At 38.1% G+C, this 57671-nt stretch carries 39 protein-coding genes (1 of these 39 only partly in view); 17 read left to right on the top strand and 22 right to left on the bottom strand.

Features of this window, described 5'->3' with window-relative positions:
- Positions 1–530 carry the 5' portion of a serine--tRNA ligase gene (serS, locus tag AC6CHH_RS07880; RefSeq protein ID WP_498281541.1) on the bottom strand. Its footprint begins 742 nt before the window's first position, so 530 of the gene's 1272 nt are visible here — the first part of the coding sequence; it begins with the start codon at positions 528–530; its stop codon lies off the left edge, out of view.
- 161 nt (positions 531–691) lie between these two features.
- Here serS and AC6CHH_RS07885 point away from each other — a divergent pair, with 161 nt between their 5' ends.
- Positions 692–1186, top strand: a complete 495-nt coding sequence (locus AC6CHH_RS07885) for a hypothetical protein (RefSeq protein ID WP_498281543.1) — start codon at positions 692–694, stop codon at positions 1184–1186.
- Here AC6CHH_RS07885 and tamL read toward each other — a convergent pair.
- Complete coding sequence (tamL, locus tag AC6CHH_RS07890; protein ID WP_498281545.1) at positions 1183–3534, bottom strand: translocation and assembly module lipoprotein TamL; 2352 nt, start codon at positions 3532–3534, stop codon at positions 1183–1185. The two genes, AC6CHH_RS07885 and tamL, sit on opposite strands and share 4 nt — an antisense overlap.
- Positions 3535–3537: 3 nt before the next feature.
- Between tamL and AC6CHH_RS07895 the strand changes: the two genes are divergently transcribed.
- The 3 genes from AC6CHH_RS07895 to AC6CHH_RS07905 are packed head-to-tail and all read left to right on the top strand — an operon-like array spanning position 3538 to position 6780.
- Positions 3538–4290, top strand: coding sequence for a TrmH family RNA methyltransferase (locus tag AC6CHH_RS07895; RefSeq protein WP_498281547.1), 753 nt, complete (start codon positions 3538–3540; stop codon positions 4288–4290).
- Between the two features lie 2 nt (positions 4291–4292).
- Positions 4293–5501, top strand: a complete 1209-nt coding sequence (locus AC6CHH_RS07900; protein WP_498281549.1) for an MFS transporter — start codon at positions 4293–4295, stop codon at positions 5499–5501.
- Positions 5494–6780 carry an AI-2E family transporter gene (locus tag AC6CHH_RS07905; protein WP_498281551.1) on the top strand — a complete coding sequence of 429 codons (1287 nt, stop codon included), beginning with the start codon at positions 5494–5496 and terminating at the stop codon, positions 6778–6780. The genes AC6CHH_RS07900 and AC6CHH_RS07905 overlap by 8 nt, the downstream gene beginning before the upstream one ends.
- Positions 6781–6846: 66 nt before the next feature.
- Here AC6CHH_RS07905 and AC6CHH_RS07910 read toward each other — a convergent pair whose 3' ends face one another.
- The 5 genes from AC6CHH_RS07910 to AC6CHH_RS07930 form a co-directional block, all read right to left on the bottom strand.
- Positions 6847–9780: a DNA polymerase III subunit alpha gene (locus AC6CHH_RS07910; RefSeq protein ID WP_498281553.1), complete on the bottom strand. Its 2934-nt coding sequence runs from the start codon at positions 9778–9780 to the stop codon at positions 6847–6849.
- A gap of 42 nt (positions 9781–9822) precedes the next feature.
- Positions 9823–10788 carry an endonuclease/exonuclease/phosphatase family protein gene (locus AC6CHH_RS07915; RefSeq protein ID WP_498281555.1) on the bottom strand — a complete coding sequence of 322 codons (966 nt, stop codon included), beginning with the start codon at positions 10786–10788 and terminating at the stop codon, positions 9823–9825.
- A 109-nt stretch (positions 10789–10897) separates the two neighbouring features.
- Entirely contained in the window at positions 10898–11875 is a 978-nt protein-coding gene (locus tag AC6CHH_RS07920; RefSeq protein ID WP_498281557.1) for an endonuclease/exonuclease/phosphatase family protein, read from the bottom strand.
- Positions 11876–12070: 195 nt separating this feature from the next.
- Entirely contained in the window at positions 12071–13243 is a 1173-nt protein-coding gene (gene dinB / locus AC6CHH_RS07925; protein WP_498281559.1) for a DNA polymerase IV, read from the bottom strand.
- A 55-nt stretch (positions 13244–13298) separates the two neighbouring features.
- Positions 13299–14024: an alpha/beta hydrolase gene (locus AC6CHH_RS07930; protein ID WP_498281561.1), complete on the bottom strand. Its 726-nt coding sequence runs from the start codon at positions 14022–14024 to the stop codon at positions 13299–13301.
- 291 nt (positions 14025–14315) lie between these two features.
- Between AC6CHH_RS07930 and AC6CHH_RS07935 the strand changes: the two genes are divergently transcribed.
- Complete coding sequence (locus AC6CHH_RS07935) at positions 14316–17057, top strand: DNA gyrase/topoisomerase IV subunit A (RefSeq protein ID WP_498281563.1); 2742 nt, start codon at positions 14316–14318, stop codon at positions 17055–17057.
- Positions 17058–17181: 124 nt separating this feature from the next.
- On the opposite strand, the gene msrA is transcribed toward AC6CHH_RS07935, so the two are convergent.
- Both msrA and AC6CHH_RS07945 read right to left on the bottom strand, forming a co-directional pair.
- Positions 17182–17697 (bottom strand): peptide-methionine (S)-S-oxide reductase MsrA, encoded by a 516-nt coding sequence (gene msrA / locus AC6CHH_RS07940; RefSeq protein ID WP_498281565.1) that lies wholly within the window; start codon positions 17695–17697, stop codon positions 17182–17184.
- Positions 17698–17736: 39 nt separating this feature from the next.
- Positions 17737–18783, bottom strand: coding sequence for a glycosylasparaginase (locus AC6CHH_RS07945; RefSeq protein ID WP_498281567.1), 1047 nt, complete (start codon positions 18781–18783; stop codon positions 17737–17739).
- A 172-nt stretch (positions 18784–18955) separates the two neighbouring features.
- Here AC6CHH_RS07945 and AC6CHH_RS07950 point away from each other — a divergent pair, with 172 nt between their 5' ends.
- The 6 genes from AC6CHH_RS07950 to AC6CHH_RS07975 all read left to right on the top strand — a co-directional run bounded on the left by AC6CHH_RS07950 (position 18956) and on the right by AC6CHH_RS07975 (position 30741).
- The gene (locus AC6CHH_RS07950) at positions 18956–20164 is read left to right on the top strand and encodes a C40 family peptidase (protein ID WP_498281569.1); all 1209 of its coding nucleotides are present in this window, start codon (positions 18956–18958) and stop codon (positions 20162–20164) included.
- A gap of 11 nt (positions 20165–20175) precedes the next feature.
- Entirely contained in the window at positions 20176–21228 is a 1053-nt protein-coding gene (locus AC6CHH_RS07955; RefSeq protein ID WP_498281571.1) for a dipeptide epimerase, read from the top strand.
- Positions 21229–21268: 40 nt separating this feature from the next.
- Positions 21269–24439, top strand: coding sequence for a SusC/RagA family TonB-linked outer membrane protein (locus tag AC6CHH_RS07960; RefSeq protein ID WP_498281573.1), 3171 nt, complete (start codon positions 21269–21271; stop codon positions 24437–24439).
- Positions 24440–24459: 20 nt separating this feature from the next.
- Positions 24460–25911: a RagB/SusD family nutrient uptake outer membrane protein gene (locus AC6CHH_RS07965; RefSeq protein WP_498281575.1), complete on the top strand. Its 1452-nt coding sequence runs from the start codon at positions 24460–24462 to the stop codon at positions 25909–25911.
- 244 nt (positions 25912–26155) lie between these two features.
- A complete protein-coding gene (locus AC6CHH_RS07970; RefSeq protein ID WP_498281577.1) occupies positions 26156–29308 on the top strand; it encodes a SusC/RagA family TonB-linked outer membrane protein in 3153 nt (1050 codons plus the stop codon).
- An 11-nt stretch (positions 29309–29319) separates the two neighbouring features.
- Complete coding sequence (locus tag AC6CHH_RS07975; RefSeq protein ID WP_498281579.1) at positions 29320–30741, top strand: SusD/RagB family nutrient-binding outer membrane lipoprotein; 1422 nt, start codon at positions 29320–29322, stop codon at positions 30739–30741.
- Positions 30742–30855: 114 nt separating this feature from the next.
- Here AC6CHH_RS07975 and AC6CHH_RS07980 read toward each other — a convergent pair whose 3' ends face one another.
- Entirely contained in the window at positions 30856–31938 is a 1083-nt protein-coding gene (locus tag AC6CHH_RS07980) for a DUF3667 domain-containing protein (protein WP_498281581.1), read from the bottom strand.
- A gap of 184 nt (positions 31939–32122) precedes the next feature.
- A complete protein-coding gene (locus AC6CHH_RS07985; protein WP_498281583.1) occupies positions 32123–32800 on the bottom strand; it encodes an arylesterase in 678 nt (225 codons plus the stop codon).
- A gap of 39 nt (positions 32801–32839) precedes the next feature.
- Here AC6CHH_RS07985 and AC6CHH_RS07990 point away from each other — a divergent pair, with 39 nt between their 5' ends.
- On the top strand, positions 32840–33511 hold the full coding sequence (locus AC6CHH_RS07990) for an ABC transporter ATP-binding protein (protein WP_498281585.1): 672 nt from the start codon (positions 32840–32842) through the stop codon (positions 33509–33511).
- A complete protein-coding gene (locus tag AC6CHH_RS07995; RefSeq protein ID WP_498281587.1) occupies positions 33508–36039 on the top strand; it encodes an ABC transporter permease in 2532 nt (843 codons plus the stop codon). Before AC6CHH_RS07990 ends, AC6CHH_RS07995 begins: the two co-directional genes overlap by 4 nt.
- Positions 36040–36203: 164 nt before the next feature.
- On the opposite strand, the gene AC6CHH_RS08000 is transcribed toward AC6CHH_RS07995, so the two are convergent.
- The 7 genes from AC6CHH_RS08000 to AC6CHH_RS08030 all read right to left on the bottom strand — a co-directional run bounded on the left by AC6CHH_RS08000 (position 36204) and on the right by AC6CHH_RS08030 (position 47442).
- On the bottom strand, positions 36204–37709 hold the full coding sequence (locus tag AC6CHH_RS08000; RefSeq protein WP_498281589.1) for a M14 family zinc carboxypeptidase: 1506 nt from the start codon (positions 37707–37709) through the stop codon (positions 36204–36206).
- A gap of 1 nt (position 37710) precedes the next feature.
- Positions 37711–38757, bottom strand: a complete 1047-nt coding sequence (locus AC6CHH_RS08005; RefSeq protein WP_498281591.1) for a S66 peptidase family protein — start codon at positions 38755–38757, stop codon at positions 37711–37713.
- A 7-nt stretch (positions 38758–38764) separates the two neighbouring features.
- The gene (locus tag AC6CHH_RS08010; protein WP_498281593.1) at positions 38765–40099 is read right to left on the bottom strand and encodes a dihydroorotase; all 1335 of its coding nucleotides are present in this window, start codon (positions 40097–40099) and stop codon (positions 38765–38767) included.
- A 60-nt stretch (positions 40100–40159) separates the two neighbouring features.
- On the bottom strand, positions 40160–40852 hold the full coding sequence (locus tag AC6CHH_RS08015) for an ATP-binding cassette domain-containing protein (RefSeq protein ID WP_498281595.1): 693 nt from the start codon (positions 40850–40852) through the stop codon (positions 40160–40162).
- Between the two features lie 388 nt (positions 40853–41240).
- The gene (locus tag AC6CHH_RS08020) at positions 41241–43010 is read right to left on the bottom strand and encodes a RagB/SusD family nutrient uptake outer membrane protein (RefSeq protein ID WP_498281597.1); all 1770 of its coding nucleotides are present in this window, start codon (positions 43008–43010) and stop codon (positions 41241–41243) included.
- 13 nt (positions 43011–43023) lie between these two features.
- Complete coding sequence (locus tag AC6CHH_RS08025) at positions 43024–46275, bottom strand: SusC/RagA family TonB-linked outer membrane protein (RefSeq protein ID WP_498281599.1); 3252 nt, start codon at positions 46273–46275, stop codon at positions 43024–43026.
- A gap of 360 nt (positions 46276–46635) precedes the next feature.
- Positions 46636–47442, bottom strand: a complete 807-nt coding sequence (locus AC6CHH_RS08030; RefSeq protein ID WP_498281601.1) for a class I SAM-dependent methyltransferase — start codon at positions 47440–47442, stop codon at positions 46636–46638.
- A 250-nt stretch (positions 47443–47692) separates the two neighbouring features.
- Here AC6CHH_RS08030 and AC6CHH_RS08035 point away from each other — a divergent pair, with 250 nt between their 5' ends.
- Together AC6CHH_RS08035 and AC6CHH_RS08040 are read left to right on the top strand one after the other, a co-directional pair.
- Positions 47693–48445 carry an SDR family oxidoreductase gene (locus tag AC6CHH_RS08035; RefSeq protein ID WP_498281603.1) on the top strand — a complete coding sequence of 251 codons (753 nt, stop codon included), beginning with the start codon at positions 47693–47695 and terminating at the stop codon, positions 48443–48445.
- Positions 48445–49149, top strand: coding sequence for a 2OG-Fe(II) oxygenase (locus AC6CHH_RS08040; RefSeq protein ID WP_498281605.1), 705 nt, complete (start codon positions 48445–48447; stop codon positions 49147–49149). Before AC6CHH_RS08035 ends, AC6CHH_RS08040 begins: the two co-directional genes overlap by 1 nt.
- 91 nt (positions 49150–49240) lie before the next feature.
- Here AC6CHH_RS08040 and AC6CHH_RS08045 read toward each other — a convergent pair whose 3' ends face one another.
- Positions 49241–50842 carry a tetratricopeptide repeat protein gene (locus AC6CHH_RS08045; protein WP_498281607.1) on the bottom strand — a complete coding sequence of 534 codons (1602 nt, stop codon included), beginning with the start codon at positions 50840–50842 and terminating at the stop codon, positions 49241–49243.
- A 672-nt stretch (positions 50843–51514) separates the two neighbouring features.
- On the opposite strand from AC6CHH_RS08045, the gene AC6CHH_RS08050 reads away from it, so the two are divergent.
- Entirely contained in the window at positions 51515–53860 is a 2346-nt protein-coding gene (locus AC6CHH_RS08050) for a TonB-dependent receptor (protein WP_498281609.1), read from the top strand.
- 3 nt (positions 53861–53863) lie between these two features.
- A complete protein-coding gene (locus AC6CHH_RS08055; RefSeq protein WP_498281610.1) occupies positions 53864–55063 on the top strand; it encodes a PepSY-associated TM helix domain-containing protein in 1200 nt (399 codons plus the stop codon).
- Here AC6CHH_RS08055 and AC6CHH_RS08060 read toward each other — a convergent pair.
- The 3 genes from AC6CHH_RS08060 to AC6CHH_RS08070 form a co-directional block, all read right to left on the bottom strand.
- A complete protein-coding gene (locus AC6CHH_RS08060) occupies positions 55060–56418 on the bottom strand; it encodes an amidohydrolase (RefSeq protein WP_498281612.1) in 1359 nt (452 codons plus the stop codon). The genes AC6CHH_RS08055 and AC6CHH_RS08060 overlap by 4 nt on opposite strands.
- 150 nt (positions 56419–56568) lie before the next feature.
- A complete protein-coding gene (locus tag AC6CHH_RS08065; RefSeq protein ID WP_498281614.1) occupies positions 56569–57045 on the bottom strand; it encodes a DUF1801 domain-containing protein in 477 nt (158 codons plus the stop codon).
- Positions 57046–57077: 32 nt separating this feature from the next.
- Entirely contained in the window at positions 57078–57608 is a 531-nt protein-coding gene (locus AC6CHH_RS08070) for a YfiT family bacillithiol transferase (RefSeq protein ID WP_498281616.1), read from the bottom strand.
- Between the last annotated feature and the right edge of the window lie 63 nt (positions 57609–57671).

The raw sequence follows: 57671 nt of genomic DNA on the forward strand, positions 1-57671 counted from the left end.
TGTAGTCGTGCTCCCTTTCCTTTATAGACTGGAAAACCAGCTCCCGTAATCTTAGTTCCTAATTCAAAATCTATAATATCATATTTAGCGGCTAACTCCCAGTGAGCAAGCGCCTGTTCACCTAGCTTTGGTATCTCCCCATGTTCCAATACCACCTCATTATCCTCTGGAGTCAATCCTTTAGGGACTAAAGATGAGGGAAGGTTAGGAAGTTGCAATAGTTTATTATGTAATTCGAGTTCAACTTGAGCTAACAAATCTGTAAGTTCTTTGACTTGATCTTTATATGGAGCAGATTTTACTTTGATTGCCTCAGCTTCTTCTATTTTGCCATGACGCATAAAATCGCCTATTTGTTTTGCCGAGGATTTGGCTTCAGCTGCGATGGAGTCAGACTCGTTCTGTACTTTGCGACGTTGAACGTCCAAAGCAATAATCTGATCTACCAATTCGACATTGTTAAAGTTCTTGATTGCAAGTCTTTCAACAACCTGATCCCTATTTTCTCGGATATAATTTAATTGCAACATATAATGTATGTTTTTTGAAATGTAAGCAAAGATAACAAGACCTATGCAATTAATAAACTCTAATTTGAACCTTTGTCTTTTTTAGAATGCACTCTATTTTGTATCATTGCATCATGAAAAACAGGTATACAAGCTGGTTCATTTTTTCTTTGATGTTATTCATGTCCTTATCCACATGGGCTCAAAACAAAAATATCCAAGATTTCACAGTCAAGGAAAACCTATCTCAAAACGGAAAATTGGCTATAATTGCCATTGATTCACTTGAAAAAACCAATAATCAAGTCAACGGAAATTACAATTTCTCAATTAACGGTTTTCTTCAAGACCTAGATTTCGAGGATGGAGTGGCTGTTACAAATCATCCTATTGAGTCTTCCACCTTTGTTTTCTTCAAACATAAATCCTCAGAAAAAGAAATTGGAAAACTATTTTTCCTTCGCGTGAGCGAAAAAGAAATTACGGCCTACAAAATCAACGGATTTCTCTTGATTCTTATCCCATTGCTTGTGTTGTATATTGCCTATAAATTCAAGCGTTTTATTATTACTCTAATCATATTGGCCGCGCTCTATTTTTACCTAAATCAAAGCAAAGGATTAGACATTCAAGGAATGATTCAAGATACTATTTTAAAAATAAAAGATCTGATTTAAAAGGGCATCCCAACCCCAAAATTATATTGAATAAAATTGTATCGATCAGGTTTATGGGTATTATAATAGCTGCTTTTGAAATCCGTGGAATTGAAAAAATGCTTAATTACCCATTGATCGGAACCATTAAACTGTGGATCCTTTAGTTTCAGCCCGGCATCCAATCGAATAATAAAATAATCCATATCCACTCGCAGACCAAAACCCGTACCTAGGGCAATCTGAGAAAGAAATTTTTGTCCATTAAATTCTCCATTGGGATTCAGGTTATCTTTTCGAAGTCGCCAAACATTCCCCGCATCCAAGAAGGTAGCACCATTTAATTTAGCCCCAAAAAAATCATTCAGTAAGCGGAACCTGAATTCAGCATTTGTTTCTAATTTGAGTTCACCTAGCTGATCCAGATTACGAAGATTTAAACGGACAGCTTCGTCTGTATTTTCCCTGTTATAGGCTCCCGGACCTAAGGTCCTAGCTTGCCATGCACGAATGCCATTCATCCCACCTGCAAAAAAGCTTTTTTCAAAGATTAACAAAGATGAATTATTACCATAAGGCACAGCCATTCCCGTATTTAGCCGAAAAACAAATTGTTTATTTCCTCCCAAGTGTTTATACCACCGGTAATCCAATTCTCCTTTGATATACTGAAGATAGGGTACACCAAAAATCAATTTACTCCCTTGTTCATCTTCTTCAAAATTCATCATGTTTCCAATCAGACTTAACAAATTCCCACTCAAGTCGAGTGTCCCTCGGAAATAATTAAAATTCCCGATAGTGGTTAATTTGGGTGCGTTATAGGTAAAGGCATATTGAGATCCCAACCCAAAATATCGTCTATCATTACTTCGAACATACAGTTCATAGCCTTTCTCAATAAGGTTTTGCCTAAATTCTTCATTTAATTGACCATCCCTATATTCTATTACTATTGGAGTGAAGCTATGCATTTTATTAGTCGCTTGAAACCATAAATAATTTAGACTATTAATAAAATAGCGATTCGCGTAAGTTTGGTCTTGAAAAAACAACTGCAAACTAGAAGAAAAGGTAGTTCTGGGTAAACCGTATCGTCCAAGACTTTTGACCCGAAACGGTGTTAACAATCTCGGAAAAGAAAGGTTGACTCCAATTTGAAAATCATTATTGAATATTTTGTCTGTCAAATTCCCAGGAAGTCTTGAATCAAAAAGAACTCCATAACGCATTTTTACTTCAATGGTTTCAGAGCCACCAAATACATTTCGATGGGAGAATGTGTTTCCAACATTAAAACCACTCATCCCAGAACTAAAAGTAAACTCTCCCTCAATCTGATTGCTCATGGTTGGTCTTGGAACTAAAGTGTAATAGACATCTAGTTTTGAAGAATCTTTTTTCTCATAATTTATCTTCACCGAGCGAAAACCATTCATTTCATATAAGCGATCATAGGAAAGCTCCTCATTGTGGAAATTGTATTTTTGGCCAGATCTCAGGAATGCATATCGAGCCAATGGGCGCAGTCGGAACTGACCAGTTTGATCTGTATAAGTTATCTTAAGGGTGGAGTCACGATAACTTGTAGTTGCTTTTGACACTGCAGCTTGGGTAGATTCTACCTTAAGGTAAACCTGATTTATATAGTATAATTGATGTGCTTTGGTGGAATCAGGATTGGTCACCTGAATATCTAAATTCGTTTTAAAGCCTAGACCTATGGTATCTAAACCTACCCGCATATATTGACGCAAGTAATCGTAATAGCCCGCTTCTCTCATTTTGACATACAAGGCTTCCCTTTCAGCAAATAAATCTGCAGAATTATACCTATTTCCCTTTTTTATAAGGCTGGACGGAATAACCAAATTTTGATAGATCGAATCTACCTTAGGATCTTCAACATGCCTAATCACTTCATTTAGGAAATAAGGCTTTCCGCTATTTGCATTGAAATTGATCTTCGCTTTTTTCTTATTAAATTCAATTAACGTATTAACCTTTGCATTAAAATACCCTTTTGTTTGTAGAAAACGCTCAATTTGATTTGCTGATAATTCCACAATTGCGGAGTCCAAAATCCGGGGTGCTTCACCAACGTTTTTTAATTTACTGGTTTTGTATTGTCCATCTTTGGTATTGAAGATGTTATAGAAGGTTAAATATAAAGGTGAATTAGGCCTAATTTCATTAGCAATATACATTTGGGCAGTTTCCTTTAATTCCGGGCTGATCCCATTAATATCCACTTTAGTTACTAAGAATTGATCTTCTTGAAGGTATTTTGCCGAGCGACAAGAAGCAAAAGTTAGCAACAAAAATAGTATACTTGCAAAAATAAAATAACTTCTTTTTTTTACTTTCATTCTATGTTGTCAAAAGCTCAAATCAGTCACATAACTTCATTGCAGCATAAAAAATTCCGCATTCAACATAATGTATTTATTGTCGAGGGTGTAAAATCCGTGCGTGAATTTATCAACTCCACTTATACGATACAAAAAATATATGCCTGGGCGGAAACAGTTGCAAAATTGGGTAAAATACCGCAGAATATAAAACTTGAAGTGTTAACAGTTCAAGACTTTGCAAAAATAAGTAGTCTAAAAAATCCGCAAGGTGCATTGGCCTTAGTAGAAATTCCTGAAAAGATTTTTTTAGAGCACGCCAAACTAAAAGGAAAACACAGCTTAATTTTGGACGATGTCCAAGACCCAGGCAATCTAGGCACAATTATACGAACGGCAGAATGGTTTGGTATTGAAAACATCATATGTTCTGTGGGTACAGTGGATGCCTATAATCCAAAAGTTGTACAAGCGACAATGGGATCCTTATCCAGAATAAAGTTATACTATTTAGATATTGTGGAATTCGTGGCCAACAAAAACATCCCCTTATTCGGCGCCTTGTTAAATGGGGAGTCAATCTATAAAACCAATTTTGGTAAAGAGGGATTTATACTAATGGGAAATGAAGGCAATGGAATTCGTCCGGAATTATTGAATCAGATTGATCAAGCTGTTACAATTCCAAAAGTTGGTCAAGCTGAATCATTAAATGTCGCGGTTGCTACCACCTTATTTTGTTCCGAGCTTTGTAGACAAAAACTATCAAGATAATAATGAATAACACAGAAACGCTAGATCAGAGACCTTTATATACCATCCAGTTTGGCTTGTTGTGTTTGAGCTCTTTGTTATTCTCCTCAAGTTTCAACATGATTATTCCGGAACTACCCAATTTTTTATCTTCTTTGGGCGGAGCTGAACATAAAGGATTAATTATTGCGCTATTCACCTTAACTGCCGGAATTTCTCGACCATTCAGTGGTCGCTTAACGGACAAATGGGGAAGAGTGCCTGTAATGGCCATTGGATCCATTGTTTGCGTGATGTGTGGTTTTTTATATCCGATACTCAGTTCTGTTTCAGGATTTTTCCTACTGCGTCTTGTTCATGGATTCTCAACTGGTTTTAAACCCACCGCTACCTCCGCCTATGTTGCAGACATCATCCCTTCAAGCCGATGGGGAGAAGCCCTGGGCATGCATGGCTTATGTTTTAGTATCGGAGGAGCAATTGGACCGGCCATAGGGAGCCATATAGCCCAAGCCTACAGCTTAAACGCCATGTTTTACAGCTCTTCCATTTTTGCTTTTATATCCATTATCATTGTAATGAACATGAAAGAAACATTGACCAAAAAACAACCATTTTCATTCAATATGCTAAAGATATCCCGTCGAGATGTTATTGAGTGGCGCGTGATTCCGGCAGCTGTTGTCACCCTACTTTCTTACACGGCCTATGGGGTTATATTGACGCTAATTCCTGATTGGAGCGAACACCTGGGGATTTCCAATAAAGGTTTGTTTTTCACAGCTTATACGGTAGCATCAATAGGTATACGGTTTATTTCAGGAAAATTTTCGGATCGCTACGGCAGAATAAGTGTCATGAAGATTGGAATTTTGATTATCTCAATTTCCATTGTTTACTTAGGATTTGGGGATAGTGTTACCCAGCTGGTCATTGGTGCCTGTTTGTATGGGATTGGTACGGGCATATTTTCTCCGGCAGTAAATGCATGGACAATTGATCTATCGTTACCTCAATACCGAGGAAAAGCAATGGCCACGATGTATATCGCTTTGGAGGCTGGTATCGGAGGAGGAGCATTATTTGCAGGCTATATCTATAGCGATCAGATCCAAAGAATTCCCAATATCATGTATGGTAATGCGATTGTTATATTTTTTGCATTTTTATATGTAATTTACTGGAGTAAGTACAAGAAAAGAAAAAACCTTTACACAAAGCACGATGGATAAAAATCAGCCTAATAAAAACATAGCATTGCCCTACTCAGTCGAGTTGGCCTCCAGCTTATTTGCACTGGTTATCATTTTAGCCTTAATGTATGCTACACAAAGCGTGTTGTTGCCGCTATTGTTCTCCATCCTAATTTCTATCTCGTTATTCCCTTTAGCTAAATTCTTTGAACGATTAAGACTGGGTAAAGCTTTCTCTGCTATACTAGCCGTTCTACTGGCAATCTCATTAATTTCGGGACTGTCTTGGTTTATTGTATACGAAAGTATTATTATTGGTAAAAATGCCTCTTCCATTACAGACAAAGTGCTTTCTGTATTAGAAAATGGACAAACTTGGCTAGAATCCCAATTTGGCATCGAACGAACAGAGGTGATGGAGAAACTCCGAGAACAAGGAGAGAAGTCGATGCAGAATATAGGTGGCATGTTGGGGACCACCTTTGGCTCAATTGGTAACATATTGACAAGTGCCATTCTGGTTCCTTTGTTCAGTTTCTTCCTATTGTATTACCGTGTATTTTTTCGTGAGTTCTTCTTCAAGGCCTTCAAATCTTCCTCTCAGAGAAAAGTAAATGAGGTTTTAAATAAAATTTACAGTGTGGTTCAAAGCTATCTAATTGGTCTGATTACCGTAATGGGGATTGTGGCGATTTTAAATACAGTTGGTCTGATGCTTTTAGGAATAGAATATGCTTGGTTCTTTGGTTCTCTAGCGTCCTTATTGATGCTCTTGCCTTATATTGGTATAGCAATTGGGTCAATTCTTCCCGCTTTATTTGCCTTAGCGGTAAAAGATAACGCCTGGTATGCGGTTGGCGTGGTTGTCTGGTTCCAAATAGTCCAATTTCTTGAAGGAAATATTATCACGCCAAACATCGTTGGCAGTAAAGTCAGTATTAATCCACTGATGGCTATTATCGGAATTTTATTAGGCGGAATGTTATTTGGATTGGCTGGTTTAATTTTAGCCCTTCCATTCATTGCTACTTTAAAAGTGATCTTTGACTCCATTCCAGGGATGCAGGCCATTGGTTTTCTAATAGGTGAACCTGAAAAAGAACATTTAAAACGAAATTCAACTCAATATCTGTTGATGAAATGGGGAATCGTTCGAACACCGAAAAAAATCAAAGAAGTTGTTGAAATTTACCCTAATATCACTCAAGAAGATCTGGATATGGAACCTACGATATCAGAAATTAATCTAGCGACTCAAACAGACGAACAATCTTCTGGACTACAAGACAATCCAGACTCCGGGGTTCCCAAATCATAAAATTAATAATTATTAAAAGCTTCCAATCTCTGGGCTCATATTGGAAGCTTAGCTTTACGCCCGAAATTACATCTCTAACAATGTGTAACCCAATTTTCGCATACTAAAAACCTCAACAGTATACGCCCCAAATTCTTCCATTACTCGACCATGAAGCTCATAGAATCCGTCCCCTAAAAAGGGATACTGTTGAAGAACGTTAGGGAAATGCACTGTGTCCAGCCAATCTCCTTTTTCGTCCAAAAAAGTTCCAAAACACATTCGTTCTCTTTTCAGGGTCCGCGTTTCCTTTAAAGTAACCAACCGTCCTATGATCTTAATTTGCTTACCCAGATGTTCAGCCAACTGACTTGCCAAAATAGTACCCTGAAGGTATTTTGGGTTCAACAATTCAAAGAAGTCACCGACAAGGAAACCCAAAAGATCCAACTCATCTTTCAAATCCTCTAAACGATCTATTTCAAATCGTGGCAACTCGAATTGCACAGCTTGCGTCTCAAAAAGACTCCTCGAATTATCCCTCACGACACGCTTACTTTGAAAATTCGCCTCCCATAACAACGCTTTCTTATCTAAACCCGTAAAACGCAATGCACCAATACGTATTAACAAATTCAGTTGCTCAGCGCTAGGCTTTAATCGAAGGATAACATCGTTGAGGTCCTTATACAGCCCCCCTATCTTCCTTTGCTCTACAATTCGATCTCCCAGGTCTTGTTCGAGTCCTTGAAGATGAATAAAACCAACATACACCTTCTGTTGAAAAATATTGGTTAAATAATCACTGTGATTCAAACAGGGAAGTTCAATTACTCCACCATGACGACGCAATTCATGAAAATAAAATTCCGTACGATAAAACCCACCGAAATTATTGATAACCGCGAGGTAAAATTCACAAGGAAAATACGTTTTCAAATACAAACTTTGATAACTCTCGACGGCAAAAGAGGCCGAATGTCCCTTGGCAAAAGAATAACCACCAAAACTTTCCATCTGTCTCCAAATCTCAATGGTAACGTGCTGGGGATATCCAAACTTTTTGCAATTGCTGAAAAATTTTTCCCGCATCAACTCGAATTTATTTTCTGAGCGGTATTTCCCACTCATTGCACGTCGCAGGATATCAGCTTCTTCTAACGATATACCTCCAAAATGATGAGCCACTTTAATTACATCCTCCTGATACACCATTACACCAAAGGTTTCCTGCAATAATTCCTCCATCATGGGATGTAGATATTCGATCTTTTTAGGATCATGATATCGTTCAATATATTGTTTCATCATTCCAGACTGTGCAACTCCGGGGCGAATAATCGAACTCGCGGCAACCAAAGTAGTATAATCTGAGCAGTTCAATTTTCCCAACAACTGACGCATGGCGGGACTCTCAATATAAAAGCAGCCAATGGTATCAGCCTTTCGGATCCTATCCGCGAGTTTAGGATCTTCAATAAAGCGTTCAACTTGATGAATATCCACATTTACCCCTCTATTGCATTTGATCAGCTCTAAGGCATCCTTTATATGCCCTAAGCCTCGTTGGCTAAGAATATCGAATTTAAAAAGCCCTACCCGATCAGCTTCAAACATATCCATATGCAAGGTCAGAAAACCTTTCGGAGGCCGCTCAAGGACTCCATATTCATTCAAGGGCTTCTCGCTGATTAAGACCCCAGAAGCGTGAACACTGATGTTATTGGGGAAATCAACCAGCATCGCTCCATAGCGCTGTATCCATCGTTGAATTTTATCTTCTGCATTCCACTCTCTTTTATGTACCAACTCGTCAATTTCTTCTTTTGGTAAGCCAAAAACCTTTCCCAGTTCCCTAACGATGGCACGTCGTTGAAAAGTACTATACATGCCCAATAGAGATACATTTTGCGCACCATATCGACTAAACAAATACTCGAAAATAGCGTCTCGATCCCTCCAACTAAAGTCAATGTCGAAATCAGGGGGTGAGCTACGGTTGGGGTTTAAAAACCGTTCGAAATAAAGATTCAATTTAATTGGATCTACATCCGTTATCTGTAGACAATATGCAATAATCGAGTTCGCCCCACTTCCGCGGCCTACATGATAAAAGCCCTTCCTTTTGGCATGCTGAAGCATGTCCCATACGATCAGAAAATAAGCATTGAAATTTGATTTATTGATAATATTCAGCTCTTTGTGGACTCTTTCCAGTGCTGCGGTATTCTTTATGCCGTAGCGAGAGCGGCAACCCTGAACCGCAAGTTTTCGCAACAACTCCTGATCACCCTGAACAGAGTCGGTAAAAAACTTCTTATTTTTATCTACATGAAATTCCATTTCTATGGAACAACTCTCAATGACCTGACGCGTTTTTTGAATCACTGGTGCAAAATCAGCAAAAGCCTCCATTAATTTTTTCTCTTCCAGAAAAACCTCATGCGGACCAGCTATATCCTTCTTATCCAATTTCGAGAGCAATGTGTTTTTACCTATTGCCCTTAGGATTCTGTGCAAGTCATAATTGATTTTGTCTTGAAAGGTAACCGGATGCAACAATACCCAACAATTAGCATTTAATTGCTGCTGCCAGCCTAGCTTATTGAGGTCTTCCAAGCCTATTCCGATCAACTCCCACTCTTGCAACTCACTTATTGGGGGGTGACCATCGTATCGATAGATGGCCCAAACCTGTTTCAGAGAACGGGGAGCTCTTTTTGGAAAGGAAAGTTTACGTTGTTTATAAAACGAGAGAAAACGATGTATTGATTTCAGACCATTATTGTCTTTGGCTAAAAGAATATAGCAAAATTGTTCCTGATTTCGGACCTCAACCCCCACAATGGGCTTGATTTTAGCTTGCTGAGATTTCACTACAAAATCCCAGCAATCAGCAGTATTGTTTATATTGGTGAGTGCCATCGCGCTCACCCCAAACAAGGAGGCCTTCTCGATCAACTCTTTAGTCGGGTAGGTCCCATAATGAAAACTAAACCAGGTCTTGCAATTCAAAAACATATTGCAAGATTAGTTAATTTTAATTAAAAAATACTAAAAATATTAGCTTTTATTACCTGGAAAATCTATTGAATTTCCTTGGTCTTTCCATTTCCATTCCAATTCCATCGAAATTGCTAAGTGATCCGACAAAAACTCACCATGTGAATTTTTGAAACGTTCAATCTCAACTTGGTAATCCACAATCTTGAAATGAAGATTCACTGAATTTCGCAAGAATATCTTATCCAAACTTTCCGTATCATTGTTTAATTCCAGCATGTGCACAGGAACAAATTTTGTAATAGTTTCAGGGAAAATCCCCTCTCTAAGATAGTCGATCCAGCCGTCTCTTAGTCCGGTGGTCGACAAAAATTCAGGTAAATTATCCTTGGCATCCGTATAATGTGCATTAAAATCACCCATCACGATCAAAGGCCTGCCTGCCGAATGATCCTTAATATACCTACCCAATTGTCTCAAATTCTCGCGTCGCGCTTTTGCCGAACGCCCAGAATGTCCAGAATTTGCATGCACATTATAGACCTCCAGAATGGCTTTTTTGCCGAGCTGTATCTTTACAACGGTAAAACCCTTTAAGGTCCAACAATCTGACCCATTGCACTGCCTCCAAGGAATTCTATGGTATTCAAGAATAGGGTATTTTGAGAGAGAGTTTAATCCATCTCCGTACGGAATCTTTCCCTTGGTTTGCGTACGAAAAGGATGTTTGTTGTGTGAATAAAAAGAGAAATTATAATTAAAATCTTCCTGTACATTCACGATATCATATGGCTTAATTTTTTTTCCAATCTCAACCATACTACGCTTTCTGGGAGTGCTCGCTGAAGATATTCTTTCAGGTAAGCCAGCAATATTATAAGTTAAAACAGAAATTTTACCCTCTAGCTTATGCGTTAAAAATGGATTATCACCGGCTAAAATAACAGATGTTAATCTGCTTTTTAATTTTTTATAGACCAATAGGAATACTAAAATTAATCCTACCAAGACATACAGTACAATCATTAAGTATGGAAAAAATGAATATCAAAAGAAAAACTAAGTTAAATATACTTTAATAGTCCAAATATACCAGAGATTAACCCTATAATAAGCACATAAAGCGTTCATTTTTTTAGTTTGAATCCACCAGTGCCCAAGCCAAATTCAACGAAATGGCACAATGATCAGATAACGGCTCTCCAAGTTCATTCACAAAAAGATCCTTCTGTACGCGATACTCTAAAGGACGTAGCACGAGCTGGTCACTATTGCGGTAATAGATCTTATCTATACTTTCAGTCGCATCGGTTACCTTCAAAGCGTTCTTGGATCGAAAATTTTCCAAAGCCTCAGGAATAACCCCTTTGTTGCACAAAAGCACCCAACTATCCAGTAAAGCTGTCTGATGTTTAAAATCTCGAATATGATCTTGAGAAAACTCATAATGTGCATTAAAATCACCCATAATCAATAGTGCCTGACAAGCCGAGTGCTTATCTAAGAAATCAGCAAATTGCTCCAAATTTCTCTTTCTCATCAGGATAGCCCTCGGGTTATTTTGAGCCGTGGCATGAATATTATATACGTCTAAAAACACTTCCTTTGCCAATTGAATACGGGTATAACTAAATCCCTTTTGCGCAAAACAATCAGCCCCGCTGCAATCATTCCAAGCAACACGCTGTGTTTGAACGATCGGGAATTTGGAAAGGGTGTTCAGTCCATCACCAAAAGGAATCCCATCCATAGGTTTGGTTCGAAAGGAATGCGTATTTTTTTCGAATAATTCTGCGTTGTAATGAAAGTCTTCCTGAATATTCACAATATCAAATGCATTAATTCGATCTCCAATGGTTCGGATGCTGGAGGCCCTTGGACTCTTTGCACTCGAAATCAAATCGGGTAAACCGGCAATATTGTAAGTCAATACCGAAAACTCCCCCTCTTGTTGGTCAGGCAGTTCGGTATGCAGGATGGCAGATTCAACCATTGAACCACTCACTGGCTTAAAATTGAACATTAAACCAAAAAGAACAACGGAACACACAATGATCAATAGACGAAAATTCCAAGCTTTATTTATTCTGGGATAAGGCAGGTTGATTATCATAATATAGTATCCTCTAGTTTCTATACAAGAATACACATGTCATTTAACCTCATTTCTGTTTCTGGGTTAAATTTCAATTGATTCAAAATGTCGAAATCTTTAAGAGGTTACATAACGGAAACAATTCACTAACAAGACCTTCATGAAGAAGTAATAAATTAATAACGTCATTCTAAACAGACTGGATTCAAACGCTTATTTATTTTTTTTCAGATTGACCGAGGTGGCTCGTCTGATCGCCTCATCACCATACCGAGCGCGCATGGCATCCATCGCTTGATACAAGCGAATAGCTTCTTGGGTATCCTCAAATAAATTAATCTGCTGAAAGCCTTGTACCAAATGACTAAATCGGACACCGATCAAACGCACCAACATGCGCTTGTCGTAAAGTTTACTGAATAATTCCTTCACCTTTTTCAACAATACGGCATCCGAGGCTGTGTAAGAAATAACCAGTTGTTTACTAACGGTATCAAAATTAGCATACCGTAATTTCACCGTAAGGCAACCTGTAAGCTTTTTCTGCTTACGCAGTTCAAAGGTGAGCTTTTCAGTCATACGAATTAATTCACTAGACAAAAACTGCGTATCGATTGTGTCTTGGGCAAAAGTTTCCTCCGCTCCTATACTTTTACGTTCAGAATAAGGAATAATAGGAGAAGGGTCAATACCGTTTGCTTTTCGAGAAAGATCAACACCATTCTTACCCAACAAATTATGCATCATGGGTACCGGGATTTCACTTAAAACTTTGATGGTTCGCACACCCATTTGATGCAAGAGGGAACTGGTTTTTTGACCAATTCCAGGCATACGCTGTATTTTCAGCGGAGCAAGGTAAGCTTTCTCGAGTCCATGTTTTATTTCTATTTGTCCATCTGGCTTAGCATCATCAGTAGCAACCTTACTAATCAATTTATTAGATCCTAGAGCATAACTAATGGGCAAACCACTCTCCTTTTTAACCCTTGCTTTTAATTCGCCCATAAATTGGCTACAACCAAAAAAACGATCCACTCCCGTTAGATCCACATAGAACTCATCTACGCTAGCTTTCTCTAAAACAGGAACACGCTCGCGCAACACATCGGTCACTACCCTTGAGTAATAGGTGTAGCTATCCATATCACCCCGTACCACAATGGCATGTGGACACAAGCGTAGCGCTAACTTCATAGGCATAGCACTATGTACACCAAATTTACGGGTCTCATAACTGCAGGCTGAAACAACAGCTCTATCCCCCATCCCACCAACGATGAGTGGTTTTCCTATAAATCCACTATTCTTTAAACGCTCTACACTAACAAAGAACGTATCCAGATCCAAATGGGAAACAAACCGCTTATTATCCAATAAGTCCATAGTATTTTGAAAAAATGTTTTCCAAAAATACTAAAAAACTTAGCTTAAAATAAATTTATTTTGATCGCTCTTCGATTTCTTTTAAAAGCAGTGGAAAGGCTGGATAGGTCATGCCATGGTCGTAGCCATCCAATTCCAAAAGCTTCACGTCCGTATGACCTACTATTTTTAACATTCGCAATAAATAAGCATTCTCTTCATAGCGGCCAACCATTTCCAATTCGCGGTCACCAGTAATAAGGACAATAGGAGCACTGTCTTTATTAACCCAGTATAGAGGAGCATACTCATCGATAATGGGTTGATTGATACTCATTCCTTTTTGCGAGCGAGCAGTGAAATGTGTAATAGCCTGAGAACTAAAAGGCACAACGGCCAATAAATCCCTATTTGAAAGACCGACCTGCTCCAGATAACGTTTATTTAAAGCGAGCATCAGGTCCAGGTATCCTCCAGCGGAATGCCCTGATAAAACAATCTTCTGTGTACTTCCGCCATATTCTGTTACGTGATCGAAAGTCCATTTAACAGCTCGAGCAGCATCCTGGATAATGTCCTCAACTTTTACCTTAGGAGAGAATCTATAACCAACCCCTACAACAGCAATTCCTTTTTCTTTTAGATAAGAGGGAATTTCTTTTTCACCTCCGGTTAATCCGCCTCCATGAAACCAAATGACAGTGACAAAATCTTTTTTATTGCTAGGGTAATAAAAATCAACCTTACATTTTTGCTGACTATAAGCATCCGCATTCTTATCTGCATAGCTAATATTTTCCATTAACTTGTAATCTGTAGGTTGAGCTGATAAAAAAAATAAGCAGCTCAAAAAGCAAAATGTCATTAAAAATTTTTTCATCCTAGGTTAGCTTTTTGATTAATACAGCCTAAAATTACCATAAATTATTGATTCGCCAAACATTCAGTATCGTCCAAGATCAGCAAGGGTATCGGGTACATTCAAGGATGTTATACATAGGTAGTACCCTCCAATTTATGAAATGATTTTTGTATTTTTACCCTGTTGCAGAAATTCAAACCTGCAAATCCTTCAAAATTTTATGGAAAATACATGAGTGACGAAATCAACAACACAGAAGAGAACAATCAAGTGAGCCCAAATCAAGACCAACAAAGCAATACCATTGCACTTTCAGGACTATATGAAAATTGGTTTCTAGACTATGCCTCTTACGTAATCTTGGATCGTGCAGTACCTCATATCAACGATGGATTCAAACCTGTTCAACGTCGTATTCTTCATTCCTTAAGAGAGATGGATGATGGGCGTTATAACAAAGCGGCTAATGTAATCGGTAATACCATGAAGTACCATCCCCATGGAGACGCCTCCATTGGAGATGCCATGGTTCAATTGGGGCAAAAAGATTTGTTAATTGATTGCCAGGGAAACTGGGGAGATCCAATTACAGGAGATTCAGCAGCGGCAGCCCGTTATATTGAAGGACGTTTGTCTAAATTTGCCAATGAGGTTGTCTTTAACCCCGATACGACCACATGGCAATTAAGCTACGATGGAAGGAACAAAGAACCCGTAACTCTGCCAGTGAAGTTCCCACTTTTATTAACCCAAGGAGCAGAAGGTATAGCCGTAGGTTTGGCCACCAAAATTATGCCTCATAATTTCATAGAACTCATCGATGGCTCTATTCAGGTTCTACGAGGTGAAAGACCAACTATTTATCCAGACTTTCCGACCGGAGGTATGGCCGATGTTTCTGCTTACAATGAAGGACAACGCGGAGGAAAAATTCGCGTTCGGGCGAAAATAGAAGAAAGAGACAAAAAAACGCTTGCAATAACTGAAATACCTTTTGGAACGACCACTGGAAGTTTAATCGATAGTATCGTAAATGCCAATGAAAAAGGAAAGATAAAAATCAAAAAAATAGAGGACAATACGGCTGAATTTGTGGAAATTATGGTTCATTTAGCACCTGGAATTTCTCCAGATATGACCATTGATGCATTGTATGCATTCACAGCATGCGAAACCTCCATTTCTCCAAACACCTGTGTCATCAAAAAGAATAAACCATACTTCATGAGTGTGAATGACATTCTGATTGAAAACACAAAGCAAACTAAAAACCTGCTTAAGCTAGAGCTGGAAATACGGTTACATGAGCTCCAAGAAAAGATATTTTTCAGTTCCTTACTGAAGATTTTCATACAACAGGGCATGTATAAACATGCCGATTATGAGAATGCCGGGAACTTTGAGATCGTCGTTGAGGTGTTGAACCGACTATTTGAACCGTTTTTAGATCAGTTCTATCGTCCGATTACCTCCGAAGACTACAAACGACTAATCGACAAACCGATGAGCAGTATCACCCGTTTTGATGTCAAAAAAGCAGACGATCAGATGGGTTCCCTGGAAGAGGAAATCAAAGAGGTAAAGAAAAACTTACGGAATTTAACCGAATATGCTATTAACTGGTTCGAATACATCCGAACCAAATATGCTAAAGGAAAAGAGCGAAAGACAGAGCTTCGCATATTTGATAAAGTGGAAGCCGCTCAGGTTGCACTCGCCAACGCTAAACTGTATGTCAATCGTGCAGAAGGGTTTATTGGAACCAATATGCGAAAAGACGAACTGGTAAGTGATTGTTCAGATATTGATGACATTATCGTCTTTCGAGCCGATGGAAAATATTCTGTCGTCAAAATACAGGATAAGATATTTGTCGGAAAGGAAATTATCCATGTAGCCGTATTTAAAAAAGGAGATGAACGAACCGTTTACAATGCCATTTACAAAGATGGTGCGAGCGGAACAAACTACGTAAAACGTTTTTCAGTTACTGGAGTAACCCGGGACAAAGATTACGAGATAGGTAAAGGAAGCAAAGGAACTAAAATCTTATATTTCACAGCGAATTCAAACGGTGAAGCTGAAATCGTAAACATCCAGTTAAAACCACATTCAAAATTACGTAAACTTAGTTTTGATCTTGATTTTGCAGAGGTAGCTATTAAAGGACGTGGATCTCAAGGAAACATGGTCTCTAAATATCCTGTGAAGAAGGTTACCTTCAAGAGCGCCGGTATTTCTACCCTTTCTGGCCGAAAAATATGGTATGACGACATACTAAAGCGTCTTAATGCAGACAATAGAGGCCATTATCTAGGCGAGTTTGATGGAGATGATAAAATCCTTATCGTGCTGAGTGATGGATCTTACGAGTTGTCCAATTTTGATCTCAACAACCATTTCGATGAAAAGTTACTTCGAATGGAAAAATACTACCCAGAGTTGGTATATACCGCTATCCACCAAGACCCTAAAAAAACATATTATGTGAAACGTTATAGCTTTGAGGACACTCCAGTTGGAAAACGAATTAAATTCATTCCTGAGGAGAGCAAATTAATTCTCTTAACCAACAACCAAGAACCACATGTTGAATTGGATATTTTAAAAGGAAAATCTCAAACTCATGAGCATTTTGAGCAACTATTAAACGAAATAGTAGATGTGAAAGGGATGAAAGCCCAAGGCAACCGTTTATCGTTTCATACTGTTCAAAAAGTACGATTGACAACTCCAGAAGTAGATCTAACGGAGATCCAACCAACAAAAGAACAGATCTCAGAAGCCGATATTTCAACAGATACGCAAAGACAAAATCAAGATCCTAATCAAAAAGAAGAACAAGCTGAGCAGTTCCAACCCGATTTAGAACCTAAGGTTAACATTCCGCTGGAAATCACGAACCCAGAAGATATTCAAGTGGATGACAATGGACAATTAGGCTTATTTTCAGGATTAAAAAATGACGATTAGCCCACCAGGAGAGATATATAAAGACAAAAACCATTCAATGATTTGAATGGTTTTTGTTTTAGTTGAGCCATCTATACGGTCTAAAAAAAATCAGATACTCGTACCCAATCAACAGACCGAACGGTTATTTCTGTGCTGTTTTTAAATATTTTTGCAGCTTGGGTGCAATCACCACCTGACAAAACTGATTGTCCGGGTTTCGATTAAAATAATCGTGATGGTAATTTTCCGCCACCCAGAACTGACTGGCAGGTTCTACAGCCGTTACAATTGGCCTCTCGAACACTTTATGCATTTCAAGCTCTCCAATCATAGCTTCTGCTTCCTGCTTTTGCTCCTGATTGTGGTAGAATATCACTGAGCGATATTGGGTACCAACGTCTGCTCCCTGGCGATTCAAAGTAGTAGGATCATGCGTTTTAAAGAAAATCGCCAAAAGCTCTTGGAAGCTAAGTTGAGCTTCATCAAATTCAACCTGAGAAACCTCCACATGCCCTGAAGCTCCTGAACAAACTTGTTCATAAGTTGGGTTATCACGTTTTCCTCCCATATAACCAGGTAAAACCGAGGAAACGCCTTTTGTATTTTGAAAAATCACCTCTGTGCACCAAAAGCAACCTCCACCAAATGTAGCTATCATTATAAATTGTTTTTATTTCACAAATTTACCAAGAAATTTTTACTTCGATTCCTTTGGTTTGTAATGATACTTTCCTTTTTCTATTAAATCTTGCTTGTGCGCATCACAAACAGCATAAGTAAACCCATCTTGCAAAGCAAAAGAACCATATTCTCCATTTTTATTAAGCGCTAAAAAGCCTACTTGAATATCTTTTGCGATATCCGGTTTTTTCTTAACAATTCTCAAAACAGCTTCTTTACAAGCATTTTCTGGGGAATATCCCTGACGCATTAACTCCACCACTAAGAAACTCCCAACCGTTCGGATCACTTCCTCTCCCACACCCGTTGAGGTTGCTCCGCCAATTTCATTATCCACATACAATCCAGCACCAATTATTGGGCTATCACCAACCCGCCCATGCATCTTAAAAGCCATTCCGCTGGTGGTGCATGCGCCAGAAAGATTACCTCTTTCATCCAAAGCAAGCATTCCTATCGTATCGTGATTATATTTATTACCAGGTAATTTTTCAGTGGCAAAAGAGGTGTTTTCAATATTCATAATTGGCTCATACTTTTTTTCTTTCAGCCATTCCTTCCAAGCCTTCTCCGCCTGCGGGGTCAACAATTTTTCCTGGATAAAACCATTCTGTAAAGCAAATTGTTTAGCTCCTTCTCCCACCAACATCACATGCGGTGTTTTTTCCATCACCATCCTTGCCACAGAAATTGGATGCGCTATATCTTCCAAAGCAGCAACAGAGCCGCAATTCCCCAATTCATCCATAATACAGGCATCTAGGGTAACATGACCATCCCGATCTGGATATCCTCCCTTTCCAACAGTAGTATTAGAAAGATCGGCCTCAGCAACTTTGACTCCCATTTCTACAGCGTCAAGCGATCTCCCATTTTTGGATAAAACTTTCCAAGCAGCTTGATTAGCCGCAACACCAAAATCCCATGTTGAAATTACAATTGGTTTGCGCACGGGTTTCTCCTTAGACACCTTATTATTCTGGCAAGAAAGAGCAGAGGCTACAGCACTTACGCTGGCAGCTCCAATGATGCCTTGTTTTAAAAAACTTCTTCTTGAACTCATAGTGAATACAATATAAACAATTGGGGTTACATTGGAAAAAAATAATTTTTGTAAATTATGCGTTATTAACAGCACTTTATTTAGAAAATACGTAATAATGTGCTAAAATCACCCTAAATATTAGCATATTTATGCACTATTACCAAAATCAATAGTCTAAAGTCTAAAAACGATGAATAAATTAACAGCTATAATTTGCCTTTTTCTCTGTTTCACCACCGCATCCTTTGCGCAAACAGATTCTACGGTTTATAAAAAAGTAGAAAATATTATCACCCAAGCAAAAAAGACTTTTGCTCCAGATAAAAGAACGAAAATCATCGCGCTCATCCACGCTGATCTACAGAATAACAGCTACACCATTGAAACTTCTGTTCCTGAGGCGATACCGTTTCTTAATTCAAAATTAAAAGCACTTTCAGCCAAAGTCAACATCAAAAACCTACCGGAGATCGCCTTGGGCGAACAGCTATATGGCGTGGTTAACCTTTCGGTTGCCAATTTCCGTACCCAACCGGGAAATGCTTCAGAAATGGCAACTCAAGCACTCCTAGGAACCCAGTTGGATCTTTTACAAAAGGTCCATGGCGAATACAGGGCGCGAACCCCAGAGGGATACATTTCGTATGTTCCAGCCTCATCCGTGGTCCCAATGAATAAGTCAGAAATCCAACAATGGAAAGAAGCTAAAAAAATTATTTATACCCAAGAATTCGGAAAATCTCTTTCCAAAGCGGATCCTCAAAGCACACGGGTATCTGATTTGGTATACGGAGATATTTTAAAATTAGAAGGACAAGAAGGCGATTATTATAAGGTAAGTTATCCTGATGCACGTGTTGCTTTCGTTCCAAAAAATCAGGCAATTCCTTTTGAGCAGTGGATAGACAGCCGCTCCTTAACTTCAGATCATGTCATTTCAAGTGCAAAAACAATGATAGGCCTTCCCTACCTATGGGGAGGAACATCGGTAAAAGGAGTGGATTGCAGTGGCTTTACCAAAACAGCCTATTTGATGAATGGTTACATTATCCCTCGTGATGCATCCCAACAAGTATTGGCGGGAGACACAGTCGATATTTTAGATAAAGATGGACATTTCGATGCGGATAAAGCAATAAAAAACTTAAAACCGGCTGACCTATTATTCTTCGCCTCGGGAAAAAACACCAATCCAAATGCTCGCGTTACCCATGTCGCTCTTTACCTAGGAAATGGGGAATTTATTCATTCAGCAGGTACCGTTCGAATTAATTCGATGTTAAAACAGGCTGCCAATTACGATGATTTTCAAACCAGAACCGTGGTCGCAGCTAGAAGGTATATAGGTACCCAGGATCCCCAGATACAAAAAATTCAAGACAACCCAAATTATAAATAATAATAATAAGCATGAAAGCAGACGAATGGTTTAGCAAAAAGATGGGTAAATTTACCCTAAAATATAAACCTTATACATTGGAGTTGAGGCATGTATTCACGGTGGCCTCCTTCAGTCGTACCACCACTCCTGTAGTCCTTACCGAATTAGAATATGAAGGGATCACAGGTTATGGGGAAGCAAGTATGCCCCCATATCTTGGCGAATCTCAAGAAAGTGTAATGAATTTTTTAAATAAAGTTGACCTTTCTCCATTTTCTTCCCCATATCAAACTGAAGCCTTATTAGCCTATATCGATGAACTCGCGCCAAAGAATACCGCTGCCAAGGCGTCAATTGACATTGCCCTGCATGATCTACTTGGAAAGCTTATGGGGCAACCATTATACAAAATTTGGGGTTTAGACCCAGAATTAATTCCTCCAACTTCATACACCATAGGTATTGATACCCAGGAGATGATCCGAAGAAAAGTAGCCGAAGCTGATCAGTTTAAAATCTTAAAAGTGAAATTAGGATTAGAAACAGATAAAATGATCATTAATACAATTCGATCAGTAACCGATGTTCCTCTATGTGCAGATGTGAATCAAGGCTGGAAAAATAAAGAAGAGGCACTGGAAATGGCTCATTGGTTAAAAGAACAAAATGTGCTATTCTTAGAACAACCTATGCCTAAAGAAATGATGGATGAAAATGCATGGCTGACTGAACATTCTCCCATCCCAACCATCGCAGACGAAGGGTGTCAACGGTTATCAGATGTCGCAGCTTTACAAGGTGTGTATACGGGCATCAATATCAAACTGATGAAATGTACGGGGTTAAGAGAGGCAAAAAAAATGGCAGAACTTGCCAGAGCCTTACACATGAAAGTTATGCTAGGTTGTATGACCGAGACATCATGCGCGATTTCAGCGGCTGCACAATTAGCTCCACTAGTAGACTGGGCAGATTTAGACGGAGCGCTACTCATCGCCAACGATATCTACCAAGGAATGGAGGTTCAAAACGGCCGGTGTATTTTACCTGAACGCGCTGGAATTGGCATTCTTAAAAAATAGATGAAAATTAAAACTAACGAATTAAACTAGAACCAAAACTATGAAAAAACAAATACTCACAACTTTGTGCGTACTGACTTGTGCATCCATTCAGCTTGTAAATGCCCAACAAATTTCTGTGGCCGGTAAGGTAACCGATTCAGAGGGTAAAGTTCTTGAAGGGATAACCATATTGGTGAAGGGATCTTCCAACAGTACCTCAAGCAATGAAAATGGATTATTTTCATTAAATGCGGATCAACATGCAACCCTTGTCTTCACTGCCATTGGATACCAGAAACAAGAAATCAAAATAGCCGCAAGGAAAAGCATAAGCGTCCAGATGGTTCAAGACAATCAAGCGATTGACGAGGTCATGGTGGTCGCTTATGGTACAGCGAAAAAAAGTTCTTATACGGGATCTGCCGCAAATATCAATTACAGTGAGCAAGCAAAGGATATTCCTGTAACTTCATTCGAACAGGCTTTAACGGGAAAAATACCCGGAGTACAGATCAACACAACCTCAGGACAAGCAGGCGCCACCTCGACCGTTCGTGTTCGCGGAATTGGTTCAATGAATGCCTCCAATGAACCTCTATACGTGGTTGACGGTGTACCTACAATGAGTGGTGACGCTGGTCAAATGAACGGAAAATTAGCAGGTACGACCAACAACATCATGTCTACAATCAACCCCAATGACATTGAATCTATCACTATTTTAAAAGACGCAGCTGCGTCCTCTCTATATGGATCGCGCGCCGCTAACGGGGTTGTGATTATCACCACAAAGTCCGGGAAATCTGGGAAACCAAAAATTGACTTCCGAAGCTCTTTGGGCATTACACCGAGCTGGGCTACAGACAACTATAAACCAGGGAATGTCCAGGAGCAGATCCAATATTATTATCAAATATTTCATGACTATAAAACCTCCAATGGAAGTACAGATGTTCAGGCCAATGAATATGCTGTTAATCGGATGAATTCCCGGTTCGGCATGCACGGCTATGAATTCTCAAGCGAGGGTGTGGGTCTGTATGATAAAATCAACATCAAAGGTAAAACAGACGGTGTAGAGAATAGAGATGGTAAATACTTTGATTGGGAAGATGCGTTATTTCGGACAGGTCAATTCCAAACCAACGATTTATCCATCAGTGGAGCAACCGAAGCAACTCGATATTATTCTTCCTTATCCTATACCAAAGAGAAAGGCAGGGCCTACACCAATGAATTTAGTCGCATAGGTGGACGATTAAATTTTTCACAAAAGTTACACGACAAAGTTGAGTTTGCCAGCAACATAAACATTAGCCATAACGGTAAACAAGGCTTTAACGACACAAGAAATACTGGGACCAACTATAATTACTTAGCAAACAATTTACTTTTCCCTTTCTATTGGCCTACAGATTATAAAACGGGTAAAGAATACACGGATCGATATAACTCACTAGGTTATAACCCTTTGTATTATGATAAGCAATGGGAAAATGACTCGAAAACCCTAAGGATAATAGCTGCTCCTTCCTTAACGGTGAAGTTTCTTCCCGAATTGACTGGAAAAACCATTTTCTCGTTCGATAATTCAGAGGTTAAGGACCATTTATATTACAGTCCGATGCATTACCATACCACCTATGGGGAAACGGCCAACGGAACAGTGTTTGAATACAGCACGAACTATCAAAAGTTGCTATCCTCAACAACCCTAAACTACCTTAAATCGTTCGGCAATCACTCCATTGATGTATTGGGTGGATTTGAGGCGGAAAAAAATCAAGTGAATTATCAATACGCTAGTGGTTCAAATCTACCATCAAGCGCTTTGCATACGGTCGAGACTGCAGGGGTTAAAGATGCAAGTGCATATTCATGGGGTAATAATATGTTGTCCGTTTTTTCTAAAGCTGAATACAATTATTTGAACACCTATTTTATTTCGGCTTCCGTGCGCCGAGATGGATCCTCTCGCCTAGGTCCAGACACCAGATGGGGTAATTTTTGGTCGCTATCAGGAGCTTGGAATTTAAAAAATGAAAACTTTTTAGCACAGGCTGACTATTTGGACTTATTAAAACTCAAAGTGTCCTACGGTACCAATGGAACCTTGCCAAGTGAAAATTTCGGATGGAGGTCTCTAGCCGAATATGGAACAAATTACCAGGATCAACCTGGAGGAAATATCGTAACCATTGCTGACCGTGACTTGAAATGGGAAAAAAGTTATTCATTTAACGTAGGAACCGAATTTGCGTTCTTTCAAAATAGATTATTTGGATCTGTCGAATATTTCTCTCGAGATTCAAAAGATTTATTGCAAGATGTAAATATATCTTTGGTTACTGGATTTGGTTCAACGCTTAAAAACGTAGGCCTAATTAACAACCAAGGTATTGAAATTTCATTAGGTGGAGACCTTATCAAAAAGGATGATTTCCGTTGGTCAGCCAGTGTAAACACTTCTTTACTGAAATCTAAGGTATTGAAATTAAGCGAGGGAAAAGATCTAACGTGGTGGGATCCAACTGGAGGAGATGATCGTGTTCAATTTATTTACAGAGAAGGAGAAAATGTGTTCTCCTATTACCTCGCCGAATGGGCAGGTGTCGACCAAAGTAACGGGAAACCAATTTGGTATACCAATGATGGAACAGACGGCGATTTCTTGTTCAATGGCCGAGGAGCTAGCAATAAAGCAAGTGATGCTCAACAAATTATCGCAGGAACTCCAATTCCAAAGGCTTACGGGGGAATCAATACTGATATTGAGTACAAAGGTTTCAGTTTGGGTTTAAACTTTAACTATAAGATAGGTGGAAAAATATTTGACCATGGTTCAAGAGACGTCGCAGAGGACGGATATTATTGGGAAAGAATCCGCTCCTATTATGCGATCCAAGAATCTTGGACTCCCGAGAATACAGACGCGCTTTACCCAAAAACAAATGGAAATGACCCAGAAGATGGTATAACCAGATCTACCCGTCATCTTTATGATGCCTCTTTTATTCGTTTAAAGAACCTCAATTTATCCTACCGGTTACCGCAAGAAATTAGCAATAAGCTAAGGCTAAACAATGTAAGGATATACTTTAATGGCACAAACTTATTAACTGCTTCTAAATTTAAATGGGCAGACCCAGAAGTTAATCAGTTTGGGACAAGAGGATGGGAAACGCCATTTGGTAAATCATACACTTTTGGTTTAGAAATAGGTTTATAAACAATAATTAAAGTCAAATCATGAAAAAGAAATCAATATATATCATAGCCTTAGCGAGTTTATCTTTATTTTCTTGCAAGAACTTCCTGGACGTTCTACCCACCAACTCGACCGAATCAAGCGTGACTATACAAAATTTAGCAGATGCTAAAGTAATGATTAATGGATTAATCCGAAGTTTGGGAGGGTCTAATTATTATGGTCGTAATTTTATGCTGTATGCAGACGCCAAAGGTGGAGATTTAACGATATTATCCCAGGGACGTGGTCTCGATGCACTCTATGTATACAACCATTCAGTCAATAACAACAACTATTCTGGTTTTTGGTCGGAAGGTTACAACGCTATACTTCAAGCAAACAACCTGATTAAAAGCATTGAGAAATTAGAGGCCGAAGGAACAGATCTTGATTTTTCAAACTTTAAGGGACAGGCACTTACAATACGAGCGCTCATACATTTTGATTTAGTCCGCTTGTACGGAAAGACATATACGATGGATGCGACATCTCTCGGAGTACCCATCATCACTGAATTGCTTGAACCAACCGCTCAACCGGTAAGGTCAACCGTGAAGCAAGTTTATGAACAAATTATAACGGACTTAAAACAAGCAGAAGAATTATTACCAAAGAAAGTAGATCCTGGCTACATTAATTACTATGCGAACCAGGCGCTCCAAGCACGCGTTTACTTAACCATGGCAGATCATGAGAATGCCCTTCATGCAGCAGAGCAGGTCATTAATTCAGAAGTTTATTCGTTATATTCCAATTCGGAATGGTTAAATTCTTGGGCTAGTCAATTTGAAAAAGAATCTATTTTTGAAATTGCATTAAGTAAGGATCAAGGGGATTTAGGAGCCTCATCACTAGGTTTCTATTACCTTAGAAGTAAAGATAATAATGCTTTAGGAAACTTCACTGCCTCTGACTATTTTTTAGATCGCCTAGGAAAAGATCAGCAAGATGTCCGGTGGGGAATTTATGCACCGGATGAATTAAGCCGTCAAGCTGCATGTTACAAATATGTTGGTTCAGTTGATAAATCAGGAGATGGTAAGGATAATTTCACAGCAGTGAACATCAAAGTCATTCGCTTATCAGAAGTTTATTTGATTGCGGCAGAAGCAGCACTTAAAAAAGCGGCTCCAGAACCTCTTAAGGCTGCAAATTATTTGAACCAAATCCGAAAACGTTCACCTAATCTCCCACCAGCCACCGCATTGAACGTAAGCCAAGACATGATTTTGGATGAAAAAAGCAAAGAGCTGTATGGCGAAGGTCAACGTTTTTGGGACATGATCAGAACCAATAAAACCATCACATTCAATGATGAACATGTGGGAGTTTCGATGACTCACAGAACCAAATCAATTGATCGTACATTTTACAAAACCATTCTTCCCATTCCCGAAATAGAAATGAATGCTAATCCAGAATTAGCGAAACAACAAAATCCAGAATATTAAACAAAAAAAACAGAAAAAGGATGGGGGTATGCTTAAAAAAGCACACCCCCATCCTTTTATAATCAAAAAAATATCGTCCTCGCTACTAATATGAATAGTTTCCGTAAGAAAAATTACATTTTTCATGACCTTCACTTAATTAAAATGTGATAAATAAAAATTATTATGCATTTTTTTGCGATTATCCTAGAACTATTGTCATAATTCCGTTATATTAGTCATCAAATAACCAATCAAGCTAAAGATGACTCTACCAACCATTATTTCAATTGCGGTAGCCTCGGTTTGCTCAATGCAAACGCTATCCGCACAACAACTCTCTATAGCTGGAAAAATTACCGATACGGAAGGAAAACCTATTTCAGGTGCTTCTGTATTCATAAAAGGAACCCAACAAGGTACCTCCAGCAATGAGAATGGTTTATTCACGATTAACGCTCCTGGAAACGGAACTTTGTCGATCACAGCCGTAGGGTATAGGGCCCATGAGCAACCCATCAATGGTCGCACAAACCTGCAAATTCAATTAAACCACCAACAAAGTGAAATTGATGAGGTTGTGGTGACAGCAATGGGTATTCAAAGAAGCCAAAAATCTCTCGGTTATGGTGCCCAAAGTGTAAATAGTGAGACCCTGAACGTCAATAAACAAACCAATGTGGTTAATGCATTACAGGGAAAAGTTTCAGGAGTTACCATTAGTTCAACAGGTGGAGCACCAGGACAGGGAGCTAATATCCAGATCCGTGGTATTAATTCCATCGACCCCAAAAGAAGCAGTAATCCTTTGTTCATTATCGATGGAATCCAGATGGATAACAGCACAAGCACTGGAGGCGGAAATGCGGAACTCCGGGGAATGAGTAATCGTGCAGTGGATATAAACCCTGATGACATCGAAACTATAAACATTTTAAAAGGAGGAGCCGCGACGGCACTTTATGGTTTACGCGGAGCGAACGGAGTGGTCATGATTACGACTAAATCGGGTAAAAATGGAACGTTAAAAATCGATTATCAAGGCTCTGTCGGGTTCGAAAATGTCAATAAGTTTCCAGACATTCAAGACACCTATACCCAAGGATGGATGGGTAAATATAACTCAGAAGATTTCTGGCCTTCCTTTGGACCTACAGTGGATGTCGCTAAAAAAGAAGATCCCACGCATCCAGATAAATTATACAATCATTTTAAAGAAGCCTTTGATACAGGTAGTCAATATAGAAACTCACTGAGCTTTTCAGGGGGTACTGAAAAAATAAATTTCTTAACCTCTCTGTCCCAACTCAATCAGACTGGAGTACTTCCTGCCTCAAATTTCAAAAATTACCAAGGGAGAATTAATACCAACTTTGAAATTAATGAAAAATTAAAAGGAGGAGCTTCCCTATCTGTAAACAATTCAGGAGGACTACGCGGAAATGCAAACCGCTATGCAGAACAATTAATCTATTGGTCTCCTCGTCATGATTTACGGGATTACATTACCGAAAATGGCACTATGAAATCCTATGGTGAAACAGATAATCCGATTTATGTAGCAAACACAAACCGGTATACAGACAATGTTCTACGTGCAGTAGGTGGCATCAATCTGATGTATTCGCCAGCAAAATGGGTAGATTTCAGTTATCGTTTTGGTATCGATACCTATAGAGATAACAGGGAATGGACCGCTCTAGGATCACAAGGTTTGGCTGATGAAAGAATTGTGTATGACAATGGAGTAGATGGTGCAGATGGAAGAGGTTTTTACAATGTATATAACTACAATTACAGATCTTTTAATAGCACCTTTATCACAACCTTTAAACATGATTTTTCTGACGATCTTAATGCCACACTTCGCTTAGGTCATGAAGTCTTCGATAGCTCCTTAAAAAGAAATGATGTTGAAGGCGGAGACTTAACGGTTTATAATTGGTTTGATTTGCGAAATGCCAACATCTTAAAGACGAACACATACAATGAGAAAAGACGTTTAATGGGTTTCTTCGGAGAACTTGCCTTAACCTACAAAGACTATTTATTTCTGACCCTAACTGGACGAAACGACATCACCTCTACCCTAGAGCGAAGCAATAGATCGTTCTTTTACCCATCGGCATCCTTGAGTTATGTCTTCTCAGATCATTTGGAGCTTCCTGAATCAATCAATTTTGCTAAGTTCCGTCTATCCTACGCTCAAATCGGAAAAGATGCCTTGCCTTATTCAACCAGCTTTGGTTATACGCCGTATACGAATCTCCCAACTGGGTATATCGGGTATACCAGACCTTCCTTACTGGGTGATAGCAAACTCAAACCGGAGTTCACAGATACCTATGAATTGGGGCTGGAAATGAAGTTTTTTGACAGTAGATTTGGATTCGATGTAAATCTATATAACTCAACAAGTAAGGATTTAATTATTCAAGTTCCTGTAACCTCTACGACAGGTTATGTAACTGCATCCATCAATTCAGGAAGTCTGCGCAATAGAGGTTTTGAGGTGACCCTAAATACGGTTCCTGTTAGAAAGGATAATTTCACATGGAATTCAGATTTAAACTTTTCCATCAATAGAAACAAGGTATTGGAAATTCGAGACGATTTATCCGAAATTGTAGTTGCCTCCGAATCTGGTTATCTAAGTTCCACCGTGTCAATGAAATTAATTCCAGGAGAATCATACGGAACCCTTTTTGGAAGAAGTTACAAAAGATACTACACTGAACAAGAAATAGCTGAAGGATTGGACAAATCACCCGAATTGGATGAGAGTCGTCCTTATTTAATTGGAAGTAACGGATTCCCCGTTTTAGAATCAACCTCGGTACCTAAAAAATTAGGAAACGTACAACCGGATTGGATTGCAGGATGGAATAATAGCTTTAACTACAAAAATCTTTCTTTCGGATTCTTAATTGATGCACGTGTTGGACAAGACCGATACAACCAACTAGGAAATTACATGTCTTCCTTTGGAACGGCAACGTATACCGAAAACAGAAACGATCATAAAGTTTTTGAAGGTGTGTTGGCGGATGGATCAACAAATACCAAGGAAGTTTGGTTAGGACAGGGCAAAGATCCTAAAACCGGAATTGATTATGGTAATGGATATTATAGAAATTATCACCGTGGCAATTCAGACTTTTTCGTTGAGGACGCTTCATGGGTAAGATTGAGATCCGTTTCGGTGGGTTACAGTCTACCAAAATCGTGGTTGGAAAACAAATTTATTCAGCATGCAAAAGTTTCGGTAGTGGGTAATAATGTAGCACTTTGGACCAAATACTCTGGTTACGATCCTGAAAACTCAACTACTGCTAGTGGCTCTAATATTGATGGATTTGCAGGTATGACCTACCCCGCTGTTCGAAGTTTCTTATTCAGCTTAAATCTTGGCTTTTAATCTTTAAAAACATGAAAAATCTAATTAAAATAGGAAAAATATCCATCCTTGCTTTAGGGCTGATTTCATTGAACAGCTGTAAGGATTATTTTGAACTAACGGATAACCCGAATCTTGTTCAAACTCCACCCCTTAACGCGCTGTTAACCACAGCAACACATAAGGCAGCATTTAATAACTATAGAATCGCCTCGTTTACTAATTATTACACACAATATTTGGCAAGTCCATCTTCTGGTTCGGATACAGATACGTATCAGATCACAAACAATTCAAGCACTTGGGACAACCTTTATTATGCGCTATCGGATTTGTATGACATGATGAAATTATCAGAAGAATCGGCAGCTTATGAGCATTTAGGGGTAGCGCAATTGTTAATGGCTTATCAACTTGGATTGGTTGCCGATACCTGGGGAAGTGCTCCGTATAGTCAGGCTTTTTATAAAGAACCTGTGATTTTAATCCCTTACGATAGCGAGGAAGAGTTATATCAAGCGCAGCAAGATTTAGTAAATAAGGCCATCGAAAATTTAAACCGTTCTGATGCATCCCAAAGTTTGGGAGAGAATAACGACTTATTTTTCAAAGGGGATCTTGGAAAATGGACTAAATTTGCTTACGGTATCCAAGCGAGGCTTTTAAATAAAATCAGTAAAAAGGCCAATTACAATCCTAAGGCTGTTTTGGCTGCTACAGCCAAATCATTAAGTTCCAATGCGGACGACGTGACCATGGGAACTTACGATGGAATTAATCCTTGGGCCTCAATCGCCAGAAGTAACCTAAACAATGTCTTAGGCGGTTGGCTCTCCAGTAATTTCATTGATCAATTAAATGGAAAAACCTATGGAATTGAAGATCCTCGTATTGCAAAAATCACTGAAAAAACGGTACATAATACCTATGTCGGCACTAGAAACGGTGAAGGGAATACGGGGGCTGCCAATACCGTTCGTGATGAATGTTACATCAGTTATAACTCTCCATTAACAAGCGATGCCTCTACCTTGGACATCCTTAATTTTGCTGAAATCAAATTCATTGAAGCTGAAGCTGCATTTCGAGATAACAACAAAACCCTTGCTTATTCCTCATATTTAGCAGGCGTACAGGCGAACATGGAAAAATTAACAGTTGGCAATTCGCAGGCTCAGGCCTACATCACGGCGATCTCAAAAGGCGCAAACAATCTAACTTTGTTAGATATTTTCAAAGAGAAATACATTGTAACCTACCTGAATTCAGAAAGTTGGAATGATGCCAGACGATTTGATTATAAATACAAAGATTTCAAACTGCCTATTGGCTCAGTTCTAGGAAATGAGTTCATACGTAGGGTGGCGTATCCTTCAAATGAAATTGCCGAAAATGGAAGTAATGTACCTTCTGAGGTTCCTTTGAGCACCAAACTTTGGTGGGATCAACCATAAATTCATCCCTTAAAAAGAAAATAAAACAGGCCGTCCAAAGATCTTTAGGACGGCCTGTTTTGCGATTATTCATTTTCACTTGATGCAAACCAGCAAATCAGATTCAAATACAAATTAATGCATCAACAACAAACTCAGAAGAACCAGAATCATCAATAAAATAGAAAATGCAAGTGAATTGACTACAAAAACCGCTATTCCAATTGCAATACTCATTCTTTTTCTGGTTCCATAATGACGTCTGTGTGCAATAAAGAAATAAATCGTAGCATAGATCATTGCGATACCATACAGCCATGTACTTAAATAAGTAAACCAACTAGAGGAGTGAAGTAAGGGCTCAACCAAATTAATAATCAAAAAGAAAGTGACAATTAATAAAAGAAAGGAGAAATAATGGAGTGTAAAGACCCCGTGGTCAAAATACCACCATTTCTTTTTGTCGTGGAATACCCAAAGAAAAAAAGCAAAAACCGGAAGGTAGAAAAACAATGCTTTTGGAAAAGTGTGCATGAACACAATTAAAAAATTCCGCGCTATTTCAGAAAGTGTTTGCTCTTGTTCTTTTAATTCAAAGAATTTCTTAGCAAAAGGCCTTAACACTTTTCTTATAAAAGACTTATTTTCAGCCGTTAACGAATCATACTCTGCTAAGGAATTTACATCTGCAATTTTTGCATCTTTCAAGTTCAGGTCAATAATCTCGGGCTTTTTTTGCTGGTGATTTCCATCGGGTTCAGGAAGTCCTTGCAAAACCCTTTGAATAACAATCGAATCTTCAGGGCTTAAATTGGCCGCCTCCAGCGTGCGTTCAACATTAATGAGCTGTCTGACACTATCCACACCAATATCAGTTGAATTTGAGTTATTTTTATGAATATTTACCCCAACAAACGAAGCGATGAAAAAAGTGACAAATGAGATAAAAATGTAGAGCTTAACCGGAGGGACATAGGATTGCCGCTGTCCGAGGAGATAGATTTTCGTCAGCCGCCCCGGATTGAATACAAGATAACGCATAGTCTTCCAAAACTGTCCATCATAATGCGTAAAGTCTTCAAAAAAATGAGTAAAAAGGTAATAGAACGGTTGCCTTGTTTCTATATTTTCCTGTCCACAATTTGGACAATATTTCTGTTCAACAAAATGACCGCAATTTAAGCATTTCTTATCCTGTCTTAATTTTCCGTGACTCATCTATTTGGTTAGTTTTTTGTGCAAAATAATAGATTTTATTGAAAGCATGAAGTTGAAAAAGAAAAATAATATCTCTGTCTTAGGCTTTTTCTTTCAGAACGCAAAATTTTTCCAATAACAAAAAATGGATTTTCGTTTTGAGCTAATCTATTTTTGGTATCCTTGACCCTTTATTTCCTTTATTTCATAAAATGTTCTTTAAATGTGTCCAAACATTATCCGCTAGAATACGCTGACCTTCCTTTGTCGGGTGAATACCATCTGCTTGATTTAACGTTTGAATACCCGCCACATCCTCTAATAAAAAAGGAACCAAAGCCATGTTATGTTTCTTCGCTAATTTTGGAAAGATAGACGCAAAGTCTTCAAAATACTGTTTTCCCATACTCGGAGGAACCATCATTCCAGTTAAAACCAATTTACAACTCGGATAAGCCTTCTTCACTTTAATTACAATTGCATCCAAATTTCGGAAAGTAGCCTCTGTGGGAATGCCGCGCAAACCATCATTAGCTCCTAGTTCCAACACGAAAACATCAAGTGAATCCTTTAACAACCAATCTATTCGTTCCTTTCCAGCAGCGGAAGTCTCACCACTTAGGCCCGCATTTACACAAATATAAGGAAGCCCCAAAGAATCTATTTTTTGTTGAATCAATGCAGGGAATGCCTCGGATTGATTGTCCAAACCAAGTCCGGCGGTTAGACTATTTCCAAAAAATAGAATACGTTTCATGGTCTGGGTGTTATTGGTAGAAGGAAGATCATCTGGATTTTCAGTCTGCTTAGAATTCGAACTATTGCAAGATGGAAGTAAAAAAACAGCCATTATTGCCAATAATAATATTTTGATATCATTCATTAAGCTAAATTAATCAAAATATCAATACATTTATTAGATATGGCAGCCTCTATAATTCTACAAGTACAAGGTGTTTTCAAACATTATCAAATAGGAAGTACTAAAATTCCTGTTTTAAACGACATCAATTTCGAAATTGAGCAAGGTTCTAGCGTTGCTATTGTTGGTCCCTCTGGAAGTGGTAAGACGACTTTACTGGGTTTGTGCGCCGGACTTGATCATAGCTCTCAAGGAGATATTACCTTAAATGAAATAAAACTCACTGGGTTGAGCGAGGATAAACTGGCACAAATTCGAAATGAACATGTGGGTTTTGTATTTCAGAATTTCCAATTGCTCCCTACTCTAACGGCACTGGAGAATGTATTAGTTCCTATGGAGTTGCGTGGGATGAAAAATAAACACCAACAAGCCATAGATTTACTGGAAAAAGTTGGGTTAAGCGCTCGTGCAGATCACTACCCCTCTCAATTATCTGGCGGCGAACAACAGCGCGTCTCTTTAGCCCGGGCATTCGCAAATAAACCAAAAATACTATTTGCAGATGAACCAACTGGAAATCTTGATGCGGAGACCAGTCTAATTATTGAGGATATGCTCTTTCAGTTGAATAAAGAATCTGGAACGACCTTGGTCATTGTAACTCATGACTTAGATCTTGCTGCAAAAACCCAAAAGGTTATTCCAATTAAAGGAGGAATGATACGATGAATTGGAAATGGATCCTCTTAATGGCCTGGCGAGATAGTCGTAAAAACCGATCTAGGTTATTTTTATTTATCTCTTCAATCATACTAGGAATTGCTGCACTAGTGGCAATGAATTCTTTCAACAAAAATTTAAAACAGGACATTAATACGCAAGCCGCTGAATTGATTGGTGCGGATTTAGCGTTGCAAAGCAGGCGATTGCCATCACAACAGACACTGAATTTCATCGACTCTCTGAAAAGATTGAGTGAGGATTTCGCCAAAGAAGAGAGGTTCTTCTCTATGATTCGATTTCCAAAAGCTGCTGGTTCTAAATTAGTCCAAGTGCGTGCCCTAGAAGGAAAATTTCCATTTTATGGTAAGATCGAAACCGATCCATTAGATCATTTTTCTGACTTTGAAAAAAAACAGGGTGTGTTTCTAGAAAATTCTCTTTTGCTGCAATTCAATTCAAAAGTTGGAGATTCCGTACAATTGGGCAATAACACCTACACAATACTGGGCAATGTCCTTTCGCAACCAGGACAAACGTCCATTTCCGGAGCGATGGCTCCTTCTGTTTTTGTCCCCATAGCACAATTAGCAAATTCTGGTCTTCAACAAACAGGAAGCCGCATAGAGTATCATTATTATTTTAAGCTCCCTAAGAATTTTGCAATAGATAAAAAAATAAAAAAATTACAAAAGCGCATTGAGGGTTTGCAATTAAGCGCTGCAACCATACAAACCACAAAAGAGAATACAGGAAGATCCTTTGAGGATATGGCTAGTTTTATGGAACTAGTTGGTTTTGTTGCGCTCTTGTTAGGTTGTATCGGCGTTTCAAGTTCAGTCCAGATCTATGTAAGGGAGAAGTTAATCTCTGTAGCAGTATTGCGTTGTCTAGGAGCCTCAGCCAAACAAGCATTCTTTATTTTCTTAATCCAATTCGCAGCCATAGGACTACTCGGTGGAATTATCGGGGCTGTTCTCGGAACATTGATTCAGTATTTGATTCCACTGGTTATGCAAGATATATTACCGGTGTCACTATCTACAGGAGTTTCCTGGTTTGCCATCCTTGAAGGCATCGGATTAGGAGTTATCATTGCTGTATTGTTTGCCTTATTACCCTTATTAACTGTTCGAAATATTTCTCCACTTAATTCTATTCGCATTACAGATAAACAAGAGCATTTATTTAAAGACAAGCTGAACTGGTGGATTTATCTGCTAATTATTGGATTCATTACAGGTTTTGCACGACTTCAAATGAACGATTGGATCCAAACTCTTTTTTTTGTTCTTGGAGTCGGATTAACGTTCTTATTACTCTATGGGGTGGCCAAAGGCCTTACCCTATGCATTCGGAAATATTTCCCAAAGAAATGGCCGTATTTATGGAGACAGGGGCTCTCGAATTTGTACAGACCAAATAATCAAACGATTATTTTAATGGTTTCAATAGGACTAGGAACAGCATTGATAGCAACTATGTTTTTGGTTCAGGATTTATTGATAAACAGAGTTCGCGTATCTTCTGAGCAAAGTCAGGCAAATATGCTGATGTTCGATATCCAGCAGACCCAGCGGGATTCCCTGATTACTTTGGCAAGATCTGAAGGGTATCCCATTTTGGAATCTGTCCCAATTGTAACAATGCAATTGGAAAGTATTAATGGCACTACGCTACAGGATGTTTTAGCTGACACTTCTCAAGAAATTTCATCTAGAGCGTTTCGTGGCGAAATAAGAGCAACCTATAGAGATTCTTTAACAGATTCTGAAAGTTTGACATCTGGAAAATGGGTTCCAAAAGTAGCTCAAAATGACACAGCTTCTGTTTCGTTGGATAAAGGATATGCAGAAAATTTAAATGTAAAAGTAGGTGATAACCTTTCCTTCAATGTACAAGGATTAGTTATAGCGGCAAAAGTCAGCAGCATAAGGCAAGTGGATTGGAATAGATTCCAATCCAATTTTAGGGTCGTATTTGCTAAAGGAAGCATCGATCAGGCTCCTCAGTTCTATTTAATGATGACAAAAGTACCTTCAACCTTAGCATCCAGCAAGTTTCAACAGAAAATCGTTACTAGTTTTCCAAATGTTTCGGTTATTGATATGAAAGCTATTCTTGAGATCCTTCAAAAAATCCTGGAAAAAATTGGGTTTATCATCCAATTTATGGGAGCATTCAGTATCCTAACAGGGATTATTGTGTTGATTGCATCGGTTAGAATCAGTAAGTTCCAACGGGCCCGAGAAAATGTGTTGTTACGGACCTTGGGGGCAAGTAGAAAACAGATATATGCAATAACCCTCAGTGAGTATCTCTTTCTTGGATTCTTCTCTGCATTAACTGGGATAATTATATCCCTAATTGCAAGTTATCTTTTGGCTATTTTGGTCTTTAAGAGTGTATTTTTACCATCCATGGGAATGATGCTTCTACTCATGTCTTTCGTTGTACTGCTGACAGTAGTAATTGGTTTAATTAATAGTTTATCGGTCATTAATCGCTCTCCTCTCGAAGCTTTAAGAAAGGATTAACTTTACTAAAACATTTTGAAATCCACCCATGTCTTACCAAGGTATACTAAAGGAATACCCATTTGCCATTAGCAATGGGTATTCTTATGTCAATAATGTCCCAAAAGTAGAGAAAAGTTAGCTTTTTAATGCCCATTATCCGATGTACCTTGACTATAAAAAGCTTAATGTATCCTATTTTTTAATAGGCCAATATCCTTGACTGTCTTTGATAAATCAATCAGATAACCATTCAAAATTGCATACTTCAAATGATTGGAAGAATCAGCTAGATAAAAATTAGCAGTACCTCCCAGATCAATGTAAGGCGTGTTCGCAAAATCATTAGATGCAAAAACCTGGATCGGAAGATTGTGTAAGCTATTTATTTCATCCGCTTTAACAGATTGAACTTTCACACCCATAAATCCCTTTTTCAATAAATCAAAAGCAATCTGCGGGGTTAAAGAGCTAACGTCCGCAAAAACATCTGGTGAAATCTTTGCCGTTGCAAAATGTAATCCATCAGCCTGCAATTCATCATAACCGTACGATTCTTGAAGGTCCCCAATATCCTCGATACGACCACGCACAAAAAAATCATTCCCTATCGTGAATTCCCCTCTTCGGATAGCCACATCACTTCTTAATGGAATCGAATCGGAACCGAACTCCAAGCCCCGAATCAAGACATCGTGGAGTTGATTAACGTTAAATGGAATATCCTCATAATTTTGGGCGTTATAATCGCTATAGCTGCCCTGAGCAATTTCCATTAAAGCATTCAGGATGATAATAAAATTTAGTTTACGAATGTATTGTTTTTCTGGGTCTCCCTTTTTACCACCAGATTCAATTAACACCGTACTTGCCCCCCAGGATTGAAAATTATCCCCAAATCCACGTGGAGTATAAGTATCATCATATTTTGCTACGGCATCAGGAATATACTTTTGAAGTATTTGATTCATTCCAACGATGATTTTCATTGCTCCTTTTCGAACCTCATTAATCTCTCTTTGTTGATTATATGCAGGGGCTAATAAGGAAATTGACACAGGGTTTTTCGTCCCCGGAACATTGTAATATATATTTTGATCATGCAAATTAAAACCATAACCAGGTTTAATGTGTTTAGCACGGGATTTCAACAACGCCCCTTCTATCGTTTGACTCGCACGGGCATCTCGATTTAAATCGATGCTTTGCGCATTCCTTCTGTTAAATTTTTCGGCGCCATCAGGGTTTAGCATAGGAATAAAATGCAAATTTAGATTGGCCAAAAGCACTGATCTTATGGAATCAAAACCATCACCTTTTCCCTCAAGAAAATTAAAAATATCAAATAGGGCCATCGTTGCCGTTGGTTCATCACCATGCATTTGAGACCAAAGCATAACCTTTTTATCTCCTTTTCCATACTCCAATTCATAAATTGATCGACCCTGAACCGATTGGCCAATCTGGCTAATCTGAAAAAGATTACTTTTTCGATGGATTGCCACTAAAGAATCTACCTGACGATGTTTAAAACGCCTATTCATTAAAGCAGATTCCTTATAAAGTTCGTGCATCTGATTCCATTGAGTGGTGTCAATCTGGATTCCCGATTTTTTTGAGGTAGACTTTGAAAATGGATCGCTACAGCTCGTTAGGGCAAGAAGCGCAAGGCAAAAAAATAGTACTTTCATTTTATATTAACGCTTTTTCTAAAATTTCTATTGTTCCTTTGTCTGCATCCAGTTTCACCATAACGCCAACCGGTAACAAAAATTGATCGTTTACATGTCCAATGACTGCTCCTGTGTATGACGGAATTCCTAAGGGTTTGATGTAATCGTTCAGAATTTGATCCAGATTCAAGGAACCATAGCTACCAGAAGGTGAGCAATCCGTACATTTACCAAAAACAAAACCTTTAATTTGATCTAAAATACCAGCATTTTTCATTTGACAAAACATACGATCAACTTTTTCAGGAGATTCATTAATCTCCTCCAAAAATAATATGCTATCTTTAAAATCAGGTAAATATGGAGAACCACATAATCCCGAAATCAAGGTTAGGTTTCCACCCAATAGTATGCCCTTAGCCACTCCTGGATGAATCGTACTGATACGGTCTTTATATTGCACTATGGTATCTCCTGTTTTCACAGGGTTGCTAAAAGTCACAAGTTTGTTGTCAATAAATTGATCGGTAAATGTTTTTGCCACAAAATGACTCCAATTGCTTGTGCCTACAGGACCATGAAAGGTAACCAAACCCGTTTTAGCATAAAAGGCCATTATTAAAGCTGTAATATCACTGTAACCCAACAAAACTTTTGGATTATTTCTGATTAAGTTGTAATCAATTTTTGACAGCAATCGAGACGCACCTGAACCTCCTCGAATACAGAGGATGCCATGAACAGCATCATCGGCAAACATAGCATGTAAGTCTTCTAATCGTTGTGCGTCAGTACCCGCCAGATTACCATATCGCTCACGAATATATTTACCTTGTTTTACCTTGAAACCAAAGTATTCAAGAACCTCAATGGTAATGGTTATGGCCTGCTCGTCACCTAAGGCACTTGCCGGGGTGATTATACCAATCGTATCGCCAACTTTAAGAACATTCCCTTTAAGTAAAGGTTGGATTTGATTGGCTACCGAAAATGCTTCAGTACTGCCAAATAATGGAATGGAGGCTAAGCCCATGCCCAATGATTTTAAGAATAAACGTTTATTCATGTTTCTTTTACCTGTTAAATAGTAAGCGATGACCGGAACCCGCCTCGAGTATCTTCCCTTTACTATAAGCTAAGGACCCTGACACCAGAGAGTGTTCAATTGTGGATGAAAAAGTATGATTTTCAAAAGGTGACCACCCACATTTTGAAAGTATATTTTCTTTGGTAACGGTATATGGTTTGTTTAAATCAACCAGCACCAAATCAGCCCAATATCCCTCGCGGATGAATCCACGTTGTTCTATCTGAAACAAAATCGCTGTGTTGTGTGCAGTTTTCTCAACCATTTGTTCTAAAGTAAGCTTTCCCTGTTTTACTAAATCCAATAAAGCTTGTAGGGCATGTTGCACCAGTGGCCCTCCAGAGGGTGCTTGAAGGTATGGCATTAATTTCTCTTCCAAAGTATGAGGAGCATGATCGGTGGCAATCACATCAATATGTCCATCCAAAACCCCTTCTAATATCGCTTGTCTATCCTGGATTGTTTTTACAGCGGGGTTCCATTTAATAAAATTTCCTTTGGTTGTATAGTCCTGGTCTGAAAACCACAGGTGATGAATACAGGCCTCAGCGGTAATTCTTTTATCCACTAGTGGGATTGAATGGTCAAATAAGGAAATTTCCTTTTGTGTAGAAATGTGTAAAATATGCAAACGGGTGTTGTGTTTTTTTGCTAGTTCAATCGCTTTGGACGAGGAAATATAGCAGGCTTCTTGAGAACGAATCAACGGATGCATTTCTATTGTGATCTGGTCGCCATATTTCTCCTTATAGGCAGCCAAATTCTTTTGAATAGTCCCCTCATCCTCACAATGCGTTGCAATTAAAGTAGGAGATTGACTGAAAATTGCCTCCAAAGCTTTTTCATCATCCACTAACATATTACCTGTTGAGGATCCCATAAAGACCTTTATTCCACAAACATCTCTTGGGTTGGTTTTTAGCACTTGAGAAAGATTATCGTTTGCCGCTCCCATAAAAAAAGAGTAGTTCGCCAAAGAAGAATCCTGAGCAATGTCATATTTATCTTGTAGTAATTTTTGTGTTAATGTGTTGGGAACCGTATTGGGCATCTCCATAAATGAGGTAGTTCCCCCTGCCACTGCAGCTCTACTTTCCGTAAATATATTGGCTTTATAGGTCAAACCTGGTTCACGAAAATGAACCTGATCATCAATTAGTCCGGGAAATAGGTGTAAACCTTCAGCATTTATTTCCAAATCAGCGGAAATGGAAATCGAATCGTCAATTTTCTCAATTCTTCCATTCTTAATAAAAAGGTCTTTTGTTTGTATGCTTCCTTCGTTTACAACTTGGGCATTCTTAATCACTATTGTGGACATGTATTTCGATTTTCTGAATGAACAAATATACTAAATTAAGCATGTCATTCCGAGCAGTATTTAGTCCTTTCGAGCGGAAAAAGTTCCCTCCGGGACGTAAAATAATTCCAGTTCTTCCTTTTTTTGAATCATCCGACAACTTCCATTCTCTAGCAGCAAAATTTTCTTACATATTTCCAGTACATTCATGTAGTCATGGTCAGAAATCAAAAAGCTCTTTGTTGAGGTTTTTGATAAAATGATTTGCTTCACTCTTTCGGTTAAAACAGGGGAAAGTCCAGAAAAAGGTTCATCCAAAAGGATAAAAGTAGCTTTTTGCTCTATAAGAAGTAAAATTTCTAAATAACGTAGTTCCCCTGCTGAAATATCAGCAATTTTGTTTTTTAGAATGGGTAAAATGATTTCGTCCTTTTCAATCTGGTCAATACTTTGCTTCTCGGTTAACATGAAATGGATGGACTTTCGGACCGTAAAAGCCGTAGGCAAAAACCTTTCTTGAGACAAATAACAAACCTCTTTGCTCGAAAAGGCCCTACGCACCTTTCTTCCATTAACTTTTATGAAGGCATTTTGTGCAGTTAGTGCTCCAAATATAATTTTCATAAAAGTTGTCTTCCCAGCCCCATTTCTGCCTAATAAACCAGTCACATCACCCGTTTGCATTTGAATAAATCCACCTGTCAGAACATCTTGTTTTCCACTGTAGTGAAATTGAACCGAGTCAACATAAAGTTCTTTCTTTTCTATTTCCATAACATACACTGAAAAATTAACAAAAGAAGGGATAGGGCTGAATTTGCGAAAAAGGTATACATCAACAGTCGAACTCTGCTATATCCTAAATTGAAAAAAAGAAAAATAGTATTTCCTTCAAAAAAACGCACCATTGCAACGGAACATAAATAGCCAAAACTCATAAACACATAGGGATATGCTTCAATTTCTCCTAGACTAAATGCAGCAGAAAGCACAACATTAATGAGAAATATTGGTTTGTAGAATTGCCAAAGGTGTTTAATTGGTAAAGGCATTAATAAATGTACAAGAATTAAATGAAATGACAAACTCTTCAGGTATGCCAAAAATAAAATGGGAAATAGTCTGGTTGACTACTTCCCATTTTTTCTTATTTATTTCTCAACTATTCCATTGTTGGATTGAAAGTCCCGCCCCAATCCTTATTTTGTAGGATATTGGGATTCCGATCAATTATAGATTGTGAAATCGGGAAGAAATAATACGTATCAGGCACTACGTTTACCTTGACCCCATTTTTTGGAACCTGTAGAACACTGTATTTAAATTGATGTTCCTTCAGTTCGTATTCAGAGGCCAGTTCATTTGCCCTTTTAATATCCATGTCTGTCCCGTTTGCATTAATAGCAATTGCTTCCACACCATATTTTGTAGATTTATCCAAGACATGTAACTTACGATTACGTCTTAAATCCCAGAATCGATGACCTTCAAAACAAAGTTCAATGTTTCTTTCGGCTAAAATAGCCTCTCGCATTTGCGCTTTATTGGCTACTACAAGACCATAATTACCATCTATTCCCGGTTCTATTCCAGCGCGCTTTCTAATTTGTTTCAATAAATCAAGAGCTGTTCCTAAATCTCCAGTTTCATTAGCTGTCTCAGCATAATTCAACATAACCTCGGCTAATCTCATCAGCACAAAATCAACATCATATTGGGTCTGAGCTTCCGTCTGTTTTAAAGAAAGTTTACTGTTTTTCAATATGAAGAATCCACTATAGCGATCTAAATTTTCTGAATTCACGTTGGCTTTGGGATTAACTCCGAAGTTGTCTAAGGCATCTGCAATTCCTAAACTGGTATACTGCCTTTTTCCGGCTTTTCCAGAAACTTCATACAACTTGCCATTCCAAACAAAGGATTTATCAAAGCGCGGATCTCTATTTTCCCAATAAGATTGTAAAAACTCGTCATCTGTTTTGTGGTATTTTCCTGTAGGATCAGTATAATGTTTACCATCCTTCATCGGAAATTCTTTCACAAAACCCCAATTTGGAACCGCACCAGCAGTACCACGGCTCTCCGATCCTGGCCGAACAATATGATCCCAAGAGGCAACCTTATTAGGGAATGTATTAATTACAGCAAACACGACCTCTGATCCTCTTTCCAAAAGAGTAATATTGGAATAATCAGGCGTTAAAGCAAAGCCATTGGCAATCAATTGCTCATAGGCCATTTTATTAGCAGCATGCGCTTCTGCCCAATACGCATTACTGAATGGGTTAGATGGGTTAAATTGAGGTGAAGCTTTATACAATAAAACTTTTGCTTTAAAAGCCAAAGCAAAATTACCATCAATACGTCCATAATCGTCTGAAGATTTATCAATAGTTTGCGGTAATAATTTGATAGCCTCATCCAAATCCTTAACCAAAAGATCAAAAGTCTCTTTTGTCGAATTTCTTGGCGTATTTAAATCATCAGAATCAGCTTGTTGAGGAACAGTTATATAAGGAATCCCACCGTGAGTTCTGAGCATATCAAAATAGGTAAAAGCGCGAAGAAAATAAGCTTCACCCATTGTTTTATTCTTCAGATCTTCACTCAACACTGTGCTTTCACCGATTTTTTGGATGGCGGTATTAATCTTTCTGATTTGCGTATAATCCCAAGATTTATATCCTCCGGAGGTCGGCGTAATTGAGTTTACTTGAAATGGAATTCCCAGTAATTGTTCACTATTTTCATCCGCCTCAGCTGCCCAATTTCCAAAAACAGTATATAGGTTTGCCATATAAGCATTTATCAAATTTGGGTCCTTCCAAACTTTTTCTTCATCAAGTGATCTTAAATCCTCAATATCAAGGACATTCTTGCATGAGGTAAACATGCTTAAAACGCCTATTGTAAGTATAAATATTTTTTTCATGATTCTATTCCGATTAAAATTTAACGTCTATTCCAAGGGTAAAAGTCTTCATCAAAGGGTATGAGTCATAATTCAGTTGTTCTGGATCATGAAACTCAGTCATTGGTGAGAAGACAAATAAATTCGTTCCATTAAAAAAGACATTTACGCTATTCATTTTCACTTTATCCGTTACACTTTTTGGTAAAGCGTAAGCAACATTCAAATCCTTCAATCTAAAAAACGCGCCACTTCTCATCCAAAAGGAAGATGCAGCACCACCTGATTCAGCCCAGTTGTATCCCGTTGGACGTGGGTAAGCAGAATTCGGGTTCTCCGGTGTCCAAACATCACCTGCCCAAATTGGATAATACGGACGGAAAGTTCCTCCATGTTGACGCATTCCGCCACCTTCTTGATTGGAAATCATACGGTCATAATTTGCAACACCTTGGAACAATAAATTAACCGAAATTCCTTTCCAAGAACCATTCAGGCCAATACCATAATCCAAACGCGGTGAATTATTTGTGGACAATAGGAGCATATCGTTCCCGTCAACGAGCCCATCGGGTGTTTCTGAAAAATCCTGACCTCTAACGTCTTCAAATAAAATCATACCTAAATATGGATCTCGTCCATAGGTTTTAAAACCAGCATTTTTCAACTCATCAACTTGTTCTTGGGTACGAACAATGCCCAAAGAGTTTAATCCGTAAATTCGGTTATGTGGTCTTCCAATTCTTGAATTAAATTCTTGCAGACCACCAGGTCCATACGCTGCAGGTTCATCATAAACATCCCATTGGTCTACAGCATATCCAACATTTCCTGTAACGCCATATCGAACCTCACCAATAGCATCATTCCAGTTCAAGGAAAGTTCGCCTCCACGATAGCTTCGCGCAGCATAATTTTCTGGAGCAAGGCTTCGTCCATAAGTATCTGGCAACAACACTGTTCGTGGGCCTAAAATATTGGTCTCGGCACGCTTAAACACTTCAATGGAACCATTCAATTTATTGTTTATAAAACCGAAATCAAGACCTAAGTTGTAGCTTTCCGACTCGGTCCAAGTAACATTGGGATTCGGTGTAGAACCGTAAGCCAATCCATTATAATATCGATTACCAAAGATCATTCCTGAGGTTGTGGCATATTTCTCTAAATAAGAAAATGCACCAATAGCATTTCCATTTACATCCAAGTAATTACCTGTAGCACCATACGCAAAACGCAATTTCAAATCGCTTACATGATCTCTAATTTGTTCAAAAAAGTTTTCTTGTGAAATTCTCCATGCGGCCGATACTGAAGGAAAGAAACCGAATTGTTTTTGTTCAGGAAACAACGCTGCTCCATCATAACGGAACGATCCTTCTAAAATATACCGATCAGCATACGCATAATTGAAACGACCAATAAGCGACTGACGAGCATCAATTCCCTCGAGTCCATTGGTTGACCTAAAATTACGGTCTGTTGGGTAAACATGCATCTGGTCCAAAGGAGTTATCGGGCTTTGTGCCATGGAGGTAATCTCAGTTATTCCCATTTCACCTTGCTCAAACACCAACATAGCCCCTACTTCATGATCATTGAATTTTTGATTGTAATTCAAAAAAAGATTCATTTGATATTCCCATTTACGTTCGGTAGAATAATCCATAAAAGGATTTTGCTGACTGAATGTGAATATATTTACGCGATCCTCTGAGGGTGGAGCTGGAATGAAAGGATTACCATCAGGATCCAAAGACGTGAAGGTGTAATTTTTTTGAAAACTCATGTATCGCTTACGCAGGTAGTCTTCAGCGATGTAACTTCCAACAAATTTAGTAGACAAACCTGGCAAAAGTTTATCCAATTTAAGGTTTAAAGAGAGAATTGGATTTACCTGACGGACTTTACGATCAATATATCGATCTCCAATAACTTGATCAATCACATTCCAAGCCTGCCAGCTTCCCATCGGCGTTTGAACTGGAAATTGAGTAACCTCATTACTCGGAGTCCCATCTTCATTTAAATAAAAAGGATACATTTTTGGCCAGTTGAAGGTCACGCGATAAAAATCGGATACATCAAAATCATCATCCGCGGAAGAGGTACTAAAAGGCCAATAGAAACGATTGGAATTCTGTTGATTCGCAGAAAGATTTAAATCCACACTAAAAGCATCAGTAATGTTTGCGGACACATTACTTCTTAAATTAAACTTCTGATGATCAAGTGACTTATAAGAACCGTTTTCATTTCTAAAACTCAAAAGATTATAATATGTTATGCGTTCAGATCCCCCTGAGACTGAAACAGATTGGCGATGGCTTAAAGGATTTCTCCAAATCACATCATTAACATTATAATTTCTGTCCTTAAAGTAGTCGAACTCTTCTTCTCCATTTGGAATAGCCAGACCACGAAATTCGGCCACTCTATTCTGGTAAGTTAGTTCATCGATTGCAGTCGTTAAATTGCCCAGAGGATTCATGGTAGCTTGATTTATAGAATAGTTACTCTGAATATTAAACTCTGGCTTTTTAGTCGTTCCTTTTTTTGTGGTGACAATAACCACCCCGTTTCCAGCACGCGTTCCATAAACCGCAGCTGCACCAGCATCCTTAAGAAAGGACATTTGATCGACTTCATTCGCCTCTAATGCATCGTATGCAGCTTTGTCCCGTACGATTCCATCAATAACAAACAAAGGTTCTGCAAAACTTCCGCGAAACCTGATTTTAGAGGTAGCCCCGGCCATACCAGATGTTCCGGTCACCTTCACCCCAGCCGCTCTACCAGCCAAAGCGTTGGATAAATTGGCAGGAGATATATTTTTTAGCGCATCTCCATTTACCGTAGATATAGCAGATGTAATGTTTGAACGTTTTTGAGTACCGTACCCGACAATAACGATTTCATCAATATTGGCGTTATCAATACGCAGAACGACTGAAATTTTCTCTGTATTTTGAATAGTTATTTCTTGGGTCTTGAATCCCAAATTTCTGATTTCAAGCACCTCCCCAGCACTTGCTTGAATATTAAACATCCCTTGTTCATCAGATGAGGTTGCTCGATTGGTTCCCTTTACGCTTACCGTCGCACCTGCTATCGGGGTACCGGATTCATCTGTTACAGCGCCAGAGATTTCCTGCTGTTGGTAGGTCCAACTAGGCATTGCAAAACTTGTATTTCCAGCAAATACACCTTGGGAACTTAGCAATAGGCAGGCCCCAAGTAAAGTCAAAGGTTTTGCAGCAAAAAAAGTAGTTTTCTTTTGGTTCATGATTAATAAATTGAGAATAAGTGTTCGACCACAATGGGTCCTTAGGTGGTTTTTAGTTAATTTTTTACAATAAAATGCACATTAATTCTAAGAGGTAGATTAGTTTCTTTTCATTTGTATTTATTTAGATTTCTACATGACCAAAATAGTTCAAAAAAGATAAATCAACAAATTTAAATTCAAAAATGTGGGCATAATTCACAATAACTTGAATATGGTAAAATACATTGTAACATAATAAGTTATGAAGTTATTATTTCACAACAAAGTGAATTTTTCACCTATTTAATAGAGGGAAAATCAAAGCCAGGACATACTCCTGTTTATCAATGGAAAAGTCACCAAATAACTGCTTATTAATTAATAATCTTTCTTTGTCGCAACAAGTGCATATACCATAGGAATTTTATTATCAAAATGAGAAATCCGAAACTTACCAGGCTCAAATTCAATCGTCCTATTAAAGCAATTATAAGGTGAGTAATCGTATTCATCTAACGAATCTATTTTTAAACCATGAAGAATCAAAGCATTAACCACCTCACTTATACTATGGTTCCATGTGACGGAGGTTAACTGAATCGCAGCCTCTTTATTGGCATAAGTTCCTGTTTCATTTTCTACGATAGCCTGAGTATTGAAATAATTATAATCGATTTTCGTGAAATTATCGTCAAACATCCAGACAAACGGATGAAATTCAACAAACACAAATTTTCCATTTGGTTTTAAAAACCTTGAGATTATGGCTGCCCATTTTGTCAAATCAGGCAACCAACCAATGGTTCCATAGCTCGTGAAAACAAGGTCAAATTCTTGCGTTAAATGATTTGGCAAATCATAAATATCGCAACAAATAAATTTGGCCTCTGAATTTGTTTGTTGGCCGATCTGGATAGCCCTTGAAATTGCCCGATCAGACAAATCAACTCCAGTAACATCTGCCCCCAATCTATTTAGAGAAATCGTATCTTGACCGAAATGACATTGCAAATGCAGAATTTTTTTTCCAGTCAAATCTCCCAACAGGTTAAGCTCAATCTCATTTAACGAATTTTTGCCCTTTAAAAACCCTTCTAAATCATAAAAATCTGAATGCATGTGAAGATCTGTTCTCTGATTCCAAGAATTCCGATTGATGTGTATGTAATTGTGTTCAGGATTCATTTTAATAGCTAATTTATACACTTGATTGATCGAGTTATTGATCAAGTAAAATGTGATACAATATAATGGACTAAATATAAAAAATCATTTTTTAAAGGCATTATTTTCAAATTATATATTACCCACAGAATGGCAAAAGTTCACGAAATAGGGTTCAAATCAGAAAAGCAGTACCGAACGAAAACAGCGCAAGATTCGGGTTTTTTGAGCTAGAATAATCAAGCATTTTTGTATAATAAATGAAAAAGACATGGAAAAATTTAAAAACAAATTTGTACTGATAACAGGTGGAACGAATGGAATGGGCCTCGCAAGTGCTAAAGAGTTCATTCGACAGGGAGCAAAAGTAATTGTTACTGGTCGAACAGAGCAATCCGTTGAAAGAGCATTGAAAGAGTTGGGTGAAAATGCATATGGAATTGTTTCCAATGCAGGCAATATGCGCGATATTTTATGTTTAAAAAACCAGGTTGAAAAGTATACCAAGAAGGTTGATACGCTATTTGTAAATGCAGGATATGGAAAATTTGCAGCCATAGAGCAAGCAGATGAAAATCACTTTGATGAACTGTTTAACCTATTAGTCAAAGGAACATTTTTCACCGTCCAACAGATCCTCCCACTAATGGAAAATGGTGCATCCATTATTTTAAACACATCGATTGTCACAGAAATTGGCATGCCGAATTTTTCTGTTTACTCGGCGGCAAAATCTGCCGTTCAATCCTTTATCAAAACATTTGCCGCAGAATGCACCCAAAGAGGAATTCGGGTAAATGGAATTAGCCCAGGGTATATCAAAACAAACGGATTTAACAATACGGGATTAACCTCTGAGCAGATTGTCTCTGCTATTGAAAGCATTGAGCCTACAATCCCTTTTAAACGTTTTGGAGAACCAAAGGAAATTGCTAGCGTTGTATTGTTTCTGGCCTCAGAAGCAGCCTCATACATACACGCTACTGAAATAAAAGTAGACGCTGGACTCTCAACTATTCACTAATGGAAGATATTTTAAATAAAATAAACTGGAATTTGATTACTGAGCAATTGCATGAGAACGGATTTGCAATAATCCCCAAAGTGATCAGTGATGAACTATCTAAGGACTTAATTCAGAATTACGACAACCCGAAGATCTATAGAAAAACGGTGAATATGGAGCGTTATCGCTTTGGAAGAGGCGAATATAAATATTTCAATTATCCGCTGCCCGAAACAATTCATGAAATCAGGTCCACCCTCTATGCCCATTTGGCACCTATCGCAAACCAGTGGTTTAAAGCCTTAAAAATCGACAAACAATTTCCCTTAACACATACAGGCCTTTTGGAAGATTGCCGCGCAAACAATCAACTCCAAGCAACAGTCTTAATTTTAAAATACACTAAAGGGGACTACAACACATTACATCAGGACTTATATGGTGATATTTTTTTTCCAATCCAAACGGTTTTATTCCTAAGTGACCCGGTAGAGGATTATACGGGAGGGGAATTTATACTTACTCAGCAAACACCAAGAGCCCAATCTAAGGCTATGGTACTAACGCCTGCAAAAGGGGATTTGTTAATTTTCACAACAAATTTCAGACCCGTCAAAGGCAAAAACGGATATTACAGAGTAAACATGAAACATGGTGTGAGTGAACTGAAAAGTGGATCCCGGTATAGCCTAGGCATCATTTTTCATGATGCAATACACTAAAAAAGAAGCTGGATTTCTAAAATCTTTAGGCATAACAACATAGATGCCTTGCCTTGAGATCAAATCGTTCGGGGCAAGGCATCTATGTGATTTATTTTTCTAAGAACTTGGCAAATTCAGCTGGAATCTCTTTTCCATGTGCCTTTGCCTTTTCCAAATACAAGCCAAAATTCTGCTCATCTTTCATTCCAGCATAGGACCAAGCAAGCAAAAAATTCAACTCCCCTAAATTTGAGGGACTAAGGTTCCCATATATGCGTTGCCTCTCCCCCATTTTTCTTGACTCAGTAGCAACCATCTCGTCCTGAAGGGTTTGTTCCATCAAATCTTTACTTTTTACAAATTCAGCATTCGCATTTAAAAATTTTGCATAAGTAGATCTCACCCAGAAAAGGTCATTAATGTTTAGTAACCGATGAGTTTGTTTTTTAATAGATTTTTCTCCCTCACGTTGAAAAATTTCGATCGCTTTATTAAAAAATAGATCAGCGGAAGCCTTATCCTCTTTGGTAATAGAAATAGATGCCAATTCGAGATAACTTCTAAAATGTATAGAGTCTTTCTCACTCAATATCATTTGAAAGGTATTTGCCGCAGAATCGAGCTCGTTATACCTTTTCTCCATTACTCCCTTTAAAAACCAATTTTCAACAACTCTAGGATATTTCTTTAGCAAAACAGAACAATATCGCCATGAATCTTCTTTATCATTTTCAGTCAGTGAGATCAATAACAACTCTCGGTATGCATTCATGTTAGTTGAATCCAAAAGTAATGCTTCCGAAATTTTCGCTTTTGATTGCTCAAAATTCTTTTGCCTAGCTAAACCGTTCGCTTGCCTAACCAAAGCATTTGCTTCTACCCTTTTTTTCTTCAGTTCGTATTTTTCTCGAGCTTCCTTGAGTTGCAAAGGATCATTTAAGAAAGAGAATTTACCAAAATATAAATCTGGTTTTCCCGGTTTCCAACCTTCTCGATTAGGGTGCACGAAATCCTTATCCGCTTTGAAACGAACCATTCCCCAGGAACTATTAATTTCTGCAAGCGCTTTCTCGCGTTGATCTAGCGGATAATAATACCATAGACTCACCAAACCAAGATCAAATTTCACCAGATGAACAACAAAAGCACCGTAGTTATGAACCGTGTCTTTGAATTGATATAAATTAGGCAAATCATAGATTAATACCGTGTCCGCATTGATTAACTTAGTTGCTAAAGGATTTACATTTTCTAACAATTCAGCTTTTGAACCGTACCTGTAATCATTTTTTGTAATTAGGTTTTGATTTAATTTTTCTCTAAAAGCCTGTTCAGAAATATCCTCAGTATTAAACTCAAAATAAGAGCTTAGTCGGATCCAAGAATTGGAAATAGAAACGAATAATTCTCCTTTTTTTAAGTCAATTGGATTATAAAAAACCAGATAAGGATTAAATTGAATTCGCTTTTTTCTCATCTCTTCCCTTTCATCTTTGGAAAGCATCGACATGCTATTCAAGTTCTCTGGTAGTTTCTCGTGTTTTACGCGTTCATATCCTGTAGGAATGAGTACCGTCGCATTTACTTCATCAAAAGCTTTATAAATCTCCATTTCGCTCTTTTGAAGCTTTTTCGTGGTAATAATTTCTTGTGCAAATCCAGCAACATAGAAAAGAAATGTTAACAGGGTAAAGATAATTCTGCATATCATAATTATAGAATATAAGTTAGTTATTCAAGTTCATTATTTCAGTTCTGAATCAAAGGAGGTTCGATTTAGACTAAACGAGTGTATGATCTATAAACTAATTAGATGCATTTTAGAGAAGAATTCCATACAAGCAATTAAAATAAATTAAGCTCTAATTTACTGGTTAATATAAATATAGAACATTTATTTACTTCTGTTTCAAATCACCTGGTAAAAATATCAATTACAGCCGAAAGAAAAAATTTTTCTCCTTGATGAGATTTATTATTTAGGCTTTAGGCTAAGCCACCGGCATCAAACGATCACTAGGTATTTAACCAATAAATTTTCGATAAAAACCATTTCAAGCTACCTGATTTTTGGAAAAGGCGGCAAATTAAAAGCGAGGAGTATAAATAGATATACGAGGAATGACAAATTAACCTAATGGATTGAAAATGCATTAAATAATTAATTCATGGACTCAAAATCGAGGAAAAGACGTTCCCATCTAACTGAAAAAACCATAAAAACAAACTGAGAAGCAACACACTATTCTAAAAAGATAGAAACCTTACTAAGTAAATATGTCATCTTAATGTCATTTTGATACTGTGTGCGGCTGGGTTATTTTTAATTGGTCTAAATAGATATATTTTTGACCGATTTAAATGATTTCAGCATCAATTCTATATGAAAGTATTATTAATAATAACTTATTCCATTCTGGTGAACCTGACCGCATTACTTGCACAAAGTCCATTTGGCGGGTTGAGTGGTCATGTGTATGATACCAAAGGAAGTCCATTGGAAGGCGTAACGGTAATTTTGGCAGACAGCTTAAAGCAAGACAAATTCACTACCAAGACGAATCAGTTTGGTGAATATACCTTAGCTAACCTATCGCCTGGAAAGTACATTTTGAGGGCAACGTATGTAAGTCACCATTCTCTTGAACAAACAGTTAGTATTTTTACGGGAAAAATGACTAATCAGGAAGTCCAACTAATTCAGGATACCAACTTAAAAGAAATCGTAGTAACCGCCGGTCGCAAACCGGAAAGTATTGACGAGGTTCCTTCTTCGATAAGCGTGTTAAATGAAAAAGATATTCAAGATCAGTTAAGTATCAATTCAACAATTACTTCTATACTTGGAAATACCATTCCAGGATTGGGAACCTCCACCAACAAAGCAACCAACAGTGGACAAACGCTTAGAGGCCGCCAAGTATTGGTCCTTATTGATGGCATTCCACAGTCTACCCCACTCATGAATGGAAGCAGGGACATTAGAACCTTAGATCCGGCAATCATCGAGCGGGTCGAGGTAATTAAAGGAGCTACATCGACATATGGTAACGGATCTGCAGGCGGTATCATCAACTTTATCACAAAAACACCTACAGCTGAAAGACGTTTCGCTGGCAAATCTAGTCTTGGCACTAGAGCGAACTTAACCCATACTGCAAATACGCTGGGATATCGATTTTCACAATTGTTCGAAGGTACTATTGATAAATTTTCTTATGTATTAAGTGGAACTTATGATTATACGGGGGTCCAAAAGGACGCCAAAGGAAATGTGAATGCACAAGGGGATGGGCTAGGTGAAAACGCATTATACAATACGTTTATTAAACTGCGATATAAACCCAATGAGCACAGTGCTTTTGTAGCTTCCTATAATTTGTTTCGAAGCGTTCAAAACAGCGCGTATATAAATGAAGTAGGAAAATATGGTGAATCCCCGTCGGTAGGGATTAAAGGAGAAAATCCTGGAGAACCAGGAGGTACACCTTACAATCATAATGTTTTTATAGCCTATAGCAATAGTAAGCTTCCTTTGCAGACAACACTGGATATTACAGGATATTATAATAGGTTTATTTCAGTTAACCGTTATGTTGAAAAAGGGACAGCTTGGTATGGTCCAGGGCAAACTAAAATTCAATCCTTTAAAAAAGGGGTCCGTTTGAACTTAAACACACCATGGGAATTCAATGAAAACCTAACAGGAGAGATTACCTACGGTCTGGACCTTTTGAATGATAAAACTAATCAAGTATTAACCGATGGCAGGATCTATATTCCGGATATGGATATGGTCAACCTTGCCCCTTATGCTCAATTAAAATTTGATTTTTGGAAAAATCTCGTACTTAAGGGAGGTGTTCGTCATGAAAATGCCAAAGTGAATGTAAAAGATTTTAACACAATAGCCACAGGACCGGGAACTGAGGGTAGTATCGCTGTATCCGGAGGTAAAATACCGTATAAAGCGACTCTGTTTAATGCAGGTTTGCGTTACACAAAATACGACTTGTTTAACCCCTTTGTAAGTTTTTCACAAGGTTTTGCAATTAATGAATTGGGTAGGATTCTAAGAAGGGCTAAAGAAAATACCTTAGAGGCCATTGAGACAGATCCGATCATCACGAACAACTATGAAATAGGTGCAAGTAGCCGCGTTGGTTTATTAAGAATGACCGCCGCTTACTACATTAGTACGTCAAATTTTGGGGCGAACTTAGTGGATGTGGGAGGCTATTTAGTGGCACAACGTGAACCTGAAAGGGTCTCTGGATACGAAATAACAATTGATGCTTTTTTAAATCAAAATTGGACAATTGGCGGAAGTTACTCGTTTGTAGAAGGAAAGGCAGAAACAGAAGATGGAACGAAAGTGTATATGAATGGTCTACGAATAGCGCCACCAAAAGCAACGGCTTATCTTGGTTATCAACCATCTTCCTGGTTTGAGGTAAAATTAAATTGGGTTTATACCTCCGCTAGAGATCGCTTTGAACCTCGTTCAACGGGTCTTTATGCAAACAGTGAAGGTCCGGTCACCTCCGTAAGCTTAATAAATCTATCTGCATTCTATAAAATGAATACTAAATTTTCACTTGGTGCCGGAATCGAGAACTTATTGAATGCCTCGTATTATCCAGTAGTTAGCCAATATAGAGCAATAGATGCGGAATATGTCCGGGGAAATGGAGCTACTATGAACCTAAATTTATTTTATAGTTTTTAAACAATGATAAACAAACTTATCTTTTTCTTACATAAATGGTTGGGCATACTGACGGGTATAATTATCGTAATTGTAAGTCTGAGTGGATGCATTTATGTTTTCGCAGATGAGTTAAAAGAATATTATTACAAAGAGCGTCTGTTTATTACCACCCAACAGGAAAACGCATTACCTCTGAGCGTACTGCGAGACAAAGCGCAAACTGCACTTGGGGAAGCCTACCCCATAACCCGAAGTGACATTTACCCCCAAAGGGACCGTTCATGGATATTCAGGGCCTCAAAAACCAAGCCTCAGGCTATTGGCTATTGGAATTACTATGAGTATTATTACCGGGTGTATATTAATCCCTATACTGGAACTGTGCTCTATGTAGAAGATAGTAAGAATGAGTTTTTTCAACTCGTTTTAAGTTTACACATGAATCTGCTATTGGGTGAACATATTGGTTCCCCGCTGGTAGGTTACAGTGTCGCGGTATTTTTGTTGATCATGATAAGCGGTATTATCCTCTGGTGGCCGAAAACATGGAGCAAGAAAAAAATTAAAGCGGCTTTCGTAATAAAATGGGCGGCCTCAAAAAAAAGAGTTATCTACGATTTGCATAATGTCTTAGGGTTTTATTTCTGGATACCCGTTATGATTCTTGCGCTCACTGGCCTGGTTTATTCATTCAAATGGGTGGATCATACCATTCAGTTCGTATTCAATGGTGCAGAAACTGCAATCGAACGACAAATCCCTAAATCAAATGCTGAGCAAACTATGCCGGGTTTAAATCATTCCTTAGATAAAGGTTTAAGAACTGTTTTGCAGGAACATCCAACGGCTCACATGCTTTCAATTCGTTTTAAATCGGACAAAACCTCTCCTATCGATATCCAGACGCGGCTAAAAGAGGGGCAAACAAGTAAGTTTGCCTGGTACTATTTTGACCGCAAAACAGGCGATATACTCTTAAAATATGGCGATAAAGACCTTAAAGGTGGAGCAAAAATCAGAACAATGAATTTTGATCTGCATGTTGGATCCATTGGGGGCATGAGCACAAAAATTTTAGCTTTTATTGCTTCATTAATCTGTGCAAGTTTACCAATTACGGGATTTTTAATGTGGTACAATAAAATCCAGAAAAAGAAACAAAAACGCTTAAAGAATAAACAAAAATACAATCTGATTCATGCAGAACCGATGAACCTTTAAGCATCCAGGTTATTAAAAACAACATTCCCTTTATAAATCAATGACTCGACGGAAGATACTCTAGAAACAGCCTCTGCCGAGCAACTAGCATCAAGAAAAGCTAAATCGGCTTCATCACCAATTTTTGGCCATTGCTGAACCCCATGATCATCTAATGGCAATGTACCGAGTGTGGCTAATTTTAGTATTCTAGACAAATCAAATTCTGTGGAATACCCATACAGTTGTGCCGCAAGATTAGCTTTTTGCAACACACTTCCTGAACCAAATGTATTCCATTGATCTACAATACTATCATTACCGACCATTACCTTAACTCCATACTTTAATAAAGTTGGAATGGGCATAATTAATCCGCCAATGGGTACCGTTGAGACAATTCCAATTTGAGCAGAGGCTAATTTTTCTGAAACCTCTTGCAGTTTATTTTTTTCAAGTCTCCCTAAAGCAAAACAATGACTTAAATAAGTTTTCCCTTTTAAGCTAGGATTCTCATTTACTTTATCAATTAAATAAGTAATGGTATTTACGCCTGATTCGCCTGATTCATGCAAATGTATATCAATCCCCTTATTGTGATCCAAAGCGAGCTGAATGAGAAAATCCATCGATTTTTCTATAGCACCATCGATTGAAAATGGATCTAGACCGCCAATAAAATCAATATCCATTTTAGCAGCTTCTTTTAGAAAAGGAACAGAATCAGTATAAAAAACACCGTGTTGAGGAAAAGCGACCAACTCAGCCCCAAAGCCATTGCTTTTATTTTCTAAGGCAAGTTGGAGATTTTTAAGAGAATCCAGTCTTGAGGTTGGTTCTATATTCACGTGACTTCGAGCGAAAGAGGTGCCTTTTGACTGCAAGAGCTCAATTATTTTTTCTGCTTTAAAAGTAGAGGTCTTCAACATTTCAGGTAATATTTGTTGTTCCAAGGCAATCATTCCTTTAACACCACCTGTTATTTTTCGTCTAGCTTGCCATTGCTCCCCATAATACGTTTTATCCAAATGAATATGCATGTCTTTAAATGATGGCAGCATGAGCATACCCTTCATATCAATAGCTTGCGGATCAGATTGGTTCTCACTAATATTTTTTATTTTTCCGTGTTGAATTTCTATACAAAAAAGTGCTGTTTTAGTACTAACAATCTCTCCTTTATCGTAGTTAAAGCCAATCTCCAAACGTACATTCTTCAACTTCACATTCATTGAGAGTGCTGTAGTGGGATTTTGAGGCTGCTCCACTTTTATTTTGGATTTGCGCATGGACTCACCCGAAGGCAGTGATAAACCTACTAAACCAAGTGCAGAACTTCTTATAAAATCTTTTCGTGTGGTCTTAAGTAATTTCATGTTATTTTTTTTTCACTCTTTATAGAACGGTCAGAATTCACATCCTGTTGGATCAAAAAGCTGTACACAAAGGTAAATCATATTTCATAAATTAAATTCAAAATTTGAATAACCGATCAGAGAAAACTTTTTGGTCACGAAGACTTAGGGCTATTTTAGTCGAATAAGTTCCCCTTTGCGTTTAACTATGTTTTTATAATCCCATTGAATCTCACTTGATTTTTTCAACCAACGTTTTAGATCTATTTGATTTATCTGATCAGCTGAACGATAATATATAGAAGCATCCTTGAATTTTGCACCCTTTATATTTAATTGTTCTTCCTGAAATCCTGCCCCACTCCAAAACATCAATCGAATACCAGCTTTCTCTTTATTAAAACCAGTTATCGGATTACCTTCGAGAAACCAAACAGGGTGTGCATGCCACACCTTATTTTCTGCATAAGGCAGGTTATCAGAAATTAGTCTGGCTAATAACGCACCTATTTCTTTATCCTGTTCCTCTAAGGAGTTAATGTATTTCTGTACATCATATGAAATCTCATTCTTGATCATAAAATATAAGGTATGATTTGAAAAGTCAAAGTTAACTCCGGTAACTTCTCCTCTTTCAGTTTGAAACATTCTTGCAAAAACAGACAGTCTAGTACGATAAATTAAGTATGTTTAGCGTTAATTACATGCATTAAATGATGTTGGCAATGCCACGCATACATTCCAATATTTATTTTTAGTGAATTTTTTTTATTGCTTTCAGGATTAAAAAATTCCTTTTCCAAATCCCTTTCATTTAAGCTATTCATCAGACTTACCCAACGCACATGTAGGCCTTTCAAAATTTTCAAAGAACTTTCGATAGGGTGGCTTTTTGAGTCTATTAATTCAGCCCATAAATTTTCTGAATATGGTTTTATCGTGGGTGTTTCTTCAGTAAGTGCCAACTTGAATCGAATCAGACTGTTCATGTGGCTATCGGCACAATGATGAACAAGTTGTCTAATTGACCAACCCCCTGGCCTATATTTTTTTTCAAGTTCTTCTTCAGTTAAGTTTTGCACTTGAGTGTCCAAATTGCTTGGGAAAAGTTCAATAACTTTAATCCATTCTTCAATTTTCTCTTTTCCAATATGCAAGGGTTTTTGAAATTTGCCAATTGGGTATTTTAATTTTTCGATATCTGAATTCATGATTTAGGATTAAAGTTCGTGTTGTCGGAAAATATAAACGCCATTAGGTAAATGAATTGAAGA

The sequence above is a fragment of the Sphingobacterium sp. GQ94 genome (genome assembly GCF_059758715.1).

Bases quoted from the DNA above. Each gene is read 5' to 3' on its own strand.
- AC6CHH_RS07995 (WP_498281587.1), top strand. From the start codon at position 33,508: ATGAATTGGAAATGGATCCTCTTAATGGCCTGGCGAGATAGTCGTAAA.
- AC6CHH_RS07920 (WP_498281557.1), bottom strand. From the start codon at position 11,875: ATGATAATCAACCTGCCTTATCCCAGAATAAATAAAGCTTGGAATTTT.
- AC6CHH_RS07935 (WP_498281563.1), top strand. From the start codon at position 14,316: ATGAGTGACGAAATCAACAACACAGAAGAGAACAATCAAGTGAGCCCA.
- AC6CHH_RS08035 (WP_498281603.1), top strand. From the start codon at position 47,693: ATGGAAAAATTTAAAAACAAATTTGTACTGATAACAGGTGGAACGAAT.
- AC6CHH_RS07895 (WP_498281547.1), top strand. From the start codon at position 3,538: ATGTTGTCAAAAGCTCAAATCAGTCACATAACTTCATTGCAGCATAAA.
- tamL (WP_498281545.1), bottom strand. From the start codon at position 3,534: ATGAAAGTAAAAAAAAGAAGTTATTTTATTTTTGCAAGTATACTATTT.
- AC6CHH_RS08030 (WP_498281601.1), bottom strand. From the start codon at position 47,442: ATGAATCCTGAACACAATTACATACACATCAATCGGAATTCTTGGAAT.
- AC6CHH_RS07905 (WP_498281551.1), top strand. From the start codon at position 5,494: ATGGATAAAAATCAGCCTAATAAAAACATAGCATTGCCCTACTCAGTC.
- AC6CHH_RS07970 (WP_498281577.1), top strand. From the start codon at position 26,156: ATGACTCTACCAACCATTATTTCAATTGCGGTAGCCTCGGTTTGCTCA.
- AC6CHH_RS07910 (WP_498281553.1), bottom strand. From the start codon at position 9,780: ATGTTTTTGAATTGCAAGACCTGGTTTAGTTTTCATTATGGGACCTAC.
- AC6CHH_RS07950 (WP_498281569.1), top strand. From the start codon at position 18,956: ATGAATAAATTAACAGCTATAATTTGCCTTTTTCTCTGTTTCACCACC.
- AC6CHH_RS08010 (WP_498281593.1), bottom strand. From the start codon at position 40,099: ATGTCCACAATAGTGATTAAGAATGCCCAAGTTGTAAACGAAGGAAGC.
- dinB (WP_498281559.1), bottom strand. From the start codon at position 13,243: ATGGACTTATTGGATAATAAGCGGTTTGTTTCCCATTTGGATCTGGAT.
- AC6CHH_RS08050 (WP_498281609.1), top strand. From the start codon at position 51,515: ATGAAAGTATTATTAATAATAACTTATTCCATTCTGGTGAACCTGACC.
- AC6CHH_RS07900 (WP_498281549.1), top strand. From the start codon at position 4,293: ATGAATAACACAGAAACGCTAGATCAGAGACCTTTATATACCATCCAG.
- AC6CHH_RS07990 (WP_498281585.1), top strand. From the start codon at position 32,840: ATGGCAGCCTCTATAATTCTACAAGTACAAGGTGTTTTCAAACATTAT.
- AC6CHH_RS07965 (WP_498281575.1), top strand. From the start codon at position 24,460: ATGAAAAAGAAATCAATATATATCATAGCCTTAGCGAGTTTATCTTTA.
- AC6CHH_RS07955 (WP_498281571.1), top strand. From the start codon at position 20,176: ATGAAAGCAGACGAATGGTTTAGCAAAAAGATGGGTAAATTTACCCTA.
- AC6CHH_RS07915 (WP_498281555.1), bottom strand. From the start codon at position 10,788: ATGATTGTACTGTATGTCTTGGTAGGATTAATTTTAGTATTCCTATTG.
- AC6CHH_RS08000 (WP_498281589.1), bottom strand. From the start codon at position 37,709: ATGAAAGTACTATTTTTTTGCCTTGCGCTTCTTGCCCTAACGAGCTGT.
- AC6CHH_RS08025 (WP_498281599.1), bottom strand. From the start codon at position 46,275: ATGAACCAAAAGAAAACTACTTTTTTTGCTGCAAAACCTTTGACTTTA.
- AC6CHH_RS07945 (WP_498281567.1), bottom strand. From the start codon at position 18,783: ATGAGTTCAAGAAGAAGTTTTTTAAAACAAGGCATCATTGGAGCTGCC.
- AC6CHH_RS08070 (WP_498281616.1), bottom strand. From the start codon at position 57,608: ATGAATTCAGATATCGAAAAATTAAAATACCCAATTGGCAAATTTCAA.
- AC6CHH_RS07985 (WP_498281583.1), bottom strand. From the start codon at position 32,800: ATGAATGATATCAAAATATTATTATTGGCAATAATGGCTGTTTTTTTA.
- AC6CHH_RS08005 (WP_498281591.1), bottom strand. From the start codon at position 38,757: ATGAATAAACGTTTATTCTTAAAATCATTGGGCATGGGCTTAGCCTCC.
- AC6CHH_RS07975 (WP_498281579.1), top strand. From the start codon at position 29,320: ATGAAAAATCTAATTAAAATAGGAAAAATATCCATCCTTGCTTTAGGG.
- AC6CHH_RS08065 (WP_498281614.1), bottom strand. From the start codon at position 57,045: ATGTTTCAAACTGAAAGAGGAGAAGTTACCGGAGTTAACTTTGACTTT.
- AC6CHH_RS08015 (WP_498281595.1), bottom strand. From the start codon at position 40,852: ATGGAAATAGAAAAGAAAGAACTTTATGTTGACTCGGTTCAATTTCAC.
- AC6CHH_RS08045 (WP_498281607.1), bottom strand. From the start codon at position 50,842: ATGATATGCAGAATTATCTTTACCCTGTTAACATTTCTTTTCTATGTT.
- AC6CHH_RS08055 (WP_498281610.1), top strand. From the start codon at position 53,864: ATGATAAACAAACTTATCTTTTTCTTACATAAATGGTTGGGCATACTG.
- AC6CHH_RS08020 (WP_498281597.1), bottom strand. From the start codon at position 43,010: ATGAAAAAAATATTTATACTTACAATAGGCGTTTTAAGCATGTTTACC.
- AC6CHH_RS07930 (WP_498281561.1), bottom strand. From the start codon at position 14,024: ATGGAAAATATTAGCTATGCAGATAAGAATGCGGATGCTTATAGTCAG.
- AC6CHH_RS08060 (WP_498281612.1), bottom strand. From the start codon at position 56,418: ATGAAATTACTTAAGACCACACGAAAAGATTTTATAAGAAGTTCTGCA.
- AC6CHH_RS07960 (WP_498281573.1), top strand. From the start codon at position 21,269: ATGAAAAAACAAATACTCACAACTTTGTGCGTACTGACTTGTGCATCC.
- AC6CHH_RS07885 (WP_498281543.1), top strand. From the start codon at position 692: ATGTCCTTATCCACATGGGCTCAAAACAAAAATATCCAAGATTTCACA.
- msrA (WP_498281565.1), bottom strand. From the start codon at position 17,697: ATGATAGCTACATTTGGTGGAGGTTGCTTTTGGTGCACAGAGGTGATT.
- AC6CHH_RS08040 (WP_498281605.1), top strand. From the start codon at position 48,445: ATGGAAGATATTTTAAATAAAATAAACTGGAATTTGATTACTGAGCAA.
- AC6CHH_RS07980 (WP_498281581.1), bottom strand. From the start codon at position 31,938: ATGAGTCACGGAAAATTAAGACAGGATAAGAAATGCTTAAATTGCGGT.